General features: G+C 61.4%; 58 protein-coding genes (2 of these 58 running past the window's edge). 29 read left to right on the top strand and 29 right to left on the bottom strand.

The window, feature by feature from the left end:
• Both RBB32_RS04055 and RBB32_RS04050 read left to right on the top strand, forming a co-directional pair.
• A protein-coding gene (locus tag RBB32_RS04055) for a DUF4159 domain-containing protein (protein WP_306151396.1) crosses the window boundary here: on the top strand, positions 1-1,338 show its 3' portion. Its footprint begins 1,413 nt before the window's first position; only the last 1,338 of its 2,751 coding nucleotides appear in the window; its start codon lies off the left edge, out of view; the stop codon is at positions 1,336-1,338.
• A complete protein-coding gene (locus RBB32_RS04050) occupies positions 1,335-3,386 on the top strand; it encodes a hypothetical protein (RefSeq protein ID WP_306151395.1) in 2,052 nt (683 codons plus the stop codon). The genes RBB32_RS04055 and RBB32_RS04050 overlap by 4 nt, the downstream gene beginning before the upstream one ends.
• 404 nt (positions 3,387-3,790) lie before the next feature.
• Here the strand turns inward: RBB32_RS04050 and RBB32_RS04045 are convergent, their stop codons facing one another.
• On the bottom strand, positions 3,791-4,516 hold the full coding sequence (locus RBB32_RS04045) for a DUF599 domain-containing protein (protein ID WP_306151599.1): 726 nt from the start codon (positions 4,514-4,516) through the stop codon (positions 3,791-3,793).
• 82 nt (positions 4,517-4,598) lie between these two features.
• Between RBB32_RS04045 and RBB32_RS04040 the strand changes: the two genes are divergently transcribed.
• From RBB32_RS04040 to RBB32_RS04015, 6 genes are all read left to right on the top strand, one after another.
• On the top strand, positions 4,599-6,038 hold the full coding sequence (locus tag RBB32_RS04040) for an FAD-linked oxidase C-terminal domain-containing protein (protein ID WP_306151598.1): 1,440 nt from the start codon (positions 4,599-4,601) through the stop codon (positions 6,036-6,038).
• A 17-nt stretch (positions 6,039-6,055) separates the two neighbouring features.
• On the top strand, positions 6,056-7,195 hold the full coding sequence (locus RBB32_RS04035; RefSeq protein ID WP_371931011.1) for an FAD-binding protein: 1,140 nt from the start codon (positions 6,056-6,058) through the stop codon (positions 7,193-7,195).
• Positions 7,192-7,557, top strand: a complete 366-nt coding sequence (locus tag RBB32_RS04030) for a hypothetical protein (protein ID WP_306151394.1) — start codon at positions 7,192-7,194, stop codon at positions 7,555-7,557. The genes RBB32_RS04035 and RBB32_RS04030 overlap by 4 nt, the downstream gene beginning before the upstream one ends.
• On the top strand, positions 7,558-8,889 hold the full coding sequence (gene glcF / locus RBB32_RS04025) for a glycolate oxidase subunit GlcF (protein WP_306151393.1): 1,332 nt from the start codon (positions 7,558-7,560) through the stop codon (positions 8,887-8,889). It abuts the gene before it with no gap.
• Positions 8,890-8,946: 57 nt separating this feature from the next.
• Positions 8,947-9,753: a serine protease gene (locus RBB32_RS04020; RefSeq protein ID WP_306151392.1), complete on the top strand. Its 807-nt coding sequence runs from the start codon at positions 8,947-8,949 to the stop codon at positions 9,751-9,753.
• A 136-nt stretch (positions 9,754-9,889) separates the two neighbouring features.
• Entirely contained in the window at positions 9,890-10,357 is a 468-nt protein-coding gene (locus RBB32_RS04015) for an Hsp20 family protein (protein WP_306151391.1), read from the top strand.
• A gap of 167 nt (positions 10,358-10,524) precedes the next feature.
• Here RBB32_RS04015 and RBB32_RS04010 read toward each other — a convergent pair whose 3' ends face one another.
• Complete coding sequence (locus RBB32_RS04010) at positions 10,525-10,938, bottom strand: universal stress protein (protein ID WP_306151390.1); 414 nt, start codon at positions 10,936-10,938, stop codon at positions 10,525-10,527.
• A 157-nt stretch (positions 10,939-11,095) separates the two neighbouring features.
• Here RBB32_RS04010 and RBB32_RS04005 point away from each other — a divergent pair, with 157 nt between their 5' ends.
• From RBB32_RS04005 to RBB32_RS03970, 8 genes are all read left to right on the top strand, one after another.
• Positions 11,096-11,983, top strand: coding sequence for a LysR family transcriptional regulator (locus RBB32_RS04005; protein ID WP_306151389.1), 888 nt, complete (start codon positions 11,096-11,098; stop codon positions 11,981-11,983).
• 82 nt (positions 11,984-12,065) lie between these two features.
• Positions 12,066-12,884, top strand: coding sequence for a putative hydro-lyase (locus tag RBB32_RS04000; RefSeq protein WP_306151388.1), 819 nt, complete (start codon positions 12,066-12,068; stop codon positions 12,882-12,884).
• Between the two features lie 34 nt (positions 12,885-12,918).
• On the top strand, positions 12,919-13,950 hold the full coding sequence (locus RBB32_RS03995; RefSeq protein ID WP_306151387.1) for a TRAP transporter substrate-binding protein: 1,032 nt from the start codon (positions 12,919-12,921) through the stop codon (positions 13,948-13,950).
• A 71-nt stretch (positions 13,951-14,021) separates the two neighbouring features.
• Positions 14,022-14,522 (top strand): TRAP transporter small permease subunit, encoded by a 501-nt coding sequence (locus RBB32_RS03990; RefSeq protein WP_371931010.1) that lies wholly within the window; start codon positions 14,022-14,024, stop codon positions 14,520-14,522.
• On the top strand, positions 14,522-15,805 hold the full coding sequence (locus RBB32_RS03985; protein WP_306151385.1) for a TRAP transporter large permease: 1,284 nt from the start codon (positions 14,522-14,524) through the stop codon (positions 15,803-15,805). Before RBB32_RS03990 ends, RBB32_RS03985 begins: the two co-directional genes overlap by 1 nt.
• 39 nt (positions 15,806-15,844) lie before the next feature.
• The gene (locus tag RBB32_RS03980) at positions 15,845-16,600 is read left to right on the top strand and encodes an allophanate hydrolase subunit 1 (RefSeq protein ID WP_306151384.1); all 756 of its coding nucleotides are present in this window, start codon (positions 15,845-15,847) and stop codon (positions 16,598-16,600) included.
• Positions 16,597-17,604, top strand: a complete 1,008-nt coding sequence (locus RBB32_RS03975; protein ID WP_306151383.1) for a biotin-dependent carboxyltransferase family protein — start codon at positions 16,597-16,599, stop codon at positions 17,602-17,604. Before RBB32_RS03980 ends, RBB32_RS03975 begins: the two co-directional genes overlap by 4 nt.
• Before the next feature lie 10 nt (positions 17,605-17,614).
• Complete coding sequence (locus RBB32_RS03970; RefSeq protein ID WP_306151382.1) at positions 17,615-18,388, top strand: LamB/YcsF family protein; 774 nt, start codon at positions 17,615-17,617, stop codon at positions 18,386-18,388.
• Positions 18,389-18,391: 3 nt separating this feature from the next.
• Here RBB32_RS03970 and polA read toward each other — a convergent pair whose 3' ends face one another.
• Both polA and RBB32_RS03960 read right to left on the bottom strand, forming a co-directional pair.
• Entirely contained in the window at positions 18,392-21,196 is a 2,805-nt protein-coding gene (gene polA, locus RBB32_RS03965; RefSeq protein WP_306151381.1) for a DNA polymerase I, read from the bottom strand.
• A 53-nt stretch (positions 21,197-21,249) separates the two neighbouring features.
• Positions 21,250-21,438, bottom strand: coding sequence for a zinc-finger domain-containing protein (locus RBB32_RS03960; RefSeq protein ID WP_306151380.1), 189 nt, complete (start codon positions 21,436-21,438; stop codon positions 21,250-21,252).
• Positions 21,439-21,512: 74 nt separating this feature from the next.
• On the opposite strand from RBB32_RS03960, the gene RBB32_RS03955 reads away from it, so the two are divergent.
• Positions 21,513-22,442, top strand: a complete 930-nt coding sequence (locus tag RBB32_RS03955) for an ABC transporter ATP-binding protein (protein ID WP_306151596.1) — start codon at positions 21,513-21,515, stop codon at positions 22,440-22,442.
• 5 nt (positions 22,443-22,447) lie between these two features.
• Here RBB32_RS03955 and RBB32_RS03950 read toward each other — a convergent pair whose 3' ends face one another.
• The 3 genes from RBB32_RS03950 to RBB32_RS03940 form a co-directional block, all read right to left on the bottom strand.
• Positions 22,448-23,227: an ion transporter gene (locus RBB32_RS03950; protein WP_306151379.1), complete on the bottom strand. Its 780-nt coding sequence runs from the start codon at positions 23,225-23,227 to the stop codon at positions 22,448-22,450.
• Between the two features lie 137 nt (positions 23,228-23,364).
• Positions 23,365-24,171 (bottom strand): mechanosensitive ion channel family protein, encoded by an 807-nt coding sequence (locus RBB32_RS03945; protein WP_306151378.1) that lies wholly within the window; start codon positions 24,169-24,171, stop codon positions 23,365-23,367.
• Positions 24,172-24,295: 124 nt separating this feature from the next.
• Positions 24,296-24,745 (bottom strand): YtoQ family protein, encoded by a 450-nt coding sequence (locus tag RBB32_RS03940; protein WP_306151377.1) that lies wholly within the window; start codon positions 24,743-24,745, stop codon positions 24,296-24,298.
• A gap of 132 nt (positions 24,746-24,877) precedes the next feature.
• On the opposite strand from RBB32_RS03940, the gene RBB32_RS03935 reads away from it, so the two are divergent.
• Complete coding sequence (locus RBB32_RS03935) at positions 24,878-25,333, top strand: hypothetical protein (protein ID WP_306151376.1); 456 nt, start codon at positions 24,878-24,880, stop codon at positions 25,331-25,333.
• A gap of 3 nt (positions 25,334-25,336) precedes the next feature.
• On the opposite strand, the gene pheT is transcribed toward RBB32_RS03935, so the two are convergent.
• From pheT to pyk, 10 genes are all read right to left on the bottom strand, one after another.
• Positions 25,337-27,736, bottom strand: a complete 2,400-nt coding sequence (gene pheT / locus RBB32_RS03930) for a phenylalanine--tRNA ligase subunit beta (RefSeq protein ID WP_306151375.1) — start codon at positions 27,734-27,736, stop codon at positions 25,337-25,339.
• Positions 27,737-27,775: 39 nt separating this feature from the next.
• Positions 27,776-27,955, bottom strand: a complete 180-nt coding sequence (locus RBB32_RS03925; RefSeq protein ID WP_306151374.1) for a hypothetical protein — start codon at positions 27,953-27,955, stop codon at positions 27,776-27,778.
• 46 nt (positions 27,956-28,001) lie between these two features.
• Entirely contained in the window at positions 28,002-28,283 is a 282-nt protein-coding gene (locus RBB32_RS03920; protein ID WP_306151373.1) for a YrhK family protein, read from the bottom strand.
• A gap of 374 nt (positions 28,284-28,657) precedes the next feature.
• Positions 28,658-29,731 (bottom strand): phenylalanine--tRNA ligase subunit alpha, encoded by a 1,074-nt coding sequence (gene pheS, locus RBB32_RS03915; protein ID WP_306151372.1) that lies wholly within the window; start codon positions 29,729-29,731, stop codon positions 28,658-28,660.
• 67 nt (positions 29,732-29,798) lie between these two features.
• On the bottom strand, positions 29,799-30,683 hold the full coding sequence (locus RBB32_RS03910) for a fatty acid desaturase (RefSeq protein WP_306151371.1): 885 nt from the start codon (positions 30,681-30,683) through the stop codon (positions 29,799-29,801).
• A 34-nt stretch (positions 30,684-30,717) separates the two neighbouring features.
• Positions 30,718-30,876, bottom strand: coding sequence for a hypothetical protein (locus RBB32_RS03905; RefSeq protein WP_306151370.1), 159 nt, complete (start codon positions 30,874-30,876; stop codon positions 30,718-30,720).
• 240 nt (positions 30,877-31,116) lie between these two features.
• Positions 31,117-31,482: a 50S ribosomal protein L20 gene (gene rplT / locus RBB32_RS03900; protein ID WP_154151261.1), complete on the bottom strand. Its 366-nt coding sequence runs from the start codon at positions 31,480-31,482 to the stop codon at positions 31,117-31,119.
• A gap of 19 nt (positions 31,483-31,501) precedes the next feature.
• Positions 31,502-31,702 (bottom strand): 50S ribosomal protein L35, encoded by a 201-nt coding sequence (gene rpmI / locus RBB32_RS03895; protein WP_073036992.1) that lies wholly within the window; start codon positions 31,700-31,702, stop codon positions 31,502-31,504.
• Positions 31,703-31,896: 194 nt separating this feature from the next.
• A complete protein-coding gene (locus tag RBB32_RS03890) occupies positions 31,897-32,121 on the bottom strand; it encodes a hypothetical protein (RefSeq protein WP_306151369.1) in 225 nt (74 codons plus the stop codon).
• A gap of 54 nt (positions 32,122-32,175) precedes the next feature.
• Complete coding sequence (gene pyk, locus RBB32_RS03885; protein WP_306151368.1) at positions 32,176-33,621, bottom strand: pyruvate kinase; 1,446 nt, start codon at positions 33,619-33,621, stop codon at positions 32,176-32,178.
• Between the two features lie 201 nt (positions 33,622-33,822).
• Between pyk and RBB32_RS03880 the strand changes: the two genes are divergently transcribed.
• Both RBB32_RS03880 and RBB32_RS03875 read left to right on the top strand, forming a co-directional pair.
• The gene (locus RBB32_RS03880) at positions 33,823-34,563 is read left to right on the top strand and encodes an N-formylglutamate amidohydrolase (protein ID WP_306151367.1); all 741 of its coding nucleotides are present in this window, start codon (positions 33,823-33,825) and stop codon (positions 34,561-34,563) included.
• Between the two features lie 88 nt (positions 34,564-34,651).
• Positions 34,652-35,017 (top strand): hypothetical protein, encoded by a 366-nt coding sequence (locus tag RBB32_RS03875; protein ID WP_306151366.1) that lies wholly within the window; start codon positions 34,652-34,654, stop codon positions 35,015-35,017.
• On the opposite strand, the gene RBB32_RS03870 is transcribed toward RBB32_RS03875, so the two are convergent.
• The 5 genes from RBB32_RS03870 to RBB32_RS03850 all read right to left on the bottom strand — a co-directional run bounded on the left by RBB32_RS03870 (position 35,011) and on the right by RBB32_RS03850 (position 38,712).
• A complete protein-coding gene (locus tag RBB32_RS03870; RefSeq protein ID WP_306151365.1) occupies positions 35,011-35,451 on the bottom strand; it encodes a hypothetical protein in 441 nt (146 codons plus the stop codon). The two genes, RBB32_RS03875 and RBB32_RS03870, sit on opposite strands and share 7 nt — an antisense overlap.
• On the bottom strand, positions 35,441-36,079 hold the full coding sequence (locus tag RBB32_RS03865; protein WP_306151364.1) for a DUF5671 domain-containing protein: 639 nt from the start codon (positions 36,077-36,079) through the stop codon (positions 35,441-35,443). Before RBB32_RS03865 ends, RBB32_RS03870 begins: the two co-directional genes overlap by 11 nt.
• Positions 36,080-36,163: 84 nt before the next feature.
• Positions 36,164-36,562 carry an 8-oxo-dGTP diphosphatase MutT gene (gene mutT / locus RBB32_RS03860; protein ID WP_306151363.1) on the bottom strand — a complete coding sequence of 133 codons (399 nt, stop codon included), beginning with the start codon at positions 36,560-36,562 and terminating at the stop codon, positions 36,164-36,166.
• On the bottom strand, positions 36,559-37,788 hold the full coding sequence (gene argJ, locus RBB32_RS03855; protein WP_306151362.1) for a bifunctional glutamate N-acetyltransferase/amino-acid acetyltransferase ArgJ: 1,230 nt from the start codon (positions 37,786-37,788) through the stop codon (positions 36,559-36,561). The genes mutT and argJ overlap by 4 nt, the downstream gene beginning before the upstream one ends.
• 3 nt (positions 37,789-37,791) lie before the next feature.
• Positions 37,792-38,712, bottom strand: a complete 921-nt coding sequence (locus RBB32_RS03850; RefSeq protein ID WP_371931009.1) for a peptidylprolyl isomerase — start codon at positions 38,710-38,712, stop codon at positions 37,792-37,794.
• Between the two features lie 128 nt (positions 38,713-38,840).
• Between RBB32_RS03850 and secA the strand changes: the two genes are divergently transcribed.
• The 3 genes from secA (at position 38,841) to RBB32_RS03835 (ending at position 44,286) form a co-directional block, all read left to right on the top strand.
• Positions 38,841-41,552: a preprotein translocase subunit SecA gene (secA, locus tag RBB32_RS03845; RefSeq protein WP_306151361.1), complete on the top strand. Its 2,712-nt coding sequence runs from the start codon at positions 38,841-38,843 to the stop codon at positions 41,550-41,552.
• A gap of 108 nt (positions 41,553-41,660) precedes the next feature.
• Complete coding sequence (locus RBB32_RS03840) at positions 41,661-42,701, top strand: hypothetical protein (protein ID WP_306151360.1); 1,041 nt, start codon at positions 41,661-41,663, stop codon at positions 42,699-42,701.
• A 25-nt stretch (positions 42,702-42,726) separates the two neighbouring features.
• A complete protein-coding gene (locus tag RBB32_RS03835) occupies positions 42,727-44,286 on the top strand; it encodes a phosphate ABC transporter substrate-binding/OmpA family protein (RefSeq protein WP_306151359.1) in 1,560 nt (519 codons plus the stop codon).
• A 63-nt stretch (positions 44,287-44,349) separates the two neighbouring features.
• Here RBB32_RS03835 and radC read toward each other — a convergent pair whose 3' ends face one another.
• The 3 genes from radC to RBB32_RS03820 all read right to left on the bottom strand — a co-directional run bounded on the left by radC (position 44,350) and on the right by RBB32_RS03820 (position 47,348).
• Positions 44,350-45,114 carry a DNA repair protein RadC gene (gene radC, locus RBB32_RS03830; RefSeq protein ID WP_306151358.1) on the bottom strand — a complete coding sequence of 255 codons (765 nt, stop codon included), beginning with the start codon at positions 45,112-45,114 and terminating at the stop codon, positions 44,350-44,352.
• A 46-nt stretch (positions 45,115-45,160) separates the two neighbouring features.
• Positions 45,161-46,558, bottom strand: coding sequence for an aspartate aminotransferase family protein (locus tag RBB32_RS03825; protein WP_306151357.1), 1,398 nt, complete (start codon positions 46,556-46,558; stop codon positions 45,161-45,163).
• Between the two features lie 94 nt (positions 46,559-46,652).
• Positions 46,653-47,348, bottom strand: a complete 696-nt coding sequence (locus tag RBB32_RS03820; protein ID WP_306151356.1) for a GntR family transcriptional regulator — start codon at positions 47,346-47,348, stop codon at positions 46,653-46,655.
• Positions 47,349-47,495: 147 nt separating this feature from the next.
• Between RBB32_RS03820 and RBB32_RS03815 the strand changes: the two genes are divergently transcribed.
• The 5 genes from RBB32_RS03815 to RBB32_RS03795 all read left to right on the top strand — a co-directional run bounded on the left by RBB32_RS03815 (position 47,496) and on the right by RBB32_RS03795 (position 52,890).
• Positions 47,496-48,590, top strand: a complete 1,095-nt coding sequence (locus RBB32_RS03815; protein WP_306151355.1) for a polyamine ABC transporter substrate-binding protein — start codon at positions 47,496-47,498, stop codon at positions 48,588-48,590.
• Between the two features lie 64 nt (positions 48,591-48,654).
• Entirely contained in the window at positions 48,655-49,779 is a 1,125-nt protein-coding gene (locus RBB32_RS03810) for an ABC transporter ATP-binding protein (RefSeq protein WP_306151354.1), read from the top strand.
• Positions 49,780-49,782: 3 nt separating this feature from the next.
• Positions 49,783-50,673 (top strand): ABC transporter permease subunit, encoded by an 891-nt coding sequence (locus tag RBB32_RS03805; RefSeq protein WP_306151353.1) that lies wholly within the window; start codon positions 49,783-49,785, stop codon positions 50,671-50,673.
• Between the two features lie 79 nt (positions 50,674-50,752).
• Positions 50,753-51,568: an ABC transporter permease gene (locus RBB32_RS03800; RefSeq protein WP_306151352.1), complete on the top strand. Its 816-nt coding sequence runs from the start codon at positions 50,753-50,755 to the stop codon at positions 51,566-51,568.
• Positions 51,565-52,890, top strand: coding sequence for an FAD-binding oxidoreductase (locus RBB32_RS03795; protein WP_306151351.1), 1,326 nt, complete (start codon positions 51,565-51,567; stop codon positions 52,888-52,890). The genes RBB32_RS03800 and RBB32_RS03795 overlap by 4 nt, the downstream gene beginning before the upstream one ends.
• 4 nt (positions 52,891-52,894) lie before the next feature.
• On the opposite strand, the gene RBB32_RS03790 is transcribed toward RBB32_RS03795, so the two are convergent.
• The 4 genes from RBB32_RS03790 to RBB32_RS03775 all read right to left on the bottom strand — a co-directional run bounded on the left by RBB32_RS03790 (position 52,895) and on the right by RBB32_RS03775 (position 55,357).
• A complete protein-coding gene (locus RBB32_RS03790) occupies positions 52,895-53,818 on the bottom strand; it encodes a DMT family transporter (RefSeq protein ID WP_306151350.1) in 924 nt (307 codons plus the stop codon).
• A 211-nt stretch (positions 53,819-54,029) separates the two neighbouring features.
• Positions 54,030-54,536, bottom strand: coding sequence for a peptide-methionine (S)-S-oxide reductase MsrA (msrA, locus tag RBB32_RS03785; protein ID WP_306151349.1), 507 nt, complete (start codon positions 54,534-54,536; stop codon positions 54,030-54,032).
• Positions 54,533-54,982 (bottom strand): peptide-methionine (R)-S-oxide reductase MsrB, encoded by a 450-nt coding sequence (gene msrB / locus RBB32_RS03780; protein ID WP_306151348.1) that lies wholly within the window; start codon positions 54,980-54,982, stop codon positions 54,533-54,535. The genes msrA and msrB overlap by 4 nt, the downstream gene beginning before the upstream one ends.
• A 60-nt stretch (positions 54,983-55,042) precedes the next feature.
• A complete protein-coding gene (locus RBB32_RS03775; RefSeq protein WP_306151347.1) occupies positions 55,043-55,357 on the bottom strand; it encodes a DUF1244 domain-containing protein in 315 nt (104 codons plus the stop codon).
• Between the two features lie 115 nt (positions 55,358-55,472).
• On the opposite strand from RBB32_RS03775, the gene RBB32_RS03770 reads away from it, so the two are divergent.
• On the top strand, positions 55,473-56,057 hold the 5' portion of the coding sequence (locus RBB32_RS03770) for an SGNH/GDSL hydrolase family protein (RefSeq protein ID WP_306151346.1). The gene runs 84 nt beyond the window's last position; the window shows 585 of its 669 coding nt (coding positions 1-585); it begins with the start codon at positions 55,473-55,475; the stop codon falls past the right edge of the window.

Raw genomic sequence — 56,057 nt, 5'->3', positions numbered from 1 at the left:
GATGGCACACCGCTGGTCACCCGCAAACAGGTGGGATCGGGGCAGGTGGTCCTGTTCCATGTCACCGCCAATGCCGAATGGTCCAGCCTGCCCTTGTCGGGGCTGTTCGTTCAAATGCTTGAGCGGCTGGCGGTTTCGTCGGTGGTGGCCAAGCCCGATGCCGCGGAACTGCAAGGCACAACATGGCAACCGGCACAGGTTCTGGACGGCTTCGGCCGGTTGCAGGATGCCGGCACCCTGCCCGGCGTGGCCGGTGAGGCCCTGATCGACCCGCAACTGGGGCCGGACTTGCAGCCCGGCCTGTACGACGGCCCGGATCGTCGGCTGGCCCTCAATGTCACCACGCCCGAAACCGCGCTTAACCCCATGGCATGGCCCGCCCGCGTGCCGGTTGAGGGGCTGGCGCGGCCACCCGAGGCCCCGCTTGGCGGGTGGCTTCTGGGCCTTGCGATGCTTCTGTTGATGGGCGACATCATCGCCTCGCTGGCCTTGTCGGGGCGGTTGATGCCCACGCGGGCGACGGCGGTGTTACTGGCCGGTTTGGTCCTGACCAACGCGCCGATGGCCAAGGCGCAGGACGGGACGGACAAGGCCCTCGCCGCCGCCTCGGAGGTGGTTCTGGCCCATGTCCTGACCGGCGATTCCCAATTGGACGACACCGCGAACGCGGGCCTGCGCGGCCTGAGCGAGACCCTGTTCTTCCGCACCTCGGTGGAACCCGACGACCCCATCGGCGTGAACTTGGAAACCGATGAACTGGCGCTTTACCCGCTGCTCTATTGGCCCATCACCCCCGATCAGCCGATCCCGTCGGACGCGGCCTACGCCAAGCTCAACACCTACCTGCGCACCGGCGGGATGATCCTGTTCGATACCCGCGATGCCAATGTCGCGGGCTTCGGGGCATCCTCGCCCAATGGGCAGATGCTGCAACGCCTGGCGCAACCCCTGGACATTCCGCCGCTGGAACCCGTTCCCGACGATCACGTCCTGACCCGCACCTTCTACCTTTTGCAGGATTTCCCGGGCCGCCACACCGGGCGCTCCATCTGGGTTGAGGCCGCCCCGCCCGATGCCGAACAGGTCGAGGGCATGCCCTTTCGCAACCTCAACGACAACGTGACCCCCGTGGTGATCGGCGGCAACGATTGGGCCGCCGCCTGGGCCATGGATGACCGCGGCAATCCGATGTTCCCGGTGGGGCGTGGCTTTGCCGGGGAGCGGCAGCGCGAACTGTCCTATCGCTTCGGGGTGAACCTTGTGATGCATGTCCTGACGGGCAATTACAAATCCGATCAAGTGCATGTTCCCGCACTACTGGATAGGCTTGGCCAATGACCTCGACGATTGTCTTCGATCCGCTGTTGCCCTGGGCGCTGATTGCCGTGCTGGCCGGTATGATGCTGGCCGGGCTGGCGCTGGCGCTGTGGCGGGGGCTGTCGGGCTGGGCGCTTCGGGGGCTGGCCGGTTTGGTCATCCTCGCGGCGCTGATGGGGCCGGTTTACCAACAAGAGGATCGCGCGGCCCTGTCGGATATCGTGCTGCTGCTGGAAGACGAAAGCGCCAGCCAGGGGCTTTCCGACCGAAGCGCGCTGACAACCGACGCGGCGCAGGAGCTGGAAAACCGCCTGACCGCGCGCCCCAATACCGAGGTGCGGCGGATCACCGTGCCGGACGGTCAGGACAACACCGGCACACAGGCCATGACCGCCCTTGCCCAAGCCCTGGCCGAAGAGCCCCGGGGCCGGATCGCCGGGGCGATCCTTCTGTCCGATGGCCGGGTGCATGATGTGGAGCGCGCGCCGGATATGCCCGCCCCCCTGCACCTTCTGCACACCGGGCGCGAGGGCGATTGGGATCGCAAGCTGACCATCGAGAACGCCCCCGCCTTCGCCATTCTTGATGAAGAAGTCACCATGACCCTGACCATCCGCGATGAGGGCGCCGCACCACAAGGGGTTGAAGACGTCCCGCTTGATGTCGCCATTGATGGCGAGGCGCCGCAGCGGTTCAGCGTGCCACTCAATCGCGAGATCGAACTGCCGATCACCCTGCCGCATGGCGGGCGCAATGTGCTGGAATTCACAACGCCCTTTGCGACAGGTGAGTTGACCGACCGCAACAACACCGCGCTGGTGCAGATCAACGGCGTGCGCGACAGGCTGTCGGTGTTGCTGGTCTCGGGGGAGCCGCACCCGGGCGGGCGGACGTGGCGCAACCTGCTGAAATCCGACAGTTCCGTCGACCTGGTGCATTTCACCATCCTGCGCCCGCCGGAAAAACAGGACGGCGTGCCGGTGCGGGAACTTTCGCTGATCGCCTTTCCAACGCGCGAGTTGTTCCTTGAAAAGATCGAGGATTTCGACCTGATCATTTTCGACCGCTACAAGCGGCGGGGCATCCTGCCCTCGCTTTATCTGGATAACGTGCGTAATTACGTGGAAACCGGCGGCGCGGTCCTGATCGCCGCAGGCCCGGATTTCGCCAGCGCCGACAGCCTGTATCGCACACCGATCGAATCGATCGTGCCCGCCCGCCCCACGGCGCGGGTGCTGGGCGAACGCTTCCGCCCCGAGGTCACGGACCTTGGCGAACGTCACCCGGTCACCGCCGGGTTGGACCGCGTGTTCGAAGGTGAATGGGGCCGCTGGATGCGGCAGATCGAGGTCAACCAGACCTCGGGCGATGTGGTGATGACGGGTCAGGATGACCGCCCGCTTCTGGTGCTGGACCGGGTGGGCGAAGGGCGCATCGCGCTTCTGGCCTCGGATCATGCGTGGCTTTGGAACCGGGGGTTCGAAGGCGGCGGGCCACAGTTGGAATTGCTGCGCCGCTTGGCCCATTGGATGATGAAGGAACCCGAGCTTGAGGAAGAGGCGCTTTGGGCCGAGGCCACCGGCCAGCAGATGCGGATTATCCGCCGGTCGCTATCGGAAGAGGTGGGGCCTGTGACCATCACCACGCCGTCGGGCGAGGTGATAGAGCGCGATTTGCAAGAGGTCAGCCCGGGGCGCTTCGAGGTGCTTTTTGACGGTCCTGAAATCGGGCTTTATCGACTGGAGAACGGCGAGCATTTCGCCGTGATCGGCCTTGGCCCGGCAGCGCCCGTGGAGTTCGAGGAAACCATCGCCAGCGCCGCGCCGCTCTCGGAAGTGCTTGAGGCCACCAATGGCGGCGCGAAACCCTTGGCCGAGGGCCTGCCACGTATTCGCGAGGTCAACCCGGGCCGCCCGGCCTCGGGGCGCGGCTGGATCGGGATCACCCCGCGCGGCGCTTATGAAACGCTCAGCGTCACGCAAACGGCGCTTTTGCCTGCGTGGCTGGTCCTGCTTTTGGCGGCGGGCCTGATTACCGCCGGATGGCTGCGCGAGGGGCGGCGCGCCTAACGGTCGCAATACCGGCGGCCACCTGCGCGCGGCGCATGGTCATGGTTTGAGGGCATCACCGGGCCCCCGGCGCGATCCGGATTGCCCCTGCTCCTGCCCGCCCCGCGTTCGGGAACGCAAAGACACCCCGTGCCGCATCCGCCCACCACATTGCAAGGCTTGGTCCTGCCGACCTCGTGCACGCCTTGGTGCGGGGGCCTGCCCGGCCCCAGAATATGCCGAAAAATTCGTTGCAGCAATCTGCCGCTCCTGTCTGCTCGATGTATGACATTCGGCAGCTTGGCGGTCGGACGTTAATATCGGGTTTCGCGGCAGATGTTTCGTACGACTCGTACGCTCGGCGTTCGGCGCCCCGCGATTTTCGTACGAAACTCGGGGGTACTCCGTACGACTCGTACGATTTTTCAGTCGGGCATATCCGCCTGCGCCGCAGCCTCTTCCGCCAACATCAGCACCGCGCGGGAATGCGAAGCAAACTCGCGCCGCAAAAGCACAAGACAGGTGAAGATCACAGCACCGATCAAGGCCCCAGCCCCCAACAGCCAAACAGTTGATGCCAAAGCGAAATACGTGGATCGCAGACCCCGGTTAAAGCTTTTGGCCGCGGTGATATTGATCTCGCCCGCCTTGCGGGCGCGCGGCAGGCCCTTGGGGTGATCGGGGTCATTGGGCACCGCGGCCATCAGCACGGCGCAATAGCCGAAAAGGCGATTGGACCAGACGAATTTCAGGAAGGCGCTGGACAGAAAAATAAGCAAAACCAGTACCTTAACCTCCCACACGATGGCGGGGTCGCTATCCAGCGTCAGGTCCGATGCGACACCGATGAAGCGCTCCATATTGCCCAGAAGCGCAAGGCTGCCGCCGATGGCGATCATGGTGGCCGAGGCGAAAAAGGCCGTTCCCTGACGCAATGAGCTAAGGATCTGGGCATCGAAAATCCGCGGATCGCGCGAGATCATCTGCACCATCCATTCGCGCCTGTACTGCGCCATCAGCACCGAAACCGAAGGACGGTTTTTCGGTGGATTTTCAACCGCCAAGCCGATTACAATCCATGACGTCAGCAGCAATCCCACGGCTACGACATCAAGATTTGAGAACAAGGCAACGCGGTCCATCCAATCCATGATGCGACGATAGCGCGCCTGACCTGAACTTGCCAGATCGGTAAATTGGTTATATTTCATGACCAATAAGGAGGGTCCGCCCATGGAAATGCCCCGGCCCAACCCGGCCATCCTGTCACGCAAGGCAGAATTGATCGAAAAATTACAAGGGGTTATGCCCTCCGACGCGGTAATCTCCGACCCGATGGAAACCCGCGCCTACGAATGTGACGCGCTGACCGCTTACAAATGCGCGCCCATGGCGGTGGTTTTGCCCGGCTCAACGCAGGAAGTTTCAGAGGCCTTGCGGATATGCCACGACATGGGCGTGCCGGTGGTTCCGCGCGGTGCGGGCACGTCCTTGGCGGGGGGCGTTTTGCCGACCGAGGATAGTGTTATTCTTGGGGTGTCGCGCCTGACGGATGTTCTGGAGGCAGATTACGACAACCGTTTCGTCCGGGTGCAAACGGGGCGCACGAACCTGTCGGTGACCGGCGCGGTGGAAGAACAGGGGTTCTTCTATGCGCCTGACCCGTCCAGCCAACTGGCCTGTGCCATTGCCGGGAATATCGCGATGAATTCCGGCGGGGCGCATTGCCTGAAATACGGGGTGACCACCAACAACCTTATGGGTGTAACCCTTGTGCAGATGGATGGCACCATCCTTGAGCTGGGCGGCGCGCATATGGATGCGGGCGGTTATGACCTGTTGGGCGTTGTTTGCGGCTCGGAAGGGCAGCTTGGCATCGTGACCGAAGCCACCCTGCGCATCCTGCCCAAGCCCGAAGGCGCGCGGCCCGTGCTGATGGGCTATGACAACAACGAGGTGGCCGGGCAGGCGGTTTCGGACATCATCAAGGCCGGGGTTTTGCCGGTGGCGATCGAATTCATGGACCGCCCCTGCATCCGCGCCTGTGAGGCCTTTGCCAAGGCGGGCTATCCCGATTGCGAGGCGCTTTTGATTGTCGAAGTCGAAGGCAGCGAAGCCGAGATCGACGAACAGTTAGAGACCATCATGGAGATTGCCCAAACTCACAACCCCGTGGAACTGCGCCAAAGCACCAGCGCCGAGGAAAGCGCGCGCATATGGCTGGGCCGGAAATCGGCCTTTGGGGCGATGGGGCAGATCAATGACTACATGTGCCTTGATGGCACGATCCCGGTGAGCCAACTGCCTTTCGTGCTGCGCCGGATCGGCGAGTTGTCGGAAGAGTTCGGCCTTGATGTGGCCAATGTATTCCACGCGGGCGACGGCAATATGCACCCCTTGATCCTGTATAACGCCAACACCCCCGGCGACCTTGAGAAATGCGAGGCTTTGGGGGCCGAGATCCTGAAACTCTGTGTCGAGGCAGGCGGCTGCCTGACCGGGGAGCATGGCGTGGGCATTGAGAAACGCGACCTGATGCTGGACCAATACGCGCCCGAGGATCTGGATATCCAGATGGCGGTGAAAGATGTGTTCGACCCTCGGTGGTTGCTCAACCCGGCCAAGGTTTTCCCGCTGGCCACCAGCGAAGCGCGCCGGATCGCGGCCGAGTGATTTTGGAAAGAGTGACCATGCTGACACCCCAAAGCGAAGCAGAGCTATCCGAGATCGTGACCGGGGCCAAAGCCCCCTTGCGCATCATCGGCGGCGGCACGCGGCCTATCGGAACACCCCAGGCCGGCGATACCCTGTCGACCGCGGGGCTGAGCGGGGTCACCCTTTATGAGCCCGGGGCCCTGACCCTTGTGGCACAGGCGGGAACACCGGTTGAGGAGGTCGAGGCCGCTTTGGCCAAGGAGGGCCAGAGGCTGGCTTTTGAGCCGATGGATCATCGCGGGCTTCTGGGCACCAGCGGAACGCCGACGATTGGCGGCGTGGTGGCTGGCAATATCTCGGGGCCAAGGCGGGTATCCTCGGTGGGGGCCTGCCGCGATAGCCTTTTGGGCGTGCGGTTCGTCGATGGCATGGGCCGTATTCTGAAGAATGGCGGGCGGGTTATGAAGAACGTCACCGGCTATGATCTGAACAAACTGATGTGTGGATCATGGGGCACGCTGGGTGTGCTGAGCGAAGTGGCCCTGAAGGTACTGCCGCAGACCCATTGCACCGGGGGCCTTGTGATCGAGGGGCTTTCGGATGACGAGGCGGTCAAGGTCTTGTCGCGGGCGCTTGCCACCCCGTTCGAGGTGACAGGCGCCGCGCATTTTCAAAAGGGTCCAGACGGCACGCCGGTCACGATGATTCGCGTCGAAGGGTCGGATGCCTCGGTGCGGTATCGCACCGGTGAATTGGAACGGCTGTTGTCGGATACCGGGACGGTGCGGATTGAACCCGATGCCGGGCGCAATTCGGCGGATTGGCAGGCCGTCCGGGATGTCGCGCCGTTTCATGGCACCCAAGGCGATGTCTGGAAACTGTCGGTGAAACCTTCGGATGCGCCCGGCATCGTGGCCCGGATCGACGGGGGCGAGGCGCTTTACGACTGGGGCGGTGGCCTTGTCTGGCTGCAGGTTCCCCAAGGCCGTCAGGCCGAGGCCATCCGCGCCGCCGTGGACGAAAAGGGCGGCCATGCCACGCTTGTCCGGGGCCGCAATGCCGTGGCCACCTTTCACCCGCCAAAGCCGGGTGTGGAGGCGATTGAAGCGGGGCTGCGCCAGAGGTTCGATCCCAAGGGGGTGTTCAATCCGGGCCTGATGGGGCGCGTCGCATGAACCTTTGGGTCATCTTTGCCGTTGTGTTTCTGGGCGGGCCAGCCGCCTTTTTGCTGTTATCGCGGCGGACGGCGACGCGCGGGTACATGATAACCGTTTGGGCCATGACGATTGGCCTGATGGCCTTGGCCTACGGGGCCTTGAATTACGGTGCGATGCTGTCGTTGTCCGGGGCCCATATCGGGCTTTTGGTCATACTCTGTTACTGGATGGCGTGGATTTGCATGCTGACCCTGATCATGCTGGCGGTGCGGCGGCAGGTCACCTCGGCCAATGCACATCGCGCGGCTTTTGCCATTGGCGCAATGGCGACAACCCTGCCCTGGTTCGGGCTTTACGCGGCAACAATGGTGGCGGACTAGATGAAAACGGAATTCACCGCAGAACAGTTGAAAGACCCAAGTATCGAACGGTCGAACCAGATTTTGCGCAGCTGTGTGCATTGCGGGTTTTGCACCGCCACCTGCCCCACCTATCAGGTTCTGGGCGATGAGTTGGACAGCCCCCGGGGCCGCATTTACCTGATCAAGGATATGCTGGAAAACAACCGGGTGCCGGATGCCAAGACAGTCAAGCATATCGACCGGTGCCTGTCCTGCCTTGCCTGCATGACGACCTGTCCGTCGGGCGTGCATTACATGCATCTGGTGGATCACGCGCGGGAATATATCGAAGAGCGCTACAAGCGGCCCGTGGGGGAGCGCGCCTTGCGGTGGATCCTGTCGAAGATCCTGCCCTATCCGGGGCGGTTTCGCTTGGCGCTTCTGGGGGCCAAGATCGGGCGGCCTTTTGCGTTCCTGATGCCGGATGCGCGGTTGAAGGCGATGTTGGAAATGGCCCCGAAACAGGTGCCGCCGGTATCGCGCAACGACGATCCGCAGGCTTTTGCGCCAAAGGGAGAAAAGCGCAAGCGCGTGGCCCTGATGACGGGGTGTGCGCAAAGGGCGCTGAACACCGATATCAACGATGCCACCATTCGCCTTTTGACCCGGTTGGGGTGCGAGGTGGTCGTGGCCGAAGGCGCGGGCTGTTGCGGGGCGCTGACCCATCACATGGGCAAGACGCGGGAAAGCCACGGCACCGCGGCCAAGAATATTCGCGCATGGGCCGCCGAGATGGATGGCGAGGGGTTGGATGCCATCGTGATCAACACCTCGGGCTGTGGCACGACGGTGAAGGATTACGGCCATATGTTCCGCAACGAAGCTTTGGCCGAGGATGCCGCGCGGGTGTCGGGCATTGCCATGGATATCAGCGAATTGCTGATGCAACTGGACCTGCCCGAAGGCGCGGCCAAGGATCGGGTGGTGGCCTATCACGCGGCCTGTTCGTTGCAGCATGGCCAGCAGATCAAGACCTATCCGAAGGACCTGCTGAAACGGGCGGGCTTTGCCGTGGTGGAACCGGCCGACAGCCATCTGTGCTGTGGCAGTGCGGGCACCTACAACCTGATGCAGCCGGAGATTTCCAAGCAACTCAAGGCGCGAAAGATCGAAACGCTTGAGGCGAAAGGCCCCGATATCATCGCGGCGGGCAACATTGGCTGCATGATTCAAATCGGCTCGGGCACCGGGGTGCCGGTGGTGCATACCGTCGAGTTGTTGGATTGGGCCACGGGTGGGCCAAGGCCCCCCGCCCTGAACGCCGATCACAACAGCGCACCGCAAGTGCCCGACCTTGGACGCGCGCCCTAATTTCGCCTAAAAGCGATGATATCCCGCCCTTCAGGGTTAGAAATTTTTGGGGGCCTCATGCTGCGATCCATCCTGCTGATCATTCCGGTGTTGTGCCTTGCCTTCGCGGCCCGGGCCGACAACAGCCGGCTGGAGCGATTGGATACCGGCGACGACAGCCGCATGTGGCAGGCCGTTGGCAGGCTTGATATTGCCGGGCGCGGCTTTTGTACCGGCGCGTTGATTTCCCCGAAACTGGTCCTGACGGCGGCGCATTGTCTTTTCGACAAAAGCACCGGCGCGCGTGTCGATCACGAAAAGGTCGAATTCCTTGCCGGGTGGCGCAATGGCCGGGCCGAGGCCTATCGCTGGGTCAAGCGCGTGGCCATCCACCCCGAGTATGAATACAACGACAAGGTGGCCACGGAACGGGTGCGCAATGACGTGGCCCTTCTGGAATTGCACCATCCGATCCGCAACACCCGGGTGATCCCGTTCAAAACCGATATCCGCCCCCGCAAAGGGCAGCGTATCGGTATTGTATCCTACGCCAAGGATCGTTCGGAGGCACCGTCACTACAGGAGGTCTGCGACGTAATGGGGCGGCAGGAGGGGGTGTTGATCATGTCGTGCGATGTGAACTTCGGCTCGTCCGGGGCGCCGATATTCAGCTTCGAGGCCGGCGAGCCGCGGGTTGTCTCCGTGGTCTCGGCCATGGCCGAGCTTGAAGGGCGCAAAGTGTCTTTGGGCACCCAGCTTCAGCAGCCTTTGGACCTTCTTTATGCCCAGTTGGACGACAATCGGATCGTTCGCAGCAAAAAGGCACCGCGCCGTTTTACCACGGGTGAAGACCGGCAAACCGGGGCGAAATTTGCCAAGCCCTGACCGCGCGCTCAGGTCTTGAAAACCCGCGAAGACCTTCCCAAATCCTGAGTATCCCGGCGCCTCATTGGGCCGGGTGTGACCGGCCTGTCCCGAATGGGAAGGCTCAAAATCGGTATCGCTCAATGGAGGATGACCAATGCGAAACTTTGATCTTGCGCCGCTTTACCGCGCAACCGTCGGCTTTGACCAGATCGCCGACATGATGGACCGGGTTTTGTCGAGTGACATGACGCAACCCACTTACCCCCCGTATAACATCGAGAAAACCGCCGATGATGCCTATCGCATTTCAATCGCCGTTGCCGGTTTCGCCGCGGGCGATCTATCGGTGGACGTGAAAGACGGTGCGCTGGTTGTATCGGCCCAGAAGGCCGAGGACGATGGGGAGCGGACATTCCTGCATCGCGGCATCGCCACGCGCGCCTTCGAGCGGAAGTTCCAACTGGCCGACCATGTGCGCGTGACCGGCGCAAGCCATGCCGATGGCATGCTGCATATTGATCTGGTGCGCGAGGTGCCCGAGGCCCTGAAACCGCGCCGTATCGAGATTGCCAGCGGCGACGCGGTGGAAAAAGACGTGGTTGATGCCAAGGCCGTCAACTAGAGCGTTTCCGGTTTACCTTGAATCAAGCTGCATCACCAATGTCCCGAGAAGGCCGTAGGCCTGACAGGGTATTGTTGATGCAATAATAACTGGAAACGCTTTAAACGCCTGATCCTGTAGCGAAGATGGCCCGGCCGGGAAACGGCCGGGCTTTGTGATTTCATGGGTCAGGAACGCACCACGTAGACCGAGCATTCGGCATGCGTGACGACATGGCTGGCCGTTGTGCCAAGCAGGTAATCAGAAACCTTGGGGTTTGCCGATTCCATCACGACCACATCGACATTGCGCTCATCCGCCAGTTTGACAATCTGCCGGTGCGTCGCCCCTTTGCGCACGATGTATTCGACCTCGACCCCTTCGGCGGGGTGGGCCGCGACGAATTTCCTGAGTTCCTCGCCCCAATATTTATCGGAGTTATAAATGTTCAGGTTGCGCTCGATCTCGGGCGCCACGGTGGCAACGATCAGTTTCGCCCCGCGTCTTTGGGCCATTTCGACCGCTTCTGCATAAGCATTGTATTCGACTTTGACGTGACGAAGGTTGACGGGGCATAGGATCAACTTGGTTTCGCGGGACATATCGCACCTTTGGTTTGCGCAAGGTCAGGATGCACCCGGATATATCAATTGTGAGCTTGCTTTTGACTGTGGGCGTCATGGTTTCGGGCAAAAACGGCAAAGTGGCGTTCGAGTGGAAATAACTCGCGGCGCGGGACAGGGCCGCTAAGCTGACGGCATGTCACGAATCAATCTAGAACAGTTGCGCACGTTTTTGTCGGTTGTGCGGATGGGAGGTGTCGGCAAAGCCGCCCAGGCGCTGCACCTGACGCAACCCGCCGTTACGACACGTATTCGCAATCTTGAACAAAGCCTTGCGGCAGACCTGTTTGACCGGACGGGCGCGGGCCTGCGCCTGACAAAACGGGGCGAGCTTTTGCTGCGCCATGCCGAACAGTTCGAGCAACTGGGCGAGTTGCTGGAGCGCGACGTGATCGACCCGTCCGGCACCGAGGGACATTTGCGGTTAGGTGTGTCGGAAACCATCGCGCAATGTTGGCTGCCAGAATTCATCGCCCGCCTGCACGAGGAATTTCCCAAGCTGGAGATCGAGATCAATGTCGATATCTCGATGACCCTGCGGGCGGGCCTTCTGGATCGTGAAATAGACCTTGCGATGCTTTTGGGGCCGATCTCGGAATATTCGGTGGATAATGTTGACCTGCCGGGGTTTGACCTGGCGTGGTACCGGGCGGCAGAACAGGCAAAGGGTAAGGGCGGGTATTTCGACCGCCCCGTGATCACCTATGCCCGTAACACCCGCCCCTACCGGGAATTGAAGGCCGCGCTTTTTCAGCGCGAGGGGCCGGGCATTCCGCTTTTTCCGTCCTCGTCCCTGTCAGCCTGTTTTCGGCTGGTCGAAGCCGGGCTTGGGGTGGCCGCCCTGCCACGGGCGCTTGGGGCGGGCTATGTCGCACAAGGCAAGATCGTTGAATTCGATCCGGGGTGGACCCCGGCGCCCTTGCGCTTTTCGGCCTCTTACATGGGAGAGCCGCGCAGTCAAATGGTGACCAAGGCGGCCCAGATGGCGCAAGACGTCGCGATCGAGTTTGAAAGAGATAAATAGTTTTTATCCCTTTGGGTAATTTTATTCGATTTGTATTTATGTAGACCTCGGGCAATCCTTGCGACTCAGGAGGACCGCAAATTTGGCTGCCACATATCGTGACCTGAAAGACCTTGGGGCCGCACAGGTGCGGGCGGCCATTCGTGGCGGCCAATACACAGGGCATACCGCCGGGCTTGGCGCGGGGTGCCTGCAGGCCAACGTGGTGATCCTATCCGAGGCCCACGCCCTTGATTTCATGCGCTTCTGTCAGCGCAACCCCAAGCCCTGCCCCCTGACAGGCGTGTCGGACACCGGCAACCCGATGATGCAGACCATGGGGCAAGACATCGACATTCGGCGCGACGTCCCCGGTTATAATCTTTACCGTGATGGTACACACTCGGAGTCGGTGACGGATATTTCCGACCTGTGGCAGGACGACATGGTGGCCTTTGCCTTGGGCTGTTCGTTTACCTTTGAACATGCGGTTCAGGCGGCGGGCATTCCGCTTTGGCACATCCAGAACGACACCACCGTGCCGATGTTCCGCACCTCGATTGAGACCGTGCCAGCAGGGCGGTTTGGCGGGCCGATGGTGGTGAGTATGCGCGCCATCCCCGAGGATCGCGTGGCCGAAGTGACCCGCATTTCCCGGCGCTATCCGCTGGCCCATGGCGGGCCGATACATGTGGGCGACCCGGGGGCGATTGGCATTGCCGATGTCGCACGGCCCGATTGGGGCGACCCCGCGCCGGTTGGCGCCGGTGAGGTGCCTGTTTTCTGGGCCTGCGGGGTCACGCCACAGGTGGCCGTCGAACAAGCAAAGCTGCCGCTTTGCATAACCCATAAGCCCGGTCACATGCTGATCACGGATGTGACCGAGGATGCCGAGGTGCCGGTGATAAGGCACCAAGATTGAAGACCGAAACAAGAATCCAACAAGGAGAGATGACATGAAACATATGCTTGGAACCGCGGCCGTGGCCGCATTGATGGCCGCCCCCGTCGCGGCCGAGGACCTTTCAGTTGTGGGCAGCTGGTCAGGCCTGCCGTTGCATAAGCAGTTCGAAGAACCCTTCTGGACCGAAACGCTGCCCGAAGCCTCGGGCGGCGAGATCGACGTATCGCTGACCACCCACGGCCAGATGAACCTTGGCGTGGCCGATGTCTTCCGCCTGTTGGGCGATGGCGTTTACGACGTGGCGATGACCGTGGCCGATTACGCCGTGGCCGATCAGCCCGCTTTGGAGGGCCTCGACGTGCCGCTTCTGGCGCTGACGGCGGATGAGGCGCGCGCCATGGTCGATGCCGCCCGCCCGATGGTGGATGACATTTACCGCGATACCTTCAACAGCAAGGTTCTGGCCATTGCGCCCTATCCGCCGCAGGTGGTTTTCTGTAACGCCGAGGTGAACGAGCTGGCCGACCTTGAAGGCAAGAAAGTGCGCGCCTCGGGCCGGATGACCGCGAAATTCCTTGAGGCCTTGGGCGCCGAGGGTGTCAACGTCAGCTTCTCGGAAGTGCCGGGGGCCTTGCAGAAGGGCGTTGTGGATTGCGCCGTGACCGGGGCCGGTTCGGGTTACAGCGCCGGGTGGTGGGAGGTTTCCACGCACCTGATGGCGATCCCGCTGGGGGGCTGGGATTCGGTTGTCACGGCCATGAATATGGAAAAGTGGAACAGCCTTGATGCCGAGACCCAGGAATTGATCAGCACCCAGATCAAAACCGAGTTCGAAGAGCCCGCGTGGGACGCGGCGCAAGACGCGCTTGTGAACGATATCGCCTGCCTGACCGGCAATGGCGACTGCCCGGCCGGTGACGCACGCGACATGACCTTGGTCGATGTCTCGGACGCGGATTTCCAAAAGGCGCGCGATATCCTGATTGGTGAAGTGCTGCCGGACTGGGCCGAGCGCGCGGGCGGTGATTGGGCCGAGCGCTGGAACGGATCGGTTGGCGAGGTCGTTGGCGTGACCATCGAGTAAGCCAACCAATGAGTGAGGGCCCCACCATGGCGGAACGTATTTTGAAGAGTTTGAAGCGGCTTAATCGCGGCGTGGCTGTCCTGGTTGGCGTCATGCTGTTGATCTGTGCCGCCTTTGTTTTGGCCGATATCGTTCTGCGGCAGGTGGGGTCCTCATTCGGAGGAACCGATGAAATCAGCGGCTATGCCATGGCGATTGCCACGTCGTGGGGCATGGGGTTTGCGCTGATGGAATTGGGCCATGTCCGAATTGATTTGTTGCGTAGCCGCACCGGCCCCAAGGGCCGGGCGGTATTCGATCTGTTTTCCATGCTGGTTCTGGGCGGGGTCGTAACCTTGATCGCCGTGAAGGCATGGCCGGTACTGGACCGGTCGCTTTCCATGGGATCGCGCGCCAATACCCCGCTTGAGACATTGCTTTGGACGGTCCACCTGCCGTGGTTTGCCGGCTGGGTCTGGTTCGCGGCGATGTCCTGGTTGACGTTCCTGGCCGCACTGATGCTGGTGGCGCAGGGTAAATTCGGCGCCAGCGAGGCCGCCATCGGCGCGTTTGGCGAAGAGGAGTCGGTGTGATGATCGGTTATGTCTCTATCGGCCTTCTGGCGCTTCTGAGCCTGTCGATTCCGGTTGGCATCGTGCTGTTCCTGCTTGGTTTTGGCGTCGATACTTTCTTTAGCCCATTCCCGTTGATCCGGGGGCTTGGCAATATGGTCTGGTCGACCTCGAATAACGCCACGCTGATCGCCATTCCGTTCTTCGTGATGCTGGGCGAAATCCTTGTGCGCAGCGGGGTGGCCGCGCGGACCTATGCCGCGCTTGATAAGTGGATTTCATGGCTGCCCGGTGGCTTGGTGCACGCCAATGTCGCCACGGCGACGATGTTTTCGGCCACCTCGGGCAGCTCGGTCGCCACGGCGGCGACGGTGGCGACGGTGGCCATGCCACAGGCCGAGAAGCTGGGCTATGATCCCAAGCTGTTTTCGGGTGCGATTGCCGCGGGGGGGACACTTGGCATCATGATCCCGCCCTCGATCAACCTGATCGTTTACGGGTTCCTGACCCAAACCTCGATCCCGCAGTTGTTCCTGGCCGGGCTTGTCCCGGGTATCGGCCTTGCCGTTGGTTTTATCGTGATTACCGCGATTATATGCATAATCCGGCCCGATCTGGGCGGTGAGCGCCGGATGTTCCCGATGGCCGAGATGCTGCGCGCCCTTGTGCATCTGATCCCCATCATCCTGCTTTTCACCGTCATCATCGGCACGATCTACAAAGGCTGGGCCACCCCGACCGAGGCCGCCGCCGTGGGCGTGGCCGGGGCCGTGGTGATCGCGGCGGTTTTTGGCGGGGTCTCAACAAGGATGTTCTATGAAAGCATCCTTGGCACGGTGAAGATCACCTCGATGATCATGCTGGTGGTGCTTGGGGCCTCGTTCCTCAATTTCACGCTGGCCTCGGCGGGCTTGGGCAACGAACTCAGGCAGTTCCTTGACGGGCTTGGCCTGACGCCCCTGATGACGATCTTGGTGATTGTCGGCATCTACATCGTGCTTGGCTTCTTTATCGAGACCCTGTCGCTGATGGTGGTGACGATCCCGATCATCGTGCCCTTGGTGGTTGAGATGGGCTATGATCCGATCTGGTTCGGTATCCTGATGATCGTGTTGATCGAAATGGCCCTGATCACGCCGCCCGTGGGTCTGAACCTTTACGTGGTGCAAGGCGCGCGACAATCGGGCAAAATGAGCGAGGTCATGTTGGGGGCCGTTCCCTATGTCATGGCCATGCTGTTGATGGCGGTCGCCCTGATCGCCTTTCCTCAGATCGCCCTGTATCTGCCCGGTGCCTTGCAGTAGACGAAACCGAACGACGTTGAACCGAAGGACAGCAAGCCGATGACGCCTGCCAAGACAGATATGCGTGACGACTGGCCCCGCATCCATACCGTGGGTGTGGATGGCATGCTGGTCAGTTTCGGGCAGAGGCTGAGCGAACCGGCCAACCGCGCGGCCCTTGCCCTGCGCGCTGAACTGGAGCGGTTGTCGTGGGATGGGGTCGAGGAATGTTCAACCTCCCTGGTCTCGGCCTATCTGCGGTTTGATCCCTTGCACCTGCCGCACGCCGATTTGCAGGCACGGTTGGCAAAGCTGACAAGCGACCGGGATTGGTATCAGGCGGCGTTGCCCGAGGGCCGCAAGCTGTGGCGCATCCCCACGGTCTTTGGCACCGATCTGGCTCCGCAACTGGAGGAGGCCGCACAGGCGGCCGGGATGACGGCGAAAGAGGCGGTCACCTCGATTTCGTCAACCCAAGTGCGGGTGCAGACCATCGGCTTTGCCGCCGGACAACCCTATCTGGGCGAGTTGGACGAAGCATGGGATATTCCCCGGCAGACCGAACTGACCGAGCGGGTGCCCGAAGGGGCCCTGACCGTGGCGATCCGGCAGTTGGTCTTGTTCTCGGTCAGTACACCAACGGGGTGGCGGCATATCGGGCAGACGGGGTTTCGCCTGTTTCGCCCTGACAGTGAGGTGCCTTTCGTGCTGCGCCCCGGCGACGAGGTTCTGTTCACGCCCACCGATGCCGAGACATTGCAGAACATGCGCGAGGGCGGCCCCGATGCCGGGGCCACATCCGAGGTATTGAAATGACACGTGAGCTTATCGTGCATCGTGCTGGGCCGGGGGTCACCGTACAGGACATGGGCCGCCCCGGTTACCTTGGCTTTGGCCTTTCGCAAGGGGGGGCCGCCGACCGATTGGCCATGGCCGAAGGGGCCGCCCTTCTAGCACAGGATGGCCGGACCGCTGCGCTTGAAATGGCCGGTATGGGCGGCGAATTCGAGGCCAGCGAGGATATACGCATCGCCCTGACAGGCGCACCGATGCGCGCCGCCATCGACGGACAGCGGATCGCATGGCATGCCAGCCACGAGTTGCCAAAAGGCGCGCGCCTTGTGATCGGGGGCGCGTCGGCCGGTAGCTATGGGTACCTGCATGTCGGCGGTGGATTTGACACGCCCGAGACCCTTGAAGCGCGTAGTGCGCATTTGGCGGCAGGCTTGGGCAAGGCTGTTGCGGCGGGAGATGTCTTGCCGGTGGGGGAAGACCCCGGGCATGGGACCAACCAATGCCTTTCCGTGGAGCCCCGGTTCGAGGGAGGGACGGTGCGCGTTGTACCCAGCCTGCAAACCGATTTCTTCGGCTCAGACCAGATTGCCCGCTTTGAAAGTGCCGAGTTTCATCGCGACACACGCGGCAGCCGGATGGGTGTTCGCCTGAACGGGGCCGAGGGGTTTCATAGCGATGCCGGGTTAAGCGTACTGTCCGAAGTTGTCGTGCCGGGCGACATACAGATCACCGGCGATGGGACGCCTTTCGTGCTGCTGAGTGAGTGCCAGACGACCGGGGGATATCCGCGCATCTGTACGGTCCTGCCTTGCGATTTGCCCAAGGTGGTCCAGGCTGCACCCGGGGCGTCGCTCCGGTTCCGGTTTGTCACGCTGGAGGACGCCGTCGAGGCCGAGGCCCGCGCGGCCAGGCACCGCGACAGCCTTCGCGCGCAACGCCAACCTTTGGTTCGCAACCCGCATGAAATGCGCGATTTGCTGGCCTATCAACTGATCAGCGGTGTGACCGCTGGCAATGACATTTGAGAGGGGTTTCATGACACGTACTGTCGATCTGAACGCTGACATGGGTGAAAGTTTTGGCGATTGGACCATGGGGGACGACGCCGCGCTTTTGGGTATCATAACCTCGGCCAATATCGCCTGCGGGATGCACGCGGGCGATTGGGATGTGATGGCCCGCACCATGCAGGCCGCCAAGGCACAGAAGGTCGGCATCGGCGCGCACCCCGGCTTTCCCGATTTGCAGGGCTTCGGGCGGCGGCGGATGCATGTGCCCTTGGACAGCCTTGGAAACCTCGTGCGCTATCAACTGTGTGCGGCGCAAGGTATGGCGCGGGCACAGGGGGCTGAAGTGCGGCACCTGAAGCTGCACGGCGCCTTGGCGAACATGGCCTCGGAAAACAAAGCCATGGCACGGGCCTGTTACGAGGCCGCGCTCTCGGTGGATCCAGACATCATCGTCATGGTTCTGGCAGGCACCGCGCAACAAGCCGCGGTGCAGGAGTTGGGATGCAAAGCGGCCTGCGAGATTTTTGCCGACCGGGCCTATAACGACGACGCAACGCTGGTGGACCGCAGCCAGCCGGGCGCGGTGATCCACGACGCGGCGGCAGCGGCCAAGCGGATGGTCGAGATGGTCGGCGCCGGGGCCATCATCACCGAAAGCGGCAAGCATATTCCCACCCGGATCGACACGATCTGCTTGCATGGCGATACCACCGAAGCAGTACAGATCGCGGCCCAGGTGCGCACGGCGCTTGACGCGGATGGCGTGACGCTCAAGGCCTTCGAGGGCGCGCCGATTTAGGGTTTAGTGCGCCTCGGCCCAGTTATCGCCTTGCCCTGCGTCGACCACCAGCGGCACGTCGATCTTGACCGCCGGGTCGGCCGCGCCTTCCATAACCTCGCGGGCGGTGTCGATCAGTTTGTCGACGCCCCCTTCGGCCACCTCGAAGATCAATTCGTCGTGCACCTGTAGCAACATCTTGGCGGGCTGGCCTTCGATGGCGTCGGGCATGCGGATCATGGCGCGACGGATGATGTCGGCGGCAGTGCCCTGGATCGGCGCGTTGATCGCCGCCCGCTTGGCAAAACCGGCGCGCGGGCCTTTGGCGGAAATCTCGGGCGTGTGGATTTTGCGGCCAAAGAGGGTTTGAACAAAGCCGTGTTCCTTGGCGAAGCCCACGGTCTCGTCCATGTAGGCCTTGATGCCGGGGAAGCGTTCGAAATAGCGGTCAATGAAGCCCTGCGCGTCTTTGCGCGGGATGCGCAGGTTACGGGCAAGCCCAAAGCCGGAAATGCCGTAGATCACACCGAAGTTGATGGCCTTGGCCTGACGGCGAATTTCCGGTGTCATCTCGTCCATCGGGACGTCGAACATTTCCGAGGCGGTCATGGCGTGAATATCCTGCCCCTCGCGGAAGGCCTCTCTTAACGCGTCGATGCCCGCGACATGGGCCAGAATGCGCAATTCGATCTGTGAATAGTCAAGGCTGACAAGGCGGTTGCCCTTCTCCGCGACAAAAGCCTCGCGGATACGGCGGCCTTCTTCGCTTCGGACCGGGATGTTTTGCAGGTTGGGGTCGGTCGAGGCCAAGCGCCCGGTGCTGGCCCCGGTTTGCACATAGGATGTATGCACGCGGCCTGTGTCGGGGTCGATATGATCCTGAAGCGCGTCGGTGTAGGTGGATTTGAGCTTGGACAGCGCCCGCCAATCCAGCACCCGCGCCGGCAGGTCATGCTCAGTCGCCAGATCCTCCAGCACATCCGCGCCGGTGGCATAGGCCCCGGTTTTCCCCTTCTTGCCGCCTTCAAGGCCCATCTCGTCGAACAGGATTTCGCCCAACTGCTTGGGCGAGCCGACGTTGAACTTGCGGCCTGCCAGCCCGTGAATTTCTTCTTCCAGTTCGGCCATCTTCTGGGCGAACTTGCCGGACATGCGCGACAGGGTCTCGCGGTCCACCTTGATGCCGTTACGCTCCATCCGGGCCAGGATGGGCGAGAGGGGGCGTTCGAGGGTTTCGTAAACCGTGGTCACCTTTTCCTGATGTAATTGCGGTTTGAACGTCATCCAAAGGCGCAGGGTGATATCGGCATCTTCGGCGGCATATTTCACCGCGTCGTCAATTGGCACGCGGTCAAAGGTGATGGCGGATTTGCCGCTGCCCAGAAGCTCCTTGATCAGGATCGGCGTATGGCTGAGGTAACGTTCCGACAGCGTATCCATGCCGTGCCCATGGATGCCGGAATTCAGCGCGTAGGACATAAGCATCGTGTCATCAATCGGCGCGACGGCGATATCGTGGCGGGCGAAAATCTTGGCGTCGTATTTCATGTTCTGCCCGATCTTGAGGATGGCATCATCCTCAAACACGGGTTTCAGCGCCTTGAGCGCCTGATCCATCGGCAATTGCCCGTCCGCGAGGGCATCGGTACTGAACAAGTCATCCGTCGCCCCGTCACGGTGGCCAAGCGGGATGTAGCACGCCTGCCCCGGTTCAACGCTGAGCGAGATACCAACCAACAATGCCTGCATTTCATTGAGCGATGTGGTCTCGGTATCGACGGCAACGTATCCGCGCGCCTTGATCCGGTCGATCCACGCCTCAAGCGCCTTCATGTCCGAGACACGCTCGTATTTTTCGGGGTCGATGGCGGGCCAATCGGGCGCTTCTTCCACCGGGTCGGCCCCGGCGGGGTTGGTATCGGGAATGACCGGTACCTCGGCCCCAAGGGTTTCCGCGATACGCTTGGACAGCGTACGGAACTCCATTTCCGCAAGGAACCCCAGAAGGGTGTCGGGGTCAGGATCGCGCAGGTCCAGATCATCCAGCGTGAAATCGAGCGGGGTGTCGCAATCAAGCTGCACCAGTTTCTTCGACAGCTCGATCTGTTCGCGTTTCTCGATCAGGGTTTCACGGCGCTTGGGTTGTTTGATTTCCTCGGCGCGGTTCAAAAGCTCTTCCAGAGAGCCGAATTCATTGATCAGAAGGGCCGCGGTTTTGATCCCGATGCCCGGCGCGCCGGGCACGTTATCGACGCTATCGCCCGCCAGGGCCTGCACATCGACGACCTTGTCAGGGGTGACGCCGAATTTTTCCTCCACGCCTTCAGAATCAATGCGGCGGTTTTTCATGGCGTCGAACATTTCCACGCCGGCGCCGACAAGCTGCATCAGGTCCTTGTCGGAGGACACGATGGTCACCCGTCCGCCAGCCTCGCGCGCCTGACAGGAAAGCGTCGCGATGATATCGTCGGCCTCGTACCCTTCGATTTCCTTGCAGGCGATGTTGAAGGCCTCGGTCGCGCGGCGGGTCAGCGGAATTTGCGGGCGCAAATCCTCGGGCATTTCATCGCGGTTGGCCTTGTATTGATCGTAAAGATCATTGCGGAAGGTATGGCTGCCCTTGTCAAAAATCACCGCGATATGGGTGGGGGCATCGTTGCCGGTGCTGTTGCCGTCGATATACCGCTGCAACATGTTGCAGAACCCCGAGACCGCGCCGATCGGCATGCCATCGGATTTCCGGGTAAGCGGCGGCAGCGCATGATAGGCGCGGAAGATGAAAGCCGAACCATCAATCAGATGCAGGTGGCATCCTTTTCCAAAAGACATGGACCGCCCCCCATCAGGCTTTAATTATTGAGTCGTGGCGCGGCGCGCGCAAATCAGCTTGCGCTGACCGTACCTTCGAAATCGCGGTGGATGTATTTGCAATCGCAATAGGGGCATTCCACGTATCCCGTTTCATGCGGGATCTGCAGCCATACGCGCGGATGGCCCAAAGCCCCTTCGCCCCCGTCACAGGCGACGCGATAGCTGTCGACTAGCTTGCTTTCCGGAGCCTTTGTTACCATCGGGGCGTTTCCTTTTGCCGATCTTTCCACTAGGTCCGAATATGAGCGATCCGAAAGGCAGGGGCAAGGGGACCATGGGCGAGAACGCCATTGAAATACGCGGCTTGCGCAAGTCATATGCCGCAAGCAAGGGCGCACCGGTCAAAGAGGCGCTGAAAGGTGTGGACCTGGATATCCCGCAAGGGTCTGTTTTCGGTCTGTTGGGGCCGAATGGGGCTGGCAAATCGACATTGATCAATATTCTGGCCGGGCTGGTGGTGAAAACCGAAGGGCAAGTGACGATCTGGGGCTTTGATCAGGATGTGAACCCCCGGCAAAGCCGCGCCTCTATCGGGGTCATGCCGCAGGAATTGAACCTTGATCCCTTCTTTACCCCGCGCGGAGCCCTGGATGTTCAGGCGGGCCTGTATGGCGTGCCGAAAAGGCAGCGGCGCAGCGATGAAATCCTTCGGCTTGTCGGGCTTGAGGACAAGGCCGAGGCCTATGCCCGGACGCTTTCGGGCGGGATGCGGCGGCGGCTTTTGCTGGCCAAGGCGCTTGTGCATACGCCGCATGTTCTGGTGCTGGACGAACCGACGGCGGGCGTGGATATCGAGTTGCGCCAGATGTTGTGGGAAAACGTGCGCCGTTTGAACCGCGAAGGCATGACCGTGATCCTGACCACCCATTACCTCGAAGAGGCCGAGGAAATGTGCGACGAAATCGCGATCATCAACCAGGGGGATTTGGTGGCACGCGACAGTACGGCGAACCTGCTAAGCCGTCTGGACGGAAAGTGCATGGTGATCCAGCCTGATAAGACCCCCGAAACCCTACCCGAGGCGCCGGGAATCGAAGTGGAAACCCGGCCCGATGGGTCATTGGCACTCAGTTATCAGGCACGGGAAACCTCGGCCGAGGCGGTGCTGGAGGCGGTGCGCGGCGCGGGCATCCGCATCCGCGATGTGAAGACCGAACAAGCCGATTTGCAGGATGTCTTCCTTGAACTGACCCGGTCGCGGTAAGGCCGTCACCCCTGATCCCGGGCCTTTATAGCCGCTTCGATCCGGTCCAGCCGGGCCATGACCTCGTCCCGGTAGCTGTCGGTTTTCTCGACATCCTCTTCGTGATGGGCATCCTGCATCGAGTTCACGATCAGACCCACGACAAGGTTCACCACGGCGAAGGTCGTAACCAAGATGAAGGGCACAAAGAAGACCCACGCATAGGGATAGACCTCCATCACCGGGCGGACGATGCCCATGGACCACGATTCAAGCGTCATGATCTGGAACAGCGAGTAGCCCGAGCGCCCGAGTGTGCCGAACCATTCGGGGAAAGCCTCACCAAAGAGCTTGGTCGACATCACGGCGGCGATGTAGAAAATCAGCCCGGTCAGAAGGAAAACCGAGCCCATGCCGGGGAGCGCGCTCATCAACCCTTCGACCACGCGGCGCAGGGACGGTGTAACCGACAGCACCCTGAGCAAACGCAGGATACGCAGCGCGCGCAGCACCGAAAGCCCCTGTGCCGCCGGAATGAGCGAAATGCCGACGATCACGAAATCAAAGATGTTCCAGCCGCGCCTGAAAAAGCCGAAACCCCGCGCCGTTAGCTTCGCGGCAATTTCGACCACGAAGATTGCAAGGCATATCTTGTCGAGCATCACGATCAGCGGTCCGGCCATCTCCATCACGGGTTTCGATGTTTCCAACCCAAGGATGGCGGCGTTGAAAAGGATAACGCCAAGGATGAAATTCTGCACCGCGCGCCGATCAACGACCGCGCCTATTTTCTCTCGAAATGTCATGTTTCGGCCCTGTAAATCCTTCGCAAGGATATGGGGCGAAATGGACCAGCCTGCAAGCCGTCGAACGACAAACGGCCCGGCGCAATCTGCGCCGGGCCGTTGTTGGGATCGGAACCGCCGGTACCGATATGCGGATCTTAGCCCTCTTTCTTGATTTCCACCGAATGGGGATAGGGGATCGAAACGCCCGATTTGTCGAAGGCTTCCTTGACCGCCTTGGTCATCTCGAACTTCAGGTCCCAGTAATCCGCGGCGTTGCACCAGAGGCGCGCGGTCAAATCCACGCTGCTATCGCCAAGGTTGGTGACGCGCACCCACGGGGCGGGGTCTTCATGCACGCGGGCGTCGGCCTTGGCCAGATCGAGGATGATCCCCATGGCCTTGTCGGCGTCATCGCCATAGTCGATGCCAAAGGTCATATCCACGCGACGGGTATCGTGATGCGAAAAGTTGGTGATGATCGCGCCCCAAGCCTGACCATTCGGGACGATGATCTGCACGTTGTCCGGTGTCACCAGTTCAGTGATGAACAGGTTGAGGTCCTTGACCGTGCCTGCCGTGCCGCCGATATCGACATACTGGCCCAGTTTATAGGGCCGGAACAGGATCAGCATGAAACCTGCCGCCAGATCGCTAAGCGTGCCTTGCAGGGCAAGACCGATGGCCAAGGTCGCAGCACCCAGAACCGCGACAAGCGACGTCGCCTCGATCCCGAAGATGCCCAGCACCGCCACAAGCACCATGATCAGGATGACCCATTTCACGATGGAGGCCACGAAATTGCCAAGCGTGTTGTCGATATTCTCGTTTGCGTTGACCTTGCGGCGGACAAGGCCGCTGACCATGCCGGCGACCATCCAGCCGATGATCAGGACGACAAGCGCCTTCACCGCGTTGATAACCAAAGGCGCATAAGCGCCCATCGAATCCATAATTGCTTCCATCAAAGCCCCCAGAATTTATGTTGCGTCGGCCCAATGCCGCCCGCTTCCAGATGCGCGAATACATCGCATGAACCCTGCCCTCTAGGGGTCTTTTGTCAAGGATTTCCCCGCATGCGGATGCGGTTCACCCCGGCAAACTGCCGTCCAGAACATAGCGCAGGATTTGCACCACCTGCACAGGCTCTCTCGCCATGGCAAGGGCGGCGGCATCAACCTCTTTCAAGGCGTGGTCGTGTTCAGGTTGTTGCAGGATGATCAACGATTTGCCAAGGGCCGCAGCATAGCCCGCATCGAAGGCGGCGTTCCATTGCTTGTACTTTTCACCGAAGCGGACGACCACGACATCGGCATCGGCGATACCCTTGCGGGTGCGGATGGCATTGACCATGGCGCCCTTGTGATCGTGCCAATACTTGTCATCCTCGGCGCCAAGGATCGCCACGCCGCAATCATCGCTGGCTCCATGATCGGTGACCGGGCTTTTGAAAGTCACATCAAGGCCCTTGGCCCCCTCGATGATTTGTTCTCGCCAGTCGGTATGAATTTCGCCGGAAAGATAGACGTTCAGGGTCATGCGGTCCTCGGGTGATTGATGTTGCGTTCTTCGCTACATAACGCGCTTGGCCTGCAACGTCACCCAAAGGCTTCCGCCAAGTGGCGACCAGTGCTACGCTTGGACTCGGTTACGATTTCAAGGAGATACCCAATGCGCATGTTGCACCTGTTCGCAGGGCTTTTGACACTTGGCCTTTTGCCTGGCCCCGGCCATGCGGCTGATCTTGTTTCACAGATCGTGAACAACGCCGAAAACACCTGTGCCAGCTTTGAAAACGGGGAATTCGCGCAAGGGGATGCGGTGACAAAGATCGACCTGACCGGCGATGGCCAAGCTGATACCCTGGTGGAAGAAAGCCGGTTTTCCTGCAGTTCCGCGGCCTCGATGTATTGCGGTAGCGGCGGATGTATGCTGCACGCGATTGTTGGTGATAAAAGCTGGAGATTTCAGGCGGAAGGCTGGCGCATGATCGAATGGGATGGCCGGCCCATCCTGTTGATCGCGCGCGATGGCGGGTGGTGCGGCGGCGCGGGCGCACAGCTATGCTATGAGGCTGTCACGTGGAGCAACGGCGACATGCTGACCGTCATGCCGCCGCCGCAATAAGGATTAGCCCCGCAGGGTGCCGCCAGTCGCCTTTTCAACCTTCTCGACGATCTTCTTCGAGACCGCATCGATATCGGCTTCTTTCAGGGTCTTGTCGGTGGGTTGCAGACGCACCGTGACGGCGAGGGATTTCTTGCCCTCACCAAGGCTGCCGCCGATGAACTCATCGAAGACGCGCACGTCTTCGATCAGCGCCTTGTCGGCCCCGGCCGCGGCATTGACCAGTGTCAGCGCCTCAACCTCTGCCCCCACGACGAAGGCAAAGTCACGTTCGACCGCCTGCAAATCGCTGACCGTCATCGCCCCGCGCGAGGCGGTCTTCTTGCGCGGCAGGGGGATTTCGGCGGGGAAAAGCGTGAAGGCCACGGCAGGCCCTTTGACATCCATCTGTTCCAGCACCCGGGGGTGAAGTTCACCGAAAATGCCCAGCACCTTCTTGGGTCCAAGGCAGATTTTGCCGTGCCGCCCGGGGTGCCACCATTCCCTTGCCCCGCGCAGGATTTGCACCTTGGTGGGGGCCCCCATGGCCGACAACACCGCTTCGGCATCCGCCTTTGCATCGTACAGGTCTACAAGCCGAGAAGCGCCATGCACGTCCTTGGGCCCGGTGCGCCCGACAAGCAAACCGCTTACAAGCAAATGCTGGTCCGTCGGCTCCCCCCCGTGAAAGGCATTTCCGACCTCGAAAAGCGCCAAATCCATCTGACCGCGCGCCTGATTGCGTGCCGCTGCCTGCAATAGCCCCGGAAGCAAGGCGGGGCGCAAGTGGCTCATTTCCGAGCTGATCGGGTTGGCCAGCATGGTGGCATCACCGCCGCCGCCAAAGCGCGCGGCGCTGTCGCGATCAATGAAGCTGTAGGTGACACATTCGTTATAGCCCAAGGCCGCCGTGGTGCGGCGCGCGGCCTGTTCGCGGCGTTGCATCGGGCTCAGGATCGGCTTGGGCACACCCACCTGCACACGCGCCAAGGGCTTGCCTTCGAGTTTGGTCAGCGAGGCCACCCGCGCCACTTCTTCCACCAGATCGGCCTCGCCCATGACATCTGGGCGCCAGCTTGGCACATGGGCCATGTCGCCCTCAAGGCGGAAGCCAAGGGCCGTCAACGTCTGGCGTTGTTCGGCCTCGGGGATGTCCATTCCGACCAGCGATTGCACCCGCGCGGGATCAAGCCGGTAGGCGCGGCTGACATCGGGCACTTCGCCTGCAACGACCACCTCGGACGGCTCACCGCCGCAGAGATCAACGATCATCCGGGTGGCCAGTTCGATCGCCTCCATGTTGAAACCCGGATCGATGCCGCGTTCGTTGCGATAGCGCGCGTCGGAATTGATCTTGAGCGCGCGACCCGTGGTGGCGATTTGCACGTGGTCCCAGACAGCAGCCTCAAGAAAGACATTGGTGGTTTCTTCGGTGCAACCCGTTGAAAGGCCGCCCATAATTCCGCCGATGCTTTCCACGCCGGTGTCATCGGAAATCACCACTTGGCCGGGGCCGAAGGTGTACTCCTTTTCGTCCAAGCCCATCAGGGTTTCGCCGCCATCGGTGCGGTGCACCCGCAGGTCACCGGTGACCTTGTCGGCATCGAAGACATGCAAGGGACGGTTGCGGTCGAAGGTGAAGAAATTGGTCACATCCACAAGCGCCGAGATAGGGCGCAAACCGATGGCGCGCAGGCGATCCTGAAGCCATTCGGGCGAAGGGCCGTTCTTGACGCCCTTGATCAAGCGCCCGGCAAAAACCTCGCAGCCGCTGTCGCGCGTGTCTTCATCAATCGTCACGGTGATCGGGCAAGGGAATTGGCCCTCGACCTGCGCCTCCGGCGCGGGCTTCATCGTGCCAAGCCCGCGCGCCGCGAGATCAAGCGCGATACCCCGCACGCCAAGCGCATCGGGGCGGTTGGGGGTAATGGCGATCTCGATCACCGGGTCGACCTTGGCCGGATCATTGACCGCCAGCCAATCGGTGAACCTCTCGCCCACCTCGCCCGAGGGCAGCTCGATAATGCCATCGTGTTCCTCGGAAAGCTCCATCTCGCGCTCGGAGCACATCATCCCGTAGCTTTCGATCCCGCGGATCTTGCCAACGCCAATTGTTGTATCGATTCCAGGCACATAGACACCGGGCTTGGCGACAACCACGGTGATACCCTCGCGGGCATTGGGGGCGCCACAGATGATCTGAGTCTGGCCGTCGTCGGTCTCGACCTGGCAGACCTTAAGCTTGTCGGCGTCGGGGTGTTTCTCGGCGGAGACCACCTTGCCGATGGTAAACTCGGAAAGCCGTTCGGCGGGGTTGGAAATCTCTTCCACCTCAAGGCCCAGATCGGTCAGGGCCTCGGCGATCTCGGCCACGCTGGCCTCGGTCTCAAGATGGTCTTTCAACCACGACAGGGTGAATTTCATCGGCTTTCATCCACGGATAAACAAGGGTTCCGGGGACGTTTAGCCCATATGAATGACCGGGAAAACCCCAAGCCAATTCCCTTTCTTCTGGCCGAAAATATCCTCGGGGTGAATTGGCCAAAGGCCAAGAGGGGGCAACGCCCCCTGCCCTGCACGACGAATGATATCCGGGTCCATGGTGCCAACCGAAACGACCGCCAAGGCACGGGAGCAATCCATGTACAGAACGTACAGAACATAGTGACTTTTGTACAAAACCCGCCGATCACTCCCGCGCGCGGTTTGCCAGTTCATCAATCTTGCCCATGCGCCAAAGCTGTACCTCGCGGGCCAGCCGAAGCGATGGCTTGAGGCAGAAGAAAACCGAGCCGACAACGAACAACCATATCGCCGTTGTCTCGTACTCGGGCCAGAAGAACAGGATCGAGCCGACCAGAAAGGAAATCGCGGCGATGAAATCGGCCACGGTATGGGCGATCTCATAGGCGGCAAAGACGCGGCGGGTATCGGCGCTGCGCTGGCGGGCTTCATGTGAGAACAGGCGCATGGCGGGACTCCGGGTTGGATAAAGTTTCTTTCGAAGGTGGCGGGTTGAGATAGAAGAGGCAAGTGGGACATCGGGCGCGTTTTCTTGAAAAGAAAACGGTCCGGAATTTTTTCAAAATTCCGGCGAAGGTGCATGAAAGCCGCGCCAAAGACGACGCGCGCGGGGGCGATTGGTGCGTAGGGGCTATGGTGCTTTATGGTGGCCGTGTCCGTAGAACCGTTGGCGGTGCTCTGTGGTTGCCAAAAAGCCGCCGCGTCACGCCGAAGGCGTGCCCCCATCATGTCGGCGCCCCTTTGGGGCGACGGGGCGCATCGGCTTTGGCGCGGCGGGCCTGCGGCCCTTGATTCCGCGACATACGGCGCTTGATGGAAGCCTTAGCGGCTCAACCCACCGTGCAACGTCGGCTGGTCCAGCGAGGCAAAGCCATAGTGGCGCAGCCAGCGGAGATCGGAATCGAAAAACGCGCGCAGGTCGGGGATGCCGTATTTCAGCATGGCGATCCGGTCGATGCCCATGCCGAAGGCAAAGCCCTGCCATGCCGCCGGGTCGATGTTACCCGCCATCAGCACCTTGGGGTGCACCATGCCGGAGCCGAGGATTTCGAGCCAGTCGTCACCTTCGCCGATTTTCAAGGTGCCATCGGCCCATGAGCAGCGAATGTCGACCTCGGCCGAGGGTTCGGTGAACGGAAAGTGCGAGGCGCGGAAGCGCAGTTCGACCCCGTCAACCTCGAAAAACGCGCGGCAGAACTCCTCCAGCACCCATTTCAGGTTGGCCATGGAGATGTCTTTATCAATCGCCAGCCCCTCGACCTGATGGAACATCGGCGTGTGGGTCTGGTCATAGTCGGCGCGATAGACGCGGCCCGGGCAGATCACGCGGATGGGCGCGCCCTGCGCCTCCATCGAGCGGATTTGCACCGGCGAGGTATGGGTCCGCAGCACATGCGGCGGGCGGTTGTCGCCTTCGGCACGGTGCATGTAGAAGGTGTCCATCTCGGCCCTTGCGGGATGGTGGCCGGGGATGTTGAGCGCGTCGAAATTGTGCCAATCGCTTTCCACCTGCGGGCCTTCGGCCACGGCAAAGCCCATGTCGGCAAAGATCGCGGTGACCTCCTCGGTGACCTGGCTGACCGGGTGGATCGTGCCCATGCGGCGGGAGCGGGCGGGCAGAGTGACATCCAGCCATTCGGCGCGCAGACGTTCATCAAGCGCAGCATCGGAGAGCGCCTGCTTCTTGGCGGCAAGGGCGCTGTTGATCTCGTCCTTGAGGGCGTTGAGCTTGGGGCCCATGACCTGCCGTTCCTCGGGGGTCATCTTGCCCAACTCGCGCATTTTCAGGCTGATCTCACCCTTCTTGCCGACGGCCTGCACGCGCAGGCCTTCGAGGGTGGATTCGTCGCCCGCATTCGCGATGGCGGCAAGGTACTTGTCTCTGAGGTCGTCCATGAGCCTATCCCTTTGGTCTTGGGCGCTCTGCTATACCTTTGGGACGGGTGAGACAAGGTGCTTGGGGTCAGAGGCCGCGCAGATAATCGGCGGTAAAGCGGGCGTAACCATCGGCGGTGACGCGATGGTGGCCTTTCATGTGCTCATGCAGCGCGGGAAGCTGGTGAAAGGGCACCTGTGGCAGGCTGTGGTGTTCGACATGATAGGGCATGTTCCACGCCAGAAAGCGCACAACGCGGTTGGTAAAGGTGGTGCGGGTGTTTTCCAGCATATTGGCGACAAAGGCACAGCGGCCATGCTCGGCCAGAAGGTAAAGCCGCAGGAACGGCTGACCCAGAAGGCAAGGCAGGATCCAGACCCAGAAAAGCAAGGGGGTAACAAGCAGGGTAAGGACGCAGAGCGCATAACCCGCAAGCATCACGCACGCCTCGAACCGGATACGGGCGTGGGCGCGTTTCGGGGTGTAATCGCCCGGATCGTGGCCAAGGACATTGCCGAGGGTTTGCCGCGCCATGCCCCACCAATAAGGCAGGCCGCTGATATGGGTCAGGTAGGCGGGCCATGTTTCGGGCTTGGCGCCCGAAAGAAGCTCGGGGTCTTTATCGGGGATATTGGTGTGGCGATGATGGGCAAGGTGGAAATAGCGGAACCATTCGAACGGGTTGAGGATCAGGAAGCCGGTGATACGCCCCACCCATTCGTTAAGCCAGGCGGTGGCGAAAGGGGTTTTGTGGGTGGCCTCATGTTCGAGGGTGAACAGGAAACAGATCGCAACCCCCTGCCCCAAAAGCGCCAGTTGCCAGAGCGGCCAGCCCATGGCGATCCAGATCGCGAAGCCCACGATCAAGGCAGAATGGCCCGCGAGATGTCGCAGGCCGGGGGCGTCCGACCGGGCGTTGAGCCGGGCCAGATCTTCGGTTTGAATCGTGGAAACGAGGGTTTTGTGATCCATGACCCGGATAGTTTATGCCGGGGTCACGGCCTTGTCACGCGGCGTCGACGAAGGTGTTGCAGGCCGGTTTGACGCGTTCGTTACATTGGCCGCTGGCTTTGCCACCGTTGACCTCGCGGTCATGCGCCTCAAGCAGGCGGCGGGCCTTTTCACTCGGAAACCGGTGTTGATCGTTACTGGCATCGAAGGGCATTGCGTCGCTCCTGTTGTCCAAGCCTCGTGGGCATTTGCTAGGGTGAAAGATGCAAGGCGAATCTGGTGTTAATTGGGCGTTTCCAAGAATTCTGCCGTGGTGTCGGCCACATTTCCGCCCAAAGCGGTGTGCCTTGCCCCCGCGGCACGCACGTCGGGCGAAACGCTTTGGAGCAGGGCAATGAAAAGCGCCGCCGGGTTGGTCCCGACGGCGCTTTTTGTCGTCCCTCGTGCGACTGGCTTATTGGGCCAGGGCGCTTTTTGCCTGGTCGACGATGGCGCCGAAAGCGGCCGGCTCGCGAACGGCGAGATCGGCCAGAACCTTACGGTCCACTTCGATACCGGCCAGGTTCAGGCCATTGATGAAGCGCGAGTATGTCAGCGCTTCGTCATGGGCGCGCACGGCGGCGTTGATCCGCTGGATCCACAGCGCACGGAAATTACGCTTGCGGTTCTTGCGGTCGCGCGTGGCGTACTGGTTGGCCTTGTCGACGGCCTGACGCGCCACCTTGAAGGTGTTCTTGCGACGGCCATAATAGCCTTTTGCGGCTTTGGTGACTTTCTTGTGACGGGCGTGGGTTACTGTCCCACCTTTAACGCGTGCCATATGTCAGTTCTCCTTGGCCTTAGCGGGAATAGGGCATCATCGGGCGGACGATCTTGGCGTCTGCCTCGGACATTACCGTGGTACCACGGGCATCGCGGATGAACTTGTTGGTACGCTTGATCATGCCGTGGCGCTTACCGGCCTGGCCGGTTTTGATCTTGCCATTGGCTGTGACCTTGAACCGCTTTTTGCAGCTCGACTTCGTCTTCATCTTGGGCATTTCCGGCTCCTTCTTAGTTCGGGTCGGTCGTTATGCGCGACTCGGCATGCCACTTAGGCCGGTCCCGCAGACAGAGGCGCCATATACGCGCGTGACGCTGTCTTGGCAAGCGGAAATCCGTATGCGCGCCAGTGTTGACCAAGCGCATCGACCAAGACCGCCCGCATCGCGCGGGGTCGTCAAAGCAATAGGCGTCAGGTGAGATACCTTGCAATCACCTGCACGAAGATGTTGGGGATTTCGTTGATGGCATAGCCGCCCGGTTTCGTTCCCAAGGCATAAATCACAAGGGCACCGCCCGCGAGAATCGTGAACGCCGCGACCCGCGGGGCGCGACCTTCGGTGATGGCCGAGACAATCGACGGGACAGAGAAAACCAACAGGACAAAGCCAATGACGAAAGCCAGATCCGGGTCCATGGTTGGTCTCCTACACTACTCTTGCACACTACACTTGACGGAACAGAGGGAATATTAGCCCGGTTCGGTCGCGTAAATCAAACTTTCCTGACAGGGGGCCACGCGCAGAATGTTGGTTGTCCCCGGAACATTGAAGGGCACGCCCGCGGTAACGACAATCTGATCCAGCGCCTCGGCATAGCCTTGGTCACGGGCCGCGCCCGCAGCGCTGAGGACGGCCTGTTTGAAGCGCTCAAGCTCACCCGTCATGACACAGTTCACCCCCCAGCTGAGGGCGAGGCGCCGGGCCGTGCCACGCATGTTGGTCATGGCCATGATCGGCACACGGGGGCGTTCGCGGGCCGTCAGAAGGGCGGTGGTGCCCGATTGGGTAAAGCAGCAGATGACCTTGATATCCGTGGTTTCGGCAATCTCGCGGGCGGCGGCAACGATGCCATCGGCAACGGTTGTGCGGCTGGCCTTGCGCGAGGCTTCGATGACCTCGCGGTAGGTCGGGTCGTCCTCGACCTCGCGGGCGACATTGTCCATGGTGGTCACGGCCTCGACCGGGTAATCCCCCGCCGCCGATTCCGCCGACAGCATGATCGCGTCGGAGCCTTCGTAGATAGCGGTGGCCACATCCGACACCTCGGCGCGGGTGGGCATTGGCGATTCGATCATCGATTCAAGCATCTGGGTGGCGACGATCACCGGCTTGGCCATGGACCGGCACCGGCGCACAAGGCGCTTCTGGATCGGCGGCACGTTCTGAACGGGCAGTTCCACCCCCAGATCGCCGCGCGCCACCATGATCCCGTCCGAGGCATCGAGGATCGCGTCAAAGCGCTCAACGGCTGCGGGCTTCTCGATTTTCGACAGGATCGCGGCACGGCCCTTGGCCAGATCGCGGGCCTCGATCACATCCTCGGGGCGTTGTACGAAACTGAGCGCAAGCCAATCGACGCCGAGATCGCAGACAAATTCCAGATCCTTGCGGTCTTTTTCCGACAGGGCGGCGAGGGGCAGCACCACGTCGGGCACGTTCACGCCCTTGCGGTTTGAGATGGTGCCACCGATGACAACCTCGGTCTGGGCGTAATCCTTGCCGCAGTCGGTAACTTTCAGGCGGATTTTACCATCGTTGACCAGCAGGGTCGCCCCCACTTCGAGGGCTGCGAAAATCTCGGGGTGGGGCAGGCAAACGCGACTGGCGTCGCCTTCGGCTTCGTCCAGATCAAGACGGAAGGGCGCGCCTTCCTCCAGCTCTTCTTCGCCATTGGCAAAGGTGCCGACGCGCAGCTTGGGGCCTTGCAGGTCGGCCAGGATGGCGATCGGGCTTTGCAACTCTTCCTCGACCTGCCGGATGATGCGGTGTTTCTCGGCGATCTCCTCATGGAGGCCGTGGCTCATGTTCAGGCGGAACACATCGGCGCCCGCTTCGTGCAGCGCACGGATTGTATCGTAATCCGAGGACGCGGGGCCAAGGGTGGCCACGATCTTGACGTTGCGGTGGCGTCTCATGCGGGGGTGTCCTTGCGTTTCAATATCTTCAAAGTCGCGCTGTCGGTGTCCCGTGCCAAGCCCGGCCTGTCAATGCCTTAAGGACACGAGGCGGGTTTTGCCAGGGAATTGTTAGCGCTATCATAGGTGATGCGAATTTATTACTCAATTCACTTCTGCCTGCAATTGTCATAGAGGGTGCCAAAAGGACTTAACAGGCGCATGACGTACACTCCGTTTTACATCGAAGGGGCAGACCGCCCCGCCCGTTGGCTTATTACCTGTGACCACGCGGCCAATACCGTGCCGCCCTTCGTGAATGGGGGCAGCCTTGGCTTGGCCGAGACGGATATGACCCGCCATATCGCCTATGACGTGGGCGCGGCGGGATTGGCGCGAGGCTTGGGCGAAGCCATGGGTGCGCCGGTGATCCTGTCGAATTTCTCGCGCCTAGTGATTGATCCGAACCGGGGCGAGGACGACCCGACCCTTTTGATGAAGCTTTACGACGGCACGATCATTCCGACCAATCGCCACGCCGAAGACGAGGAATTGGAGTTGCGGCTGAACCGCTGTTACCGACCCTATCACACGGCCTTGGCGGAACTGGCCGCGCGACGGGACGATACGATCATCGTTTCGATCCACAGCTTTACACCGCAATTGCAGGGGCGCCCGCCGCGGCCTTGGCATGTGGGGGTGCTTTATGCCGCCGATGAGCGGTTAAGCCGCCCGTTGATCGCCCGGCTGCATCGAGAACACGATCTTTGCATCGGTGAAAACCAGCCCTATGGCGGGCACCTGCCCGGCGATGCCATCGCGCGCCACGCGATCGCCTACCAGCGGCCCAATGTCTTGATCGAGTTGCGCAACGACCTGATCGCGGCCGAGGCCGATCAGGCGGCATGGGCCAAGAGATTGGCACCGATTTTGCAAGAGGCTGCGGAAACCGCGGGCGTCTAGCCGGTTTTGATCGGGCAGCGCGCCTTTTCCCCTTGCCTTGAGACAGGTCAGGCCGTTTCATTCCGGTAATGGACTAAGGGGGTGAACCATGCGCAAAACGCTTGGGGCCGGTGTGTTGATTGCCGGTGTGGCCGGTCTTGGGCTTTGGGGCGCGAACCACCAGGCCGGAACCATGGAAGCCAAGATTGCACAGGCAGCAACCGGCGTGGCCGATGGCGCGATCCATCGGGTCGAGACCCGTGTTGCGGGCCGTGACATCACCGCGCGCGGTATTGCCGACGACGCGGCGGAGCGCGATGCAATCATCGCCGCATTGGACGAGGTGCATGGCCGCCGCGTGGTGCGCGATGAGATCGAGGTTCTGGAAACCATCCGCCCCTATACCCTGTCGGCCACCCGTGGCGGCGGCGACACCGAGTTTTCCAAGCGGGTGCAAGGCGGCGACGTTTATTGAGGTACAACCTCAAACTGTTGCATTGGCTTGAACCTCTCAGTGTCGCGGGTGGCTTTGTAGGTCACCCGACGACAGCCGGTTTCAGGGTTAAAGTGCGGATGCGGATAAAGGCGGTCGGGAAGTTCGAATTCGGCGCAAACCTCGAAAATCCTGTCTGACAAGCGGTTATAGCGATAGGGCCTGTCAGTGAAGCGGTCTGTCAGTTGCGGTGCCGGACAGGCCGGGTTTTCATCCATGGTTTCTGGCAGGGTTTGGCCATTGTCATTGGCAAGGCAGATCACATGCTGCTGCAGGCTTTGAAGATCGGCGGCGCGCGTCTTGTCGCGGCTTTCCATGCGCCCTGTCTCGGGGCCGCCCACGATCCAGAATCCGGCGGCCAGGGCCGCCACGACCCCCGCGCCAAGCAGGAATTGGGGAAACGCGTTATTCGCCATCGTCATCCTCCGCCAATTGTGCGCGATAATAAAGGAAGATCACGCCCGACACCGCGGCGACAACGGCGGATTTCGACAGGAACTTGAGCGTCGCCTCGCCATTGAGAAACGTAAAGAGCACGAAAACCAACGTGCCCAAAAGCGACAACGCGGCAAGGAACAGCACGACATAGCCCACCCATTTGCGCACCACCGAGCGGCGCAGGCCCTTGTCGGTTTGCACCGCGCGATTGGCGCGGCGATTGAGCCACGCAAAAAGCGGGAAAAACACGATGAGCGCCGCCATGGACCACCGGATGGACGACAGCCGGTAATAAGGGCGATGGTCAGCTTCGGGTTCGGGCCAAGCAAAATCAATCAGGTTCACCCCGAGCATCGTCAAGTGCCACGCGGTCATGCCCAATGCGATGAAGATCAGGCCATAAAGAAACGCTTCGCGCGCCGAAACGAAGGGGCGCGGGCGCGGCACGGGGGGCAAGAAGGCGGTATCGTCCCACGCCTTGAGGCCGGTATCAATTTCGGCGTTTGTCCAACCGGCCTGATGCAGGGCTTGCTGTATCTCGGTGCGCGAACGCCCCGCGTTCAGCGCCTCTTGTACGAAGTCGGCGATTTGATCGGAGTTCTTCATGGGGCCCCTTTCCGGCCTTGCGGCCATACCAGATCACACCAATAAAAGACGGTGCGCCTTGACAGCCGTCAAGTCAGGTCTGCCCTAAAGCCAATCGCGCAGGACCGGGATAAGGGGAATATCCGCCGGGGGCATGGGATAGTCGCGCAATTCGTTCACACGCGCCCATTTCAGGGTTTGCCCCTCGCGGCCCCGCGGGAAACCTTCCCATCTGCGGCAGGCATAGAGCGGCATGAGAAGGTGAAAATCCTCGTAGCTGTGGCTGGCGAAGGTCAGCGGCGCGAGGCAGCTTTCCCATGTGTCGATGCCCAGCTCCTCCTGCAGCTCACGAATGAGGGCGTGTTCGGGGGTTTCGCCGGGTTCGACCTTGCCGCCCGGAAACTCCCACAAACCGGCCATGGATTTGCCCTCGGGGCGTTGGGTCAGAAGGATACGGCCCTCGACATCAATCAGGGCAACGGCAGAGACGAGTACGGTTTTCATGACCGGTAGTCCGCGTTGATATCGATATAGCCATGGGTCAGATCGCAGGTCCAGACATGGGCGGTACCGCCGCCAAGGCCAAGATCGACATGAAGCACCAGTTCGGGGTTCTTCATGTAGGCGGCGACCTTTTCCTCGCTGTAATCCTGGCTGATCCAGCCATCCTTGGCCACCAGCGTATCGCCGAACCAGATCGACAGGGTATCGCGATCGGCCTTGGCGCCGGATTTGCCAACGGCCATGACCACCCGGCCCCAGTTGGGGTCTTCGCCGGCAATGGCGGTTTTGACGAGCGGGGAGTTGGCGATGGCAAGGGCATGGGTGCGGGCATCGGCATCGCTGGCAGCGCCCGTGACCGAAACCTCGACGAACTTGGTGGCCCCTTCGCCATCACGCACGACCTGATGCGCGAGATCCAACATCACGCTGCGCAGCCCTTCCATGAAGCCGACGCTTATGTCGGTCACGCGGATGCCCGAGGCCCCGGTGGCCCCGACCAGAAGCGTGTCGGAGGTGGAGGTATCGCTATCGACGGTGATGCAGTTGAAGGTCTTGTCATTCAGCGCCGAAACCATGGTTTGCAGCGTGGGCTGATCAATCGCGGCATCGGTGAAGATATAGACCAGCATCGTGGCCATATCCGGAGCGATCATGCCCGACCCCTTGGCGATGCCGGCGATATGCACGGGTTGCCCGTCGATCTGCACGGTGGTGCCCGCGCCCTTGGGAAAGGTATCGGTTGTCATGATGGCCGCGGCGGCATCCTCAAGCGAGGCGGACCCGAGCGCCGCTGTCAAATCCTTGACCTTGCCGGTGATCCGGTCATGCGGCAGGCGTTCGCCGATGACCCCGGTGGCCGAGGTGAAAACGCGCGAGGCGGGCAGGCCGGTGGCTTTCGCCACCGCCTCGCAAATCGCCGAAACCGAGCCATCCCCGGCCTTGCCCGTGAAGGCATTGGAATTGCCGGAATTGACGATGATCGCCGCGCCCTCGTCGGAATGCGTGGCGATCTTGGCCTGGCAATCCAACACGTTGGCCGAACGGGTGGCCGAGCGGGTAAAGGCCCCGGCCACCACGCTTCCGGGTGCCAGCCGCGCCAGCATCACGTCGGTACGGCCTTCGTAGCGAACGCCGGCCTCGATGGTGGCCAGGCTAAGACCGCCCACCTCGGGCAATGCTGGAAAGGCCGCAGGGGCCAAGGGGGAACGCGGCGGCGTGGCACCCATGGATCAATCCTCCAGAAGGGTCATGTCGTTGATGGCAGAGGGATCAATGCCCGAGGTGTCGGCGCGCGAGACATCACCGTCCGCTTCCAGTTTCTTGACATGCTCTTCGAAGGCGGCCTGGCGCAGTTGTTCTTCCAGTTCGGCGCGCACGTCGTCCAACGCGGGCTGTTCCTTGATGCGTGTCTCGTTGAGGGTGATCACATGCCAGCCGAATTGCGTCTCAAGCGGGTCCGACACCTCGCCGGTTTCAAGTTCCGCAACGGCATTGAAAAACGGCTCGACCATGGTGCCGGCACCGAACCAGCCCAGATCGCCGCCGTTCGAGGCCGACGGCCCAATCGAGTTTTCCTGTGCCAGCGCCGCGAAATCGGCGCCGCCTTCCAGTTCCTCGATCAGGGCCTTTGCCTCGTCCTCGGTTTCGACAAGGATATGGGCGGCCTTGTATTCGGTTTCTTCCTCGGCGTTGCCGTATTTCTCGTCATAAGCGGCTTGCACGGCCTCGGAATCCGGCTCGGTGCCCATGACCCGGGTGATGGCCTCACCGGCGACGACGGCGCGGCGCTCGTTTTCGATCAAAAGCTCGCTCTGGCGCGACAGGTCGCCTTCGAAGCTTTGCATCAGAAGGGTTTGCTGCACCAACTGTTCCAGCAGGCCGTCAAACAGCACTTCGGGGGGCAGTTGGTTGTATTGTTGCGGCAGGCTTGAGCGCAGGGCGATCATGTGGCCCAGAGTGATGTCGGTGCCGTTCACTGTCGCGACAACGGCATCGGGGTCGGGGGTGTCCTGCGCAGCAGCAGGTGCCGCCGTAAGCAGGCCCGTAGCCAGCGCCATGGCAGAGAGAATCGAGGTGCGGAGTAGCATGAAAGACCTTTCTTTGCGTTCGGTGGTGGCCACCACGCGGCGTCGCGTGACGTTGACACTCATTCAGCGGCCCCTTACATCGCCTTGAAGCCAAGGCAAAGCCGCCATTCCCTGCCCGTTCTAGGGTGGCAGGACAGACGGGGCAAGCAATTGCCTTTCACGGACAAGCAAAAGACCGGAACGGATAACACATGTTGGGTATTGGAACCGTCGCCAAGAAGATCTTCGGCACCGCGAATGACCGCAAGATCAAGGCGACACGCCCTCTGGTCGCCAAGATCAACGCATTGGAACCCGAATACGAGTCCCTGAGCGACGAGGGGCTGATCGAGAAAACCGCCGAATTCAAGGCGCGGATCGAAAACGGCGAAAACCTTGACGCCATCCTGCCCGAAGCCTTTGCCAACTGCCGCGAGGGCGCACGCCGGGCGTTGGGCCTGCGGGCCTTCGACGTACAGCTGATGGGCGGGATTTTCCTGCACCAAGGCAATATTTCCGAGATGAAGACCGGCGAGGGCAAAACCCTTGTCGCCACTTTCCCCGCCTACCTCAATGCCCTGACCGGCAAGGGCGTGCATATCGTCACAGTCAACGATTACCTTGCCCGCCGCGACGCCGAATGGATGAGCAAGGTATACGGCGCCTTGGGCATGACCACCGGTGTCGTCTATCCGCAGCAGCCCGATGACGAAAAGCAACAGGCCTATGCCGCCGACATCACCTATGCGACCAACAACGAGTTGGGTTTCGATTACCTGCGCGACAACATGAAATCCTCGCTTGAGGAAATGAGCCAGCGCGGACATCATTTTGCCATCGTCGACGAGGTCGACAGCATCCTGATCGACGAGGCGCGGACGCCGCTGATCATTTCCGGCCCGGCGCAGGACCGCAGCGACCTTTATGTCGCCATCGACAAGCTTATCCCCGAGCTTGGCGACGATCACTACACGATTGACGAAAAATCCAAAAGCGTGACCTTCACCGACGAAGGCAACGAATACCTTGAGGAATTGCTGCACACCAACGGCCTTCTGGACGAGGGGCAATCGCTTTACGATCCGGAAAGCACCACCATCGTGCACCACGTCAACCAAGGCCTGCGGGCGCATAAACTTTTCCTGAAGGACCGCGATTACATCGTTCGCGACGGCGAGGTGATGCTGATCGACGAATTCACCGGTCGGATGATGGCCGGGCGGCGCCTGTCCGAAGGCCTGCACCAGGCCATCGAGGCCAAGGAAGGCTGTGAGATCAAGCCCGAGAACGTGACCTTGGCGCAGGTCACCTTCCAGAACTATTTCCGCCTGTATGAAAAGCTTTCGGGCATGACCGGCACGGCCTCGACCGAGGCCGAGGAATTTGCCGAGATCTACGGCCTCGGCGTGGTCGAGGTGCCCACCAACAAGCCGATTGCCCGGATTGACGAAGACGACGCCGTTTACCGCACCGTGCAGGAAAAGTTCGACGCCATCGTCGAGTCGATTCGCGAAGCGCATGAAAAAGGCCAACCTATCCTTGTCGGCACCACCTCGATCGAGAAATCCGAGGCGCTGAGCCAGCTTTTGACCAAGGCAGGGATCAAGCACAACGTGTTGAACGCCCGCCAGCACGAACAAGAGGCGCAGATCGTCGCCGATGCCGGGAAGCTGGGCGCGGTGACCATCGCCACCAACATGGCCGGGCGCGGCACCGACATCAAACTGGGCGGCAATGCCGATTTCAAGGTCATGGAAGCGCTGGAGGCCGCCCCCGACGGCGACCCCGAAGAGATCCGGGAAAAGATCGAAGCCGAGCACGCCAAGGACGAGGACGCCGTGAAAGAGGCCGGGGGCCTTTTCGTTCTGGCCACCGAACGCCATGAAAGCCGCCGCATCGACAACCAGCTGCGCGGCCGTTCGGGCCGTCAGGGCGACCCGGGCCGGTCGGCGTTTTTCCTGTCGCTGGACGATGACCTGATGCGCATCTTCGGCTCGGAGCGACTGGAAAAAGTGCTGTCGACGCTGGGCATGAAGGAAGGCGAGGCCATCGTTCACCCATGGGTCAACAAATCGCTGGAACGCGCGCAGGCCAAGGTGGAAGGCCGCAACTTTGACATCCGCAAGCAGTTGTTGAAGTTCGACGACGTGATGAACGAACAGCGCAAGGTGATCTTCAACCAGCGCCTGGACATCATGAAGGCCGATGACCTGTCGGAAATCGTGCAGGATATGCGCGGCGAGGTGATCGACGACCTGATCGAACAATACATGCCGCCCAAGACCTATGCCGACCAATGGAATACCGAGGGTCTTCAAGCGGCCGTGGTCGAACAGTTGAACATGGAGCTGCCGATTCAGGACTGGGCCGATGAGGAAGGCGTCGATGACGACGACATCGCCGAGCGTCTGGAAAACGCCGCCGATGACATGATGGCCCAGAAGGCCGCCGCCTTCGGCCCCGAAAACATGCGCGCCATCGAAAAGCAGATCCTGCTGCAGACCATCGACCAGAAATGGCGCGAACACCTTTTGACGCTGGAGCACCTGCGCAGCGTCGTGGGCTTCCGGGGGTATGCACAGCGCGATCCGCTCAATGAATACAAGAACGAGGCCTTCCAACTGTTCGAATCCATGCTGGACAGCCTGCGCCAGGACGTCACGCAACGCCTGTCGCAAATCCGGCCCATGACCGAGGAAGAACAGCAGGCCATGCTGGCCCAGATGCAGGAACAGCGCGCCCAGATGGAAGAAGCCGCCAAGGCCCGCCAACCCGGCAGCAAGGTGGCCGAACCCACCCCCGAAGGTGCCGCCGAAGGCTTTGACGAAAATGACCCCTCCACTTGGGGCAACCCCGGCCGGAACGAGCCCTGCCCCTGTGGCTCGGGCAAGAAGTTCAAGCACTGTCACGGGCGCCTGAGCTAAGGCGCAACGCGCAAAATCAGGCCGCAATGACTCCCAAAGGCTGCCATATGGCGGCCTTTTTCCTTGGTTACCGTCCCTTCCGACCTATTCCAGGTTCGGGAGAACGATATGTCCAAGCTAAGACGCTATATCACTGCGGGCGGCACCCTGTGTTGTGCCCTTGGCATCGGGGTTCTGATGCAGATGGGCGATGAATCCAACAAGGCCAGCCTGTCGCCTGAACCTGTCAAAGCGACCGTCATTAAAGAGGATATAGGCGCGCTTGAGGCCTCTGAAGCAGGGGCTGAGCCCAAGCTCGAACTGTCGGATATCCAACTGACAGCCGCCGACTCGGTCACGCCACCCCGGGCCGCACCGCAGCCACAAAGCCTGCCCCAGGCGCCCGTGACAGCCGCCGCCTTCGATCCGGCAAAGGCACAAGAGCCGCCGGTTGGCACCTTGCCACGGGAAGAACCCGCGCCTGAATTCTCCTGCGGGATTGATATCAAGGCATCGCCAACCGCCGCCGCCATGGTGGAGCTTGACCTGAACGCCCCCTGCATGGTGAACGAACGCTTCACCCTGCATCACAACGGCATGATGTTCACCGCGCGGACGGACGACGACGGCATGAAGCGCATGACCGTACCGGCGCTGTCCGAAAACGCGGTTTTTATCGTGGCCTTTGCCAATGGCGAGGGCGCGGTTGCCAATGCGCAGGTCTCGTCGGTCGAATACTACGACCGCTATATCGTGCAATGGCAGGGGAAATCAGGCCTTCAGGTTCATGCGTTTGAATATGGCGCCGATTATGGTGAGGCCGGCCATATCTGGGCCGAAGCCGCCCGCGACCTTGACGTGGCCGCCCGTGGCGAGGGGGGCTTTATCACGCGGTTGGGCGCATCGGATATGGACGGCGCGCGCATGGCCGAGGTTTACACCTTCCCGACGCTCACCGCCCAAAAGGACGGCGAGATTGATCTTCGGCTTGAGGCCGAGGTGACGCGCGCCAACTGTGGCCGCGATATCGAGGCACAAAGCCTGCGGGTTTCCGGCGCGGACGCCCCTGTAACAAGCGACCTCGTGCTTGCAATGCCCGAATGTGACGCAATTGGGGATTATCTGGTGTTGAAAAACATGTTCAATGACCTGAAGATCGCGCGCAACTGATCCGCAGTATCCGGGGGGGCCTTCGATGTCATTGGTACGTGCGGCGTTTCGCGCCGCACTTTGTCTATTTTGCACGGTTACCGCCGCGCTGGCACAGGATGTCACGCTGACGTCACGTGATGGCGATGTCGAGATTTCCGGCAACCTTCTGGGCTTTGACGGAGAGTTTTACCGCGTCGATACCGTTTATGGCGAATTGACGGTGGACGGCTCGGGCGTGCTGTGCGCCGGGCCGGGTTGTCCGAACCTTGAAAACTATGTCGCGCGGGTCACCCTTTCGGGCGCGCCGGTGATTGGCCGGGTGTTGATGCCCGCGCTGATCGAGGCCTTTGCCATCCGCAACGGGTACGGCCTTGAGCGGACCACCGAGCACGAAAGGCGGTTCACCTATGCCCTGAGCGACGGTGAAACCAAGCGCCTGATCGGGGAATTCACGTTTCGCCTGAACAACACCGACGAAGGCTTTGCCGATCTGTTGGCCAACGAGACCGATATGGTCATGGCCCTGCGCGAGGCACGGCGCGGCGAGATCACCCGCGCCCGCGACGCGGGGCTTGGCGATCTGGATGCGCGCGGACGAAGCCGCGTGCTGGCACTGGATGCGCTGGTGCCGGTGGTCGCTCCCAGCAACCCGGTACAGGCCATCACCCTGCCCGATCTGGCCCGCGTGCTGGCCGGTGAAATCGACAACTGGCGCGATCTGGGTGGCCCCAACGCACCGATTGCCGTGCACCTGCGCGATGCGCGCTCGGGGCTGGGGCAGGCCACGGTCGCCCGCCTGCTGGGACCGGTGAAAAAACCCTTGGTTGAAAGCGCGACACGCCACACGGACACCCCCAGCCTGATAAAGGCCGTGACCGATGACCCCTTCGCCCTTGGCGTGACCAGCCATTCGGAAACCGGCAATACCTGGGAACTTGCCCTGAAGGGCGCCTGCGGTTTTGCCCTGCGCGCGACGCGACGCGCCGTGAAGACCGAGGATTATCCGCTTACCGCGCCGCTGTTTCTTTATTCCCCCGCGCGCCGCTTTCCCAAGCTGGTACGCGAGTTCATGTCTTATATGCGCGACCCCTCGGCGCAATTGGTGATCCGCCGCGCCGGCTTTGTTGACCAGTCCCCCGAGGAAATCGAGATCAACGCGCAAGGCGACCGGTTTGCCAATGCCATCGCCCGCGCCGGCACGGAAGTGGGCCTTGGCGAGTTGCAGCGCATGGTCGAAACGCTGGCCCCCCTGCGGCGGCTGACCACAACCTTCCGGTTCGAGGCGGGCTCGGCCCGGTTGGATGCGCAATCGCGGTCCAACGTGCGGCAACTGGCCCGGGCCATGGAAGTTGGGCTTTACGATGCCCGGCGTCTGGTCTTCGTGGGGTTCAGCGATGGCGATGGCCCTGCCGCCGCCAACCGTGATATCGCCATGCGGCGGGCCAAAACCGTGCGCGACGCGGTGACAAGTGCCGCCGAAACCGCCAACCTGACGCGCATCAAGCTTGAGGTCGAAGCCTTTGGCGAGGCGATGCCCATGGCCTGCGACGATAGCGCATGGGGCCGCCAGGTGAACCGCCGGGTCGAGGTCTGGGTGCGGTGATCCGCCAAGGGCCAAGGATTTTGCAAAATCCTTGCAAGCGGTTTTCAAACCGCTTGTCCGCCCTCACAAGTACCCTTCGGCGCGAAAGCTCAGCTCACAGGATTTTCCGACAATGATATGATCGTGCAATGTCAGGCCCAGTGCCTCGGCGGCGGTACTGACTTGCCCTGTCATGGCAATATCGGCCTCGGACGGGGTTGGGTCGCCCGACGGGTGGTTATGCACAAGGATCAATGCACTGGCATTCAAATGCAACGCGCGCTTGACCACCTCGCGCGGGTAGACGGGCACGTGATCCACCGTGCCCTGCGCCTGCGCCTCGTCGGCGATCAACACGTTCTTGCGATCAAGGTAGAACACCCGAAACTGTTCGGTCTCGCGGTGCGCCATGGTGGTGTGGCAATAGTCAAGCAGGGCATCCCAGCTTGAGATCACCTGTCGCTGCATGACCCTTGCGCGCGACAACCGGTGCGCGGCGGCCTCGATCACCTTCAATTCGCAAATCACAGCCTCGCCCACGCCCGAAACCTGCGCCAGCCGCTCTTGCGGGGCCGAAAGCACCCCGTTGAAATCCCCGAACTGGTCCAGAAGCGCGCGGGCCAAGGGCTTCACATCCTGGCGCGGGATGGCGCGAAACAGGACCAGTTCCAAAAGCTCGTAATCGGGCATGGCCTGTGCGCCGCCCTCAAGGAACCGCGCCCTGAGCCGCTTGCGGTGGTCCTTGATATACGAAGGCAAGGCGCCCCCGCCCGCAACCGGCGCGGCAGGCGCTTCATCGCTTTCGAAAAGCGGCAGGGGCATCTCGGAAAAGGCGTTGCGCTGCGACATGGGCCAAGCCTGCCGCAGCGAGATGAACGAAGGGTTAACGCAGGGCTTAACTCGCAGCCTTCATCAGCCCCTCATCCTGCAACCGCGCGTGGGCGGCATCCAGCGCCTTGGTCGCCCGCTCGATCAATGTGTCGACCTCGGGCTTGGTGATCACCAAGGGCGGCGAGATGACCATCCGGTCGCCCACATGGCGCATCACCAGGTTATTGGCAAAACATTCCTCGCGACAGATCAGCCCCGCAGTGCCCGCATCGGCGGCAAACTGGGCGCGGCTGGCCTTGTCGGGCGTGAGCGCGATAGAGCCCATGAGGCCGGCGATCTTGGCCTCGCCCACAAGTGGGTGATCGGCCAGACCTTCCCATTTTTCTTTCAGGTAAGGCGCGGTTTCGGCCCCTGCGCGCGCAACAATGCCTTCCTCGTCCAGAATACGCAGGTTCTCAAGCGCCACGGCACAGGCCACCGGATGGCCCGAATAGGTATAGCCATGCGCGAATTCGCAGGCGTTCATCACCTCGGCCACCTCGTCACAGACAATCGAGCCACCGATGGGCGCGTAACCGGAACTCAACCCCTTGGCGATGGTCATGATATGCGGCCGGATGCCATAGGTTTGCGAGCCGAACCATTGCCCCGTGCGGCCAAAGCCACAGATCACCTCGTCGGCGATCAACAGGATACCGTATTTGTCACAAATCCGCTGGATCTCGGGCCAGTAGGTTTCGGGCGGGATGATCACGCCACCCGCACCCTGGATCGGCTCACCGATAAAGGCGGCGACGCGATCTTGGCCCAAGTCCAGAATGGCCGCTTCCAACTCCTGCGCGCGGGCAAGGCCGAATTCCTCGGGCGTCATATCGCCCGCTTCGGCCCACCAGTTGGGTTGATTGATGTGGTGAATATCGGGGATCGGCAGCCCGCCCTGCGCGTGCATGCCCTGCATCCCGCCAAGGCTGGCACTGCCCACCGACGATCCGTGATAGGCATTCTTGCGGCTGATGATGATATTCTTCTCGGGCTTGCCCTTTTGCGCCCAATAGGTGCGGACCATGCGAATATTGGTGTCATTCGCTTCCGAGCCCGACCCGGCATAGAACACATGGTTCAAATCCCCCGGCGCCAGTTGCGCCAGACGTTCGGAAAGCGCGATCACCGGCACATGGGTCGTCTGGAAGAAGGTGTTGTAATAGGGCAGTTCCTTCATCTGCCGCGCGGCGGCCTCGGCCAATTCCTCGCGGCCATACCCAAGGTTCACGCACCAAAGCCCCGCCATGGCATCAAGGATCTCGTTGCCGTCGCTATCGGTAAGGGTCACGCCATTGGCGCGGGTGATCACCCGCGCGCCCTTGGCGTTCAGTTCATCCCCATGGGTGAAGGGGTGCATGTGGTGGGCGGCATCCAGCGCCTGTAGTTCGGCAGTGGGCATATGGTTGGTGATCAGGGTCATGACCGGGCCTTTCGGGATCTGGGATTCGCGGAAAACGGGCCATGCGCGGCCCTTTGATCCCAGAATATGATCAAATTATTCGCTGTCAATCGAATCAGTCATGGGGGCCGGGATCGTCCAGCGATTGGCGCACTTGCTCCATTCCCTGGATCACATCCTCTCGAATGGCACGGGCCGCGCCCTCGGCATCGCGGGCATGCATCGCGGCCAAAAGCTCCTTGTGTTTGTCGGGTAGATTCCGGGTGCCCATCCGCCCGCAAACGACCCGAAGCGACGGCCCGAACCTGAGCCACAGACCATCCGCCATATCCGCCAGAATCGGCGCATCGGCCAGGTCGTAAAGCCGCTTGTGAAACCGGTAGTTCAGCTCAAGGTATCCCCGCAAATCGCCGCGGTCGATGGCCGCGTCCAATCCTGCGTCCAACTCTTCCAGATGCGTCAGGTCAGCGGGCGCCGCCCGCTCGGTCGCACGCAGGGCCAAATGCGGGTCAAGCCATTGACGTGCAAGGATCAATTCACTCACGTTGGCGGCACTCAACAGCGGCACACAGACCCGGCGATTGCCTTGAAATTCCAACGCGCCCTCGGCGGTCAGACGGCGGATCGCCTCGCGCACCGGGGTCATGCCCGCCCCCAACCGATCGGTCAGGCCCTGAATGGTCACGGCCTGCCCCGGCGCGAACTCCCCGAACAGGATCATTCCACGCAATTGCCGGTAAATCACCTCATGCGCAGGAAGCCTCCGCTGCGGGCCACCTTCGGCGGTCAAATTCTGTGCAGCTTTGGTCATTTCCATTGCCCTTGCCCGCAATCCATGTCGCTCATTACTTGCGAGTTTAACGACTGCGTGAAAACATTACCATATTGCCACGGGCGGATATTTTTGATCAAATCCCCCGTCAAGGCATGGCAAAATGCCGACCAAGGGAGACCACGAATGAAAAACCTGATTCTGACCGCAACCGCCGCCCTGGCCCTTGGCGCGATCTCCGCGCAGGCCGATGAGGTGCGCGTTTATAACTGGTCCGACTACATCGACGAAGAGCTACTGACAAAGTTCGAGGAAGAAACCGGCCTCGATCTGGTTTACGACGTTTTCGACAGTAACGAACTTCTGGAAACCAAGATGCTGGCCGGTGGGTCCGGCTATGACGTCGTGGTGCCGACCGGCAGTTTCCTGTTGCGTCAGATTCAGGCGGGTGCCTTTCAAAAGCTGGATTACGACAAGCTGCCGAACTCTGACAACCTGTGGGACGTGATCAAGGATCGCCTGACCGGCTATGGCTCGGACGTGGCGATCAGCGATTACGCGATCAACTACATGTGGGGCACCACCGGCCTTGGCGTGAACACTGGCAAGGTGACCGAGGCTCTGGGCGAGGATGCCCCGATTGACAGCCTTGCGCTGATCTTCGAACCCGAGAACATGGAAAAGCTGGCCGACTGCGGTGTGCATTTCCTTGATGCCCCCGATGAAATGGTGCCTGCGGCGCTGACCTACCTGGGCCATGACCCCAACACCACCGACACGGACAAGCTTGACGAAGCGGGCGAATTGATGATGTCGGTCCGTCCCTACGTGCAGAAATTCCACAGCAGCGAATACATCAACGCGCTGGCCAATGGCGATATCTGTGTTGCGGTTGGGTGGTCCGGCGATGTGCTTCAGGCCCGCGACCGTGCCGCCGAGGCCGACAACGGCGTCGAGATCGCCTATAACGCGCCGTCCGAAGGCGCCGTCATGTGGTTCGATATGATGGCCATTCCCGCCGACGCCCCCAACCCCGAGGGCGCGCATGAGTTCCTGAACTTCATCATGGATGCACAGAACATGGCCGCGGCGTCGAACTATGTTTACTATGCCAACGGCAACAAGGCATCGCAGGAATACCTCAACGAGGACGTGATCAACGATCCGGCGATCTATCCCTCCGAGGCGGCGCTTGAAAACACCTACATCAAGCGGCCCTATGACATGCGCACACAGCGTGTTGTCACCCGCCTTTGGACCAAGATCAAATCGGGCACCTAAAGCCCCGGCTTCAGGCCCGCGCGACACCCCTCGCGCGGGCCAAATTTTGATGGATGGGACAGGTATGAGCCAAACCGTTTTCGAACCATGGAACGACCCCGACGCAAAGCCATTGATCCAGTTCAAGGGCGTCACCAAACGGTTCGGTGATTTCACCGCCATCGACGACCAGACATTCGATATCTACGAACGCGAGTTCTTTGCCCTGCTTGGCCCCTCGGGCTGTGGCAAGACCACGATGATGCGCATGCTGGCGGGGTTCGAGGCTCCGACGGAAGGCACCATTTGGCTAGACGGGCAGGATATTGCCCCGATCCCCCCCAACAAGCGCGCGGTGAACATGATGTTCCAAAGCTACGCGCTGTTTCCGCATCTGTCGGTCTGGGACAATATCGCCTTCGGCCTGAAACGTGATGGCCTGCCGCGCGATGCCATCGGCGACCGGGTGGCCGAAATGCTCAAACTCACCCGGCTGGAAAAATTCGCCAAGCGCAAACCGCACCAGATTTCCGGCGGACAAAGACAGCGCGTGGCACTGGCCCGCAGCCTTGCAAAGGCGCCCAAGCTGTTGCTACTGGATGAGCCCCTTGGCGCACTGGATGCCAAGCTGCGCCAAGATACGCAGTTTGAGCTGATGGATATTCAGGAAACCACCGGCACCACCTTCGTGATCGTCACCCACGATCAGGAAGAGGCCATGACCGTGGCCTCCCGCGTCGCCGTGATGGACGATGGCCGCATCATGCAGGCCGACACCCCGGCCAATATCTACGAGATGCCCAATTCGGTTTACGTGGCCGATTTCATCGGCGATGTCACCATCCTTGAAGGCACCGCCACCCGGAGCGGCAACGGCTATGACATCACCTTTGCCGAAGGGCAGCCAAGCCTGCACGCCGAAAGCGAGATCGCCCTCACCGACGGCAGCCGCGCGGCCCTCGCCATCCGGCCCGAAAAGGTCTCGATTTCGGCGGAGAGGCCCGAGGATAAGCGCAACGCGCTACAGGGTAAGATCCTTGATATCGCCTATCTTGGGAACCTGTCGACCTATCACGTCGAACTGCCCAGCGGGCAGATCGTCAAGGCGCAGGCCGCCAATACCCGCCGCCTGTCGCGCCGGTCCTTCACTTGGGAAGACGAGGTCTGGATTTCCTGGACGGATACCGCCGCCGTCTTGTTGGAGGCCTGAGCGATGCGGCGCTTGGCCCTTATCGCGGTGCCCTACCTGTGGCTGCTGGCGCTGTTCCTGGTGCCCTTCATCATCGTGCTGAAAATCTCGCTCAGCGACTATGCCCTGTCGATCCCGCCCTATAGCCCAACATTGGACCTTTCCACCGGGTGGCAGGGGATCAAATCCTTCTTCGGCGCGCTGGATTTCGAGAATTTCACCTTCCTGACCACCGATGATCTGTATTGGAAGGCCTACCTTTCGTCGGTGAAAATCGCGGTGGTCGCCACGCTTTGCACGCTTCTGGTAGGCTATCCCATCGCCTATGGCATGGCCAATGCCCCTGATCATTGGCGCCCGACCCTGATGATGCTGGTGATCCTGCCGTTCTGGACCAGTTTCCTTATCCGCGTCTATTCGTGGATGGGCATCCTTTCGACCGAGGGTTACCTCAACCAGCTGCTTATCGGCATGGGCCTGATCTCGGAACCGTTGATGATCCTGAACACCAACACGGCGGTCTATATCGGCATCGTCTATACCTATCTGCCCTTCATGATCTTGCCCATCTACGCCACGCTTGAACGTATGGATGCCTCGCTTCTGGAAGCGGCCGAGGATCTGGGTTGTTCGCGGATGCAGGCCTTTTGGCTGGTGACTTTCCCGCTGTCGCGCAACGGCATCATCGCGGGGTGTTTCCTTGTCTTCATCCCGACCATTGGCGAGTTCGTGATACCGGCGCTTCTGGGCGGGTCCGACACCCTGATGATCGGCAAGGTCCTGTGGGAGGAGTTTTTCAACAACCGCGATTGGCCGGTGGCCTCTGCGGTGGCGGTGATCCTGCTGCTGATCCTGATCATCCCGATCATCCTGTTCCAGCGCAACGAGCAAAAACAGCGGGAGGCCGAGGGATGAGGATCACGTCACAGCCGAAATCTTCAAAAGATTTCGGACCGATTTCTTTTCAAGAAATCGGCACCCCGGGGGCCATCGCATGAGACGCTTCACATGGTTTAACGCCACCTCCCTGACGCTGGGCTTTGCCTTTCTCTACCTGCCTATGGTGATCCTCATCGTCTACAGCTTCAACGCCTCGGAACTGGTGACGGTATGGGCAGGATTTTCCACCAGGTGGTATGGTGAGCTTCTGCAAAACGAAGCGTTTCTCGACGCCGCCTGGGTCACGATCCAGGTGGCTGTCATCAGTTCCACCATCGCGACCGTGCTTGGCACCATGGCGGCCTATGTCCTGGTCCGGGCCGGGCGTTTCGCGGGCCGCACGCTGTTTTCCGGCATGATCTATGCACCGCTTGTCATGCCCGAGGTCATCACCGGCCTGTCGCTTCTGCTGCTTTTCATCGGTATCGGGCTGGACCGTGGGGTGCTGACCATCATCCTTGCCCATACTACTTTTTCGATGTGCTATGTCTCGGTGGTGGTCTCCTCGCGCCTGGTCAGCTTCGATCGTTCGCTCGAAGAAGCAGCGCTTGACCTTGGCTGTACGTCAATGGAGGCGTTTCGCCTTGTCACCCTGCCGATCATCGCCCCTGCCGTGATCTCGGGCTGGCTTCTGGCCTTTACGCTGTCACTTGACGATCTGGTGATCGCAAGCTTCACCGCCGGCCCCTCGGCCACCACCCTTCCGATCAAGATCTGGTCGTCGATCCGCCTTGGCGTCAGCCCCGAGATCAACGCGCTTTCCACGCTGCTGATCGCGATTGTCGCCGTAGGGGTCATCACCGCATCGCTCGTCACCAAGCGCGCCGCCCTCAGGCAAGAGGCGGAAGAACGCGCCGCCGAACGCGCATGAAACGGGTTTTTCCATCCTACACCTATGGCGACGCACCGCGCGCCGCATGCTATTGGGGCGATACGGTCACTGACCCGGGATATCCCGCTGCCGCGGGGCCCATCACCTGCGACGTTGCGGTCATCGGTGCGGGCTTCACCGGGCTGTCCGCGGCCCTGCATCTGGCCGAAAGCGGTGCGGATGTTGTGGTTTTGGAGGCCCGGAACCCGGCCTGGGGGGCCTCGGGCCGCAACGGCGGCTTTTGCTGTCTGGGCGGCTTCGGCGCGCCCGACGGCGTCATCGCCCGCCTGCACGGCGAAGCCGCCCGCGTCGAGGCCCGCCAGACCGAGGCCGCCGCCGTTGAAACCGTCGATGCGCTGACCACCCGCCTTGGGCTTGACATTGACCGCCATTCCAAGGGCGAAACCGTCATGGGGTTCACCGACAAATCGCTGCACGAGTTCGAGACCCTGGCCGAACAGATCCACTCCGACCTCGGGATAACCGCCGACATTCACCAGAACGCCGAACTCGCCGGGCTTGGCATGCGCGGGCCCTTTCATTGCGGCATGACGACACCTGTGGGCTTTGGCCTGAACCCGGCGAAATATACCCTGGGGCTGGCCGATGCCGCGACACGAAACGGCGTGCGCATCTTTTCCCAAAGCCCCGTATGCCGTATTGACCACGCTCAAACGTTCACCCTGCACACCGACAACGCACAGATCACCGCCAAACGCCTGATCGTGGCGACCAATGGCTATTCTTCCGATGATCTGCCCGCGTGGATGCGCGCCCGCTACCTTCCGGCGCAGTCCAACGTGCTGGTCACCCGCAGCATGAGTGACGAGGAAATCGCCGCCCAAGGCTGGTCCACCGATCAAATGTCCTATGACGAACGGTTCTTCCTGCATTACTTTCGCCTGATGCCAAACCGGCGGTTCCTCTTTGGCATGCGCGGCGGGCTGTTCAGCTCATCCAAGTGGGACGGGCGCATGCACCGCACCATCCGCCAGCATTTCGAACGCATGTTCCCCGCGTGGGCGCATATCGACACGCCATACAGTTGGAACGGGTTGCTCAGCCTGTCGCGCGACATGACCCCCTATTGCGGCCCGGTCCCCGAACTGCCCGGCGCTTTCACCGCGCTCAGTTTTCAGGGCAACGGCGTCGCCATGGCCAGTCACGCGGGCAAAATCCTTGCCGATCTGGCGCAAGACAAGACTCCACAAGCCATGTACCCCGAAATCATGCGCAAACCGCCCCGCCGCTTCCCGCTTGGCCGGTTGCGCCGCGCGTGGCTTTGGCCACCCTATGCGGTGGCGCATCTGACCCGGCAATAGGGGGCTAACCCTGCGGTGTTCTAAGGGCACGTGCCTTGCCGCGCTGCAATCCAAGGTGCCGCTCGCGCAGGATGATGATGATCCCCGCAAGGATCACCAGCCCGGCACCGATCAACATCGGCCCGGTCGGCACCTCGTCGAAAATAACATAGCCGATCACCAGCGCAGACAGCATCGAGGCATAATCGAAGGGGGCCACCACGCTCGCGTCGGCAAACCGGTAGGCCGAGGTCAGGAAAATCTGCCCCATGCCGCCCAAAAGCCCGGCAAGAACCAGGTAGAGTGTCTCGGTTCCGCCCGGAATCGCCCAACCAAAGGGAATGGTCAGCACCGACAAAAGCGTCGAGGTCAGCGAAAAATAGAAAACGATTGCGCTTGTTTCCTCGTAGGCCACCAGCTTGCGGATATAAATCTGCGCCAAGGCGGCACAAACCGCCCCCAGCAGAACCAGAACAGCGCCCACCGCCTGCGCCGTTTCCACCGTCGGCCCCGATAAGGTGCTCAGGCGCGGCGACAACACGATCAACACGCCGACAAGGCCCAAACCCACCGCGCCGATCCGGAACAGACCCACCCTTTCATCCAGGAACATCGCCGCGAAGACCACCGTTAACAGCGGCGCGGTATAGCCCAGCGCCGTGACCTCGGGCAGCGGCAACAGGCCAAGCCCGGCAAACATCAGCCCCATCGCCGTGGTCCCCACCACCCCGCGCCAGAAATGCCCCATGGGCGATTTCACCTTCAACCCGGTGCGCAGATCCCCCCGCAGGGCCAGCCATGTCAGGATCACGGGAATGGCAAAGAACGAGCGGAAGAACACCGCCTCGCCGGGCGGCACGGTTTCCGAGGCCGCCTTGACCAAGGCCGACATCACGACAAACAGCGTCACGGAACAAAGTTTCAGGGCAATACCCTTGAAAGGATTCATTGGCACATCTCCTAACGTGCCTTGAATGCGCCTGCCCGCGCAAAAGGTCAATCACCGGTGCCGCACCGGCCGCCTATGACGTGGCAAATGCCGGAAAGTAACTCAGACGAAATAGCCCTGCGTGACAGGCACGCAGGGCTATTCGACAAGCGCTCCTCAGCCCTGACGGGGCCTTCGTCGCGCGGAACGCCGCCAGGCGTGAAAAGCGGCCCTATTCCGCCGCATCCCGCTTGGGCAGCACCCAATCGGGGCGCGGGAAATGGCAGGTGTATCCATTCGGGAAACGCTCAAGATAATCCTGATGCTCGGGCTCGGCCTCCCAGAAATCGCCAACCGGCTCTACTTCGGTCACCACCTTGCCGGGCCAGATGCCGCTGGCCTCTACATCGGCGATGGTATCCAGCGCCACGGTCTTCTGTTCATCATTGCAATAATAGATGGCCGAACGATAGCTCAGCCCAATATCATTGCCCTGCCGGTTCAACGTGGTCGGGTCGTGGATCTGAAAGAAAAACTCCAGCAACTTCCGGTAACTCAACCGCTCAGGATCAAACATCACCTCGATCCCCTCGGCGTGGGTGCCGTGGTTGCGATAGGTGGCGTTGGGCACGTCGCCCCCGGTGTATCCCACGCGGGTCGAAAACACCCCGTCCATGCCCCGGATCAAATCCTGCATTCCCCAGAAACAGCCACCGGCCAGAACCGCACGTTCGCTCATCTCACGTCCTCCACTTGATCCAGGTAATCGCCGTATCCCTCGGCCTCCATCTCGTCGCGATGGATAAACCGCAGGGCAGCGGAATTGATGCAATAACGCAGCCCGCCCCGGTCTTGCGGCCCGTCGGGAAAGACATGCCCAAGGTGGCTGTCGCCATGGGTGCTGCGCACTTCGGTGCGCACCATGCCGTGGCTTTTATCGGTCAGCTCGTTCACATGCGCCGGTTCGATCGGCTTGGTGAAGCTCGGCCAGCCACAACCCGATTCATATTTGTCCGACGAGGCGAACAACGGCTCGCCCGAGACCACGTCCACGTAAATTCCCGGCGCCTTGTTCTCAAGGTACTTGCCGGTGCCGGGGCGCTCGGTGCCGTTCTCTTGCGTCACCCAGTATTCTTCGGGGTCCAGCGCCGCGATCACGTCGGGGTTCTTCTCAAACTTCGGCATTCGGCCCTCCATCTTCTGTTCCCCTCTAAAGATGGGGCAAGGAGCCAGATTTAAAAGGGTTCACCGGCTCTCGCCCACGTTCTCGGCAAAGGATGTCTTGAAGGCCTCCTGCTGATCGGTGCTTGCCTCGGTCTGGTATTTGTCCTTCCACTCGTCATAGGGCATGCCATAGAAAATCTCGCGCGCCTCTTCTTTCGACATCTCGATGCCGCGTTCATTCGCGGCCTCTTGATACCAGCGCGACAGGCAATTCCGGCAGAACCCTCCAAGGTTCATCAGGTCGATATTCTGCACATCGGTCCGCTTTTCCATCAGGTGCTCGCGCAATGTGCGAAATGCGGCGGCTTCCAATTCAATACGGGTCTGGTCGTCCATGGGTATCCTCCTGTCTTTGCCCACAACATGCGCTTGGGCGCGGGCGGGTTCAAGCCGTGTTGATTGACTTCGGCGCGGGCCGCCACACCTTTGTAACTCACTGACCGGAGGCATGATGCGCGTATTTGCAACCCTGATCCTGACCGCCGCCCTTGCGGCCTGTACCCCCGGCGCGCCGCGCTCGGGCGGCGATATCCTGATGATCGGCGACTCGGTTCTGGCGTGGAACCGGACCTCGGGCCGCGATGTGGGAACCGCCCTTGGCCAAAGCCTTGGGCGCAGCGTCACCAATCGCGCCACCCCCGGCGCGCAAATCCGCAAGCGCGGCTTTGCCTCGGCCCTTGGGCTTGGCATCCCCGACCAACTGATCCGGCAACCGTGGAACTGGGTGGTGATGAACGGCGGTGCCAATGACCTTGGGTTCACCTGTGGCTGTACCCGCTGCGACGGTGTGATCGAGGCACTGATTTCCAGCGATGGCACCTCGGGCGAGATCGTCACGCTGATCAACCGCGCCCGCGGCACCGGCGCCAAGGTACTTTGGATGGGCTACTACCGCGCACCGAACTCCGGCACGTTCCAGGGCTGTCGCCCCGGGCTGGTGGAAATCGAACGCCGTATCGCGCGTTTGGCGCAAAACACCCCCGGGGTCGTCTTCATCGATTCCGAGGATGTTATCACCCCGCGCGACCCATCGCTT

The sequence above is a fragment of the Roseovarius sp. MMSF_3281 genome, assembly GCF_030733685.1.
GTDB lineage: Bacteria > Pseudomonadota > Alphaproteobacteria > Rhodobacterales > Rhodobacteraceae > Roseovarius.
Note: the sequence above shows the minus strand (reverse complement) of the source record. Positions and strands in the feature narration are given on the sequence as shown.

Bases quoted from the DNA above. Each gene is read 5' to 3' on its own strand.
- RBB32_RS04050 (WP_306151395.1), top strand. From the start codon at position 1,335: ATGACCTCGACGATTGTCTTCGATCCGCTGTTGCCCTGGGCGCTGATT.
- RBB32_RS04045 (WP_306151599.1), bottom strand. From the start codon at position 4,516: ATGGATTGGATGGACCGCGTTGCCTTGTTCTCAAATCTTGATGTCGTA.
- RBB32_RS04040 (WP_306151598.1), top strand. From the start codon at position 4,599: ATGGAAATGCCCCGGCCCAACCCGGCCATCCTGTCACGCAAGGCAGAA.
- RBB32_RS04035 (WP_371931011.1), top strand. From the start codon at position 6,056: ATGCTGACACCCCAAAGCGAAGCAGAGCTATCCGAGATCGTGACCGGG.
- RBB32_RS04030 (WP_306151394.1), top strand. From the start codon at position 7,192: ATGAACCTTTGGGTCATCTTTGCCGTTGTGTTTCTGGGCGGGCCAGCC.
- glcF (WP_306151393.1), top strand. From the start codon at position 7,558: ATGAAAACGGAATTCACCGCAGAACAGTTGAAAGACCCAAGTATCGAA.
- RBB32_RS04020 (WP_306151392.1), top strand. From the start codon at position 8,947: ATGCTGCGATCCATCCTGCTGATCATTCCGGTGTTGTGCCTTGCCTTC.
- RBB32_RS04015 (WP_306151391.1), top strand. From the start codon at position 9,890: ATGCGAAACTTTGATCTTGCGCCGCTTTACCGCGCAACCGTCGGCTTT.
- RBB32_RS04010 (WP_306151390.1), bottom strand. From the start codon at position 10,938: ATGTCCCGCGAAACCAAGTTGATCCTATGCCCCGTCAACCTTCGTCAC.
- RBB32_RS04005 (WP_306151389.1), top strand. From the start codon at position 11,096: ATGTCACGAATCAATCTAGAACAGTTGCGCACGTTTTTGTCGGTTGTG.
- RBB32_RS03995 (WP_306151387.1), top strand. From the start codon at position 12,919: ATGAAACATATGCTTGGAACCGCGGCCGTGGCCGCATTGATGGCCGCC.
- RBB32_RS03985 (WP_306151385.1), top strand. From the start codon at position 14,522: ATGATCGGTTATGTCTCTATCGGCCTTCTGGCGCTTCTGAGCCTGTCG.
- RBB32_RS03980 (WP_306151384.1), top strand. From the start codon at position 15,845: ATGACGCCTGCCAAGACAGATATGCGTGACGACTGGCCCCGCATCCAT.
- RBB32_RS03975 (WP_306151383.1), top strand. From the start codon at position 16,597: ATGACACGTGAGCTTATCGTGCATCGTGCTGGGCCGGGGGTCACCGTA.
- RBB32_RS03970 (WP_306151382.1), top strand. From the start codon at position 17,615: ATGACACGTACTGTCGATCTGAACGCTGACATGGGTGAAAGTTTTGGC.
- polA (WP_306151381.1), bottom strand. From the start codon at position 21,196: ATGTCTTTTGGAAAAGGATGCCACCTGCATCTGATTGATGGTTCGGCT.
- RBB32_RS03960 (WP_306151380.1), bottom strand. From the start codon at position 21,438: ATGGTAACAAAGGCTCCGGAAAGCAAGCTAGTCGACAGCTATCGCGTC.
- RBB32_RS03955 (WP_306151596.1), top strand. From the start codon at position 21,513: ATGGGCGAGAACGCCATTGAAATACGCGGCTTGCGCAAGTCATATGCC.
- RBB32_RS03950 (WP_306151379.1), bottom strand. From the start codon at position 23,227: ATGACATTTCGAGAGAAAATAGGCGCGGTCGTTGATCGGCGCGCGGTG.
- RBB32_RS03945 (WP_306151378.1), bottom strand. From the start codon at position 24,171: ATGGAAGCAATTATGGATTCGATGGGCGCTTATGCGCCTTTGGTTATC.
- RBB32_RS03940 (WP_306151377.1), bottom strand. From the start codon at position 24,745: ATGACCCTGAACGTCTATCTTTCCGGCGAAATTCATACCGACTGGCGA.
- RBB32_RS03935 (WP_306151376.1), top strand. From the start codon at position 24,878: ATGCGCATGTTGCACCTGTTCGCAGGGCTTTTGACACTTGGCCTTTTG.
- pheT (WP_306151375.1), bottom strand. From the start codon at position 27,736: ATGAAATTCACCCTGTCGTGGTTGAAAGACCATCTTGAGACCGAGGCC.
- RBB32_RS03925 (WP_306151374.1), bottom strand. From the start codon at position 27,955: ATGGATTGCTCCCGTGCCTTGGCGGTCGTTTCGGTTGGCACCATGGAC.
- RBB32_RS03920 (WP_306151373.1), bottom strand. From the start codon at position 28,283: ATGCGCCTGTTCTCACATGAAGCCCGCCAGCGCAGCGCCGATACCCGC.
- pheS (WP_306151372.1), bottom strand. From the start codon at position 29,731: ATGGACGACCTCAGAGACAAGTACCTTGCCGCCATCGCGAATGCGGGC.
- RBB32_RS03910 (WP_306151371.1), bottom strand. From the start codon at position 30,683: ATGGATCACAAAACCCTCGTTTCCACGATTCAAACCGAAGATCTGGCC.
- RBB32_RS03905 (WP_306151370.1), bottom strand. From the start codon at position 30,876: ATGCCCTTCGATGCCAGTAACGATCAACACCGGTTTCCGAGTGAAAAG.
- rplT (WP_154151261.1), bottom strand. From the start codon at position 31,482: ATGGCACGCGTTAAAGGTGGGACAGTAACCCACGCCCGTCACAAGAAA.
- rpmI (WP_073036992.1), bottom strand. From the start codon at position 31,702: ATGCCCAAGATGAAGACGAAGTCGAGCTGCAAAAAGCGGTTCAAGGTC.
- RBB32_RS03890 (WP_306151369.1), bottom strand. From the start codon at position 32,121: ATGGACCCGGATCTGGCTTTCGTCATTGGCTTTGTCCTGTTGGTTTTC.
- pyk (WP_306151368.1), bottom strand. From the start codon at position 33,621: ATGAGACGCCACCGCAACGTCAAGATCGTGGCCACCCTTGGCCCCGCG.
- RBB32_RS03880 (WP_306151367.1), top strand. From the start codon at position 33,823: ATGACGTACACTCCGTTTTACATCGAAGGGGCAGACCGCCCCGCCCGT.
- RBB32_RS03875 (WP_306151366.1), top strand. From the start codon at position 34,652: ATGCGCAAAACGCTTGGGGCCGGTGTGTTGATTGCCGGTGTGGCCGGT.
- RBB32_RS03870 (WP_306151365.1), bottom strand. From the start codon at position 35,451: ATGGCGAATAACGCGTTTCCCCAATTCCTGCTTGGCGCGGGGGTCGTG.
- RBB32_RS03865 (WP_306151364.1), bottom strand. From the start codon at position 36,079: ATGAAGAACTCCGATCAAATCGCCGACTTCGTACAAGAGGCGCTGAAC.
- mutT (WP_306151363.1), bottom strand. From the start codon at position 36,562: ATGAAAACCGTACTCGTCTCTGCCGTTGCCCTGATTGATGTCGAGGGC.
- argJ (WP_306151362.1), bottom strand. From the start codon at position 37,788: ATGGGTGCCACGCCGCCGCGTTCCCCCTTGGCCCCTGCGGCCTTTCCA.
- RBB32_RS03850 (WP_371931009.1), bottom strand. From the start codon at position 38,712: ATGAGTGTCAACGTCACGCGACGCCGCGTGGTGGCCACCACCGAACGC.
- secA (WP_306151361.1), top strand. From the start codon at position 38,841: ATGTTGGGTATTGGAACCGTCGCCAAGAAGATCTTCGGCACCGCGAAT.
- RBB32_RS03840 (WP_306151360.1), top strand. From the start codon at position 41,661: ATGTCCAAGCTAAGACGCTATATCACTGCGGGCGGCACCCTGTGTTGT.
- RBB32_RS03835 (WP_306151359.1), top strand. From the start codon at position 42,727: ATGTCATTGGTACGTGCGGCGTTTCGCGCCGCACTTTGTCTATTTTGC.
- radC (WP_306151358.1), bottom strand. From the start codon at position 45,114: ATGTCGCAGCGCAACGCCTTTTCCGAGATGCCCCTGCCGCTTTTCGAA.
- RBB32_RS03825 (WP_306151357.1), bottom strand. From the start codon at position 46,558: ATGACCCTGATCACCAACCATATGCCCACTGCCGAACTACAGGCGCTG.
- RBB32_RS03820 (WP_306151356.1), bottom strand. From the start codon at position 47,348: ATGACCAAAGCTGCACAGAATTTGACCGCCGAAGGTGGCCCGCAGCGG.
- RBB32_RS03815 (WP_306151355.1), top strand. From the start codon at position 47,496: ATGAAAAACCTGATTCTGACCGCAACCGCCGCCCTGGCCCTTGGCGCG.
- RBB32_RS03810 (WP_306151354.1), top strand. From the start codon at position 48,655: ATGAGCCAAACCGTTTTCGAACCATGGAACGACCCCGACGCAAAGCCA.
- RBB32_RS03805 (WP_306151353.1), top strand. From the start codon at position 49,783: ATGCGGCGCTTGGCCCTTATCGCGGTGCCCTACCTGTGGCTGCTGGCG.
- RBB32_RS03800 (WP_306151352.1), top strand. From the start codon at position 50,753: ATGAGACGCTTCACATGGTTTAACGCCACCTCCCTGACGCTGGGCTTT.
- RBB32_RS03795 (WP_306151351.1), top strand. From the start codon at position 51,565: ATGAAACGGGTTTTTCCATCCTACACCTATGGCGACGCACCGCGCGCC.
- RBB32_RS03790 (WP_306151350.1), bottom strand. From the start codon at position 53,818: ATGAATCCTTTCAAGGGTATTGCCCTGAAACTTTGTTCCGTGACGCTG.
- msrA (WP_306151349.1), bottom strand. From the start codon at position 54,536: ATGAGCGAACGTGCGGTTCTGGCCGGTGGCTGTTTCTGGGGAATGCAG.
- msrB (WP_306151348.1), bottom strand. From the start codon at position 54,982: ATGCCGAAGTTTGAGAAGAACCCCGACGTGATCGCGGCGCTGGACCCC.
- RBB32_RS03775 (WP_306151347.1), bottom strand. From the start codon at position 55,357: ATGGACGACCAGACCCGTATTGAATTGGAAGCCGCCGCATTTCGCACA.